The sequence below is a fragment of the Caballeronia sp. RCC_10 genome (assembly GCF_041360715.1).
Classification (GTDB): Bacteria; Pseudomonadota; Gammaproteobacteria; order Burkholderiales; family Burkholderiaceae; genus Caballeronia; species Caballeronia grimmiae.
On record NZ_JBFUPT010000011.1, the window covers coordinates 55113 to 111172 of the forward strand.

Below are 56060 nucleotides of genomic sequence, written 5' to 3' on the forward strand. Positions count from 1 at the left end.
CGGCGAGATACGCGCGGCCCATCGAACTCGTGAGCATCGACAGACGCGACCCCGGCGCGAGGCCGAGCGTCAGCGCCGTCTCGCTGCGAATGGTTTCCAGATAGATCATGTCCAGTCCGTCGCGGCAGCCGAGCGATACCGCCGCGCCAATCTCGCGCGCGAGCGCGCGCATATGCGGTCGCGCCAGTTCGAGCATGTCCGCGCCCGCGAGCAGCGCAAAGCCGAGCGACAGCACGCCGGTGTCGAGCGCGTACTTGCCGGCGGCTTCGTCGAACCGCATGTAGCCGAGCGTGGCGAGCGTATAGGCGAGGCGGTTCACGGTCGCTTTCGGCAAGCCCGTGCGTTCGACGAAATCGCGGTTGCCGAGCAAGGTTTCGCCGGGGCGAAATGCGCGCAATATGTCGAGGCCGCGTGCGAGCGCGACGACGAATTTGCGCTCGTCGATGGCATCGGATTCTGAAAGGCGCGACCCATTTGCCGAGAGCCTGCGATTGTTGGCGGGTTTCATCGAATGCTAAACTCGAAGCAGGTTTGCAGAACATTGTTTCGCAGAGCGGAACTCACGTCAAGCGCCGTTCCGACAACACTGCGCGACGCCTCACTACGACATACAGGAGAAAGCACATGGCCGACGCCGCCCGATTCAACTGGGAAGACCCGCTGCTGCTCGATCATCAACTGACCGAAGAAGAGCGCATGGTGCGCGACGCGGCGCGCGCCTACGCGCAGGACAAGCTGCAACCGCGCGTCTTGCAGGCGTTCCGCCACGAGAAGACCGACCCGGCGATCTTCCGCGAGATGGGCGAACTCGGCCTGCTCGGGCCGACGATTCCCGAGCAATACGGCGGGCCGGGCCTGAATTACGTCAGCTACGGACTGATCGCGCGTGAAGTGGAGCGCGTCGATTCGGGGTATCGCTCGATGATGTCGGTGCAGTCGTCGCTCGTCATGGTGCCAATCCACGCGTTCGGCAGCGATGCGCAGAAAGAAAAGTATCTGCCGAAGCTGGCGCGCGGCGAGTGGATCGGCTGCTTTGGCCTGACCGAGCCGAACGCGGGCTCCGACCCGGCGAGCATGACCACGCGCGCGAAGAAAGTGCAAAACGGTTATTCGCTGTCCGGCGCGAAGATGTGGATTTCGAATTCGCCGATCGCGGATGTCTTCGTCGTCTGGGCGAAGCTGGAAGAAGACGGCCGCGACGACATTCGCGGCTTCATTCTCGAGAAAGGCTGGAAGGGCCTGTCGGCGCCCGCGATCCACGGCAAGGTCGGGCTTCGTGCATCGATCACCGGCGAAATCGTCATGGACGACGTTTTCGTTCCCGAAGAAAACCTGCTGCCGGACGTGCGCGGACTGAAGGGGCCGTTCACGTGTCTCAATTCGGCGCGGTATGGCATCTCGTGGGGCGCGCTCGGCGCCGCCGAGGCATGCTGGCACACGGCGCGGCAGTACACGCTCGACCGCAAGCAATTTGGCCGTCCGCTTGCCGCAAACCAGCTGATCCAGAAGAAACTCGCCGATATGCAGACCGAAATCACGCTCGGACTGCAAGGCGTGCTGCGGCTCGGCCGCATGAAGGACGAAGGCACGGCGGCAGTCGAAATCACGTCCATCATGAAACGCAACTCGTGCGGCAAGGCGCTTGAAATCGCACGGCTAGCCCGCGACATGCTCGGCGGCAACGGCATCTCCGATGAATTCGGCGTCGCGCGGCATCTCGTCAATCTCGAAGTGGTGAATACGTACGAAGGCACGCACGATATCCACGCGCTTATCCTTGGGCGCGCGCAGACGGGCATTCAGGCGTTCTTTTGAACCAGTGACCCTTTTGTAACTTTCGATAGGCGACTGAAACTTTTACGGGTCAGATCGTCTCCATGTTGCGACAGTGTCGGACTTTCGACGAAGGCAGGCGCTGTTCACCGCCTCTGTCTGGATAAACGGGGCAGGAACGGAATCTGCATTCATCGGGGCTGTAACGAAGCCTCCTCGTCAGCGATGGCATCTTTGGTTACGATCTCGTAGCCACAACGATTGGAGCCTTTAATGTCAGAAATCAATAAGGAGCAATTCATGTCGGACATCAAAAGCGTTCTCGCTGACGCCGAAGACCTTCTCAAGCAAGCCGCTGCCGCAACGGGCGAGCGCGCTTCCGAGTTGCGCGAAACCGCGATGACGCGCCTCAAGCAAGCCAAAGAGAAGGCCGCCGATGCACAGGTCGTCGTGATCGAACGCGGCAAGAAAGCTGCGCGCGCCACCGACGATTACGTGCATGAGCATCCGTGGGCGTCCATCGGCATTGCGGCGGGCGTCGGCATGGTCATCGGTCTCCTTATCAATCGACGGTAAGCATTTGAGGCAGGCCGCGTTCGATGTGCACCGCCCTTTTGAACGAATGGCCCGCCGTTTGCTAAAGGGGTAACCGACGCGATCTGGCCTGGCCAGGACGGATCGCTTCATGCCGAACCGCGAACGCCCTGCCCGGGCACGCGGATCGGCACTCGCGCCGGCCGGCTGCCTCGTGCACCGGCCGGGACCATGAAGGCCGCATCCACCGCGCCCCCGCACCCAAACCATGACGACAGAACGGCTACCGCGCGATTCCTCCCAAGGACCCTTGCGCCGCATCGTGAGCTCCGTTTTCGCGATCTTCGAAACGCGGCTCGAACTGATCGGCATTGAACTGCAAGAGGAGAAAGAACGGCTGATCGGCGTGCTCTTTCTCGGCCTTGCGGCGATGCTGCTCGCCATGATGGCGCTGATTTCCCTCACGGTGCTCATCGCCATATTCTTTTGGGACACCTATCGCTGGCAGGCGCTCGGCGGTATCACGTTGCTGTATGCGGTCATCGCGATCATTTGCGGCCTGAGCGCGCGCGGCAAGCTGCGCAGTGCGCCGCACCTGTTCGACGACACGCTCGATCAGTTCCGCAAGGACCGCGATATTTTCGACTGAGCAGCACGGCGCACGAATCCCGTCCACGTTGAATCACACAGCCCGTTCGACCATGAGCCATAACGACGACACCTATAAGGCAGGGAAGCGCGAAGTGCAGCAACAGCTTCGCACACCGCAAATGCGCACGCTGCGCAAGGAACTGCTGCTTGCTCGCGCGGATGTCGAGCGCATGGAGCTGCGGCAAGCGACGAACGATCTTCGCGAATCCGTCGCGCACCTGCCTCTCATCGGGCTGATGGTGACGGGCAGGCGTTCGGGGCGGCGGTCGGCCAGGCGCGGCGCGGCGGGCGGCGGCATCGGCAGTTTGCTTGGCTCGCTCAACGCACTCATGAGCGGCCGTGGCCCGGCTGGCGGAAAGTTCGGGTTCCTGTTCAAACAGTATCCGATCGTCGGGTCGCTCGCTTCGCTCTTGCTGACCCGGCCCGTCCGCAAAACGGTGGTGCGTGGCGCGAAGCCTTTGCTCAAGTGGGGCGGGCTTGGGCTGGCCGCCTGGGAAGCATGGCGCATCTATCAGCAGATGAAGGCCACGAGCACGGAGACGTCGACGAACGCGGTCGATCCGACCGTTTCCTAAGCGCTCATCCCTTTCCCGTCCAGCATGCCGACGATTTCGCCGCATCGAGCGGGGCGGCCGTGTCTGCAAGCCGGTTCGACCGCAGCCCGGTTGCATCGATGATGAACACGCCGCATGCATCGTTCTGCATGACGCCGGATGCGACGGGCGCGGCTTCGATCGTGTAGCCGCCGTTCGCCGCAGACTCCGGCAACAGCGCGAGCTTATAGACGGGCGTTCCGCTCGACGGCGCCTGATCCATACCCGCACTCAACGCAATGGAGTCGGTTCCGGTCTGTGCGAGCCGCGCTGTTTCGATGAACTGCACCGCTCGCTGAAGCGCTGCCGCCGCATCGAGCCGATGCGTTTTCGCGACGTGCGTCCGGTACGCCGGAAGCGCAAATGTCGCGATGATCGCGGCCACGCCGAGCGCGATCATCAATTCGAGCAAGCTGAAGCCGTTTTTTATCCGATACCGGTTTTTCACTGCAAAGCCCCTCAAAATGGCTTGGCGACGACACGCCGCCAATGTTGCGTGATGGCGCCGTCCGCTGAATCGATCCGCAGCTGTAGCCACGCTTCGGACTGCGGCTGCGCCCCGAAACCTCGCGCGGTGACGAGATACGACATTGCCGCCAATTTCCCCGAGCGCGCCCACGCCTCGATCAGACATTGCGGCGCGCGCATCGCATAAGGCCAGGTGACGAATGGCGCAACCGCCACCGCCGACGCCCCTTCGAACGACGCCCTGAGCCGCCAGCGAGCCGGCTCCTGATCTACCGCTCCAGTGGCAGGCAACGCCGCCGAAAGCATCCGGCTGCAACGCAGCAGCGCGCTGTCCGCCGCGTGGAAAGCCTGCATGCGTTCGCGCGCCGCTACCGTCGTCCGTGCCGCCACGAGCGATGTCTGGAGCCATGCGCTCGCGGTGACGAGCATCATCGCGGCAAGCAGCAACACGATCGGCAATACCGCGCCGCGAGACTTCGACCGAAGGTTCATGTTGAACCTCGATCGCTTGCCGCCGCCGCATTGCGTATCTCGACGCGCCGCGAGAATGCTTGCCGCATGCGGCCGTCATCGGCAACGGCGGTTGCGCCGCTGCAATCGACATAGTTCGCCCGCGCTTTCGTCAGGGTCGCGAAGCCGCGCACGAGTACGCACAGATCGACGGCGTGGACGTCAGGCCAACGGTCGCGCGCGACCGCGGAGGCATCGACCGCGCTGGACGCGCCCGTCAGCCAATACTGAACTCGAAGGCGCTCGATGCCCTCGACCAGCGGTTGCGCCTGCTTACCGCTTCCCTCGCAATACAGCTCCGGCTCGCCGGCCGACGTACCCGACTTCGCGTAGAAGCGATTGGTCACGTAGTCATCGGCGACGGACTGGCCGAGGCAGTCGGTCGGCGCGCCCGTCGCTGCGGGCCACGTCGATACCGCATCCGCCGCGTATCGGACCTGCACGCCATCGGATCGGCTCGCGAGCGATTCGCACGATGCCGCCGTATCCCCGCCGATGACGCGGCCTTGCACGCAGCCGAACAGCGGCGCGTCGGCGCGTGCGGATGCGAAACCCGCCATCTGCACGTGCTGCGCGATCAGTTCGAGCGCGGCGACGGCGGCATCGTGCATGCGGGCGGCGTCGGCGGCACGCTCGAAAGCGCCACGCTGCGCGCGATACAAGGACAATGCCGCCGCCACGATCAACAGCCCGAGCGCGAGCGCAATCGCAAGTTCGAGCAGCGTGTGGCCGCGCGAGACGAAGAGACGCGCTTTCATCGTGCGAACGCCACCACGATGCACGAAGTGCGCGGCCTGGCCTGTGGCTCGGGGCAGGGATCAGCGCGATCGTCCGAACGCCAGCTCACGGTGGCGACGCGCACACCATCGGCGCGGTCTTGCACGGATATATCGGCATCGGGAAGCATCGCCGCCGCCCTCGCCTGCCACTGCGACACGAGCGAGGCGCGATCCGCATCGCTGCGAATGCCTTCCACGACCGAATCCGCGATGAGCGCCGCACGCTCGCGGATCAACGCAGACCGCTCGCCACGCGCAAGCACGCTTTGCAAGGCGACGAAGCCGAGCGCCGTCACCGCGGTAATCGACAGCGCGATCATGACTTCGAGGAGGGAATCGCCAGATTGAAGCGTCTTCATGCCGATGCTCCGCAACTGCCCGCCGTCATGCGTGGACGCCCGCCCGCGGCGAGCCGGATGCAGCGCCGGGCCGCCGCATTGGATGCGGAATCCGCGCCGCGCGGGGCCAGGTCGAAGCTGCGAAAGCCGCCGATTACTTGCCCGGCGGGCGGCGTGAAAGAGAGATCGGTCGCCGCGCCCGAGATCGAAATCGAAATCGACGATATCGCCGGTTCAGCGCGTAACAGCGCAGGCACGCCGTCGCGCTCGACGAACAAGGCCCAGCCGCACGACCAGTCCGTGATCCCGTTATCGCAACTCTTTCCCGACGCAAGACAATGCCGCGCGCCGTCGATGCGGCACAGCGTAATGCGCGCGCCCCGCCGCAGGGATTCAGCGCGGGCGAGTGTCAGCGTCGAGAACAGCGAACGCGCGCGGGCATCGACCTGATCGCGCGTTTGCCAGGCAAGAAACGAGGGCGTTGCGAACGTCGCGAGGATCGCCATAACGGCGAGCACCACGCACAGTTCGACGAGCGCGAAGCCCGCAATGGATGGTCGGTTCATCTGCATCCCTTATCGATCGAGTTGAACGAAGACCGAATCTATCGGGATGCAAGACGCGCCGCCATCAGCCGAATGGCCTAGTGTTCACGCGATCGCGTCCTGTGCAGACTACGCGAGGGACACGCAAAGGGCTTGGGGGAAGGATGAAACGAGGATCAGCGCTTGCGCGAGGCAGACTTTTTTGGCGCGGCGCGGCGGAATTCGTCGAGCACGTCTTCGAACTCGGAGACATCTTCGAAGCGCTTATAGACGGATGCGAAGCGCACGTACGCGATGGTATCGAGCTGGCGCAGCTCGTTCATCACGAGTTCGCCGAGCCGCTCGCTTTGCACTTCGCGCTCGCCGCTGCCGAGCAACTGATATTCGATGCGCGCGACGGCGGCATCGATGGCGTCCGCCGCAACGGGACGCTTGCGCAACGCGAGCTTCATGCTCGCGACGATCTTTCGGCGGTCGAATTCGGTGCGGCTGCCGTCTTTCTTGACGACGGACGGCAGCGCCAGTTCGACGCGCTCATAGGTGGTGAAACGCTTGTCGCATGCGGGACAGCGCCGCCGCCGCCGAATGGCCGCGCCGTCCTCCGACACGCGAGAATCCACGACTTGAGTGTCTTCGTGTCGGCAGAACGGGCAGCGCATTGGCGGGAGTCTCGCGGATTAACGGTAGACCGGGAAGCGCTTGGTCAGCTCGGACACTTGCCCGCGCACGCGCTCGATCGTTGCCTGGTCTTCCGGGTTGTCGAGCACGTCCGCAATCAGATTGCCGACGATCTCCGCTTCCTTCGTGCCGAAGCCGCGCGTGGTCATCGCGGGCGAGCCCAGACGCACGCCGCTCGTGACGAACGGCTTCTCCGGATCGTTCGGAATCGCGTTCTTGTTGACCGTGATGTGCGCGTTGCCGAGCGCCGCTTCCGCGGCCTTACCGGTGATCTTCTTCGCGCGAAGGTCGACGAGCATCACGTGGCTCTCCGTGCGGCCCGAAACGATGCGCAAACCACGCTTGACCAGCGTTTCGGCGAGCACGCGCGCGTTGTCGATCACGGCTTGCTGATACGTCTTGAACTCCGGCGCGAGCGCTTCCTTGAACGCGACCGCCTTCGCCGCAATCACGTGCATCAACGGGCCGCCCTGAATGCCGGGGAAAATCGCCGAGTTGATCTGCTTCTCGAACTCCGCCTTCATCAGGATGACGCCGCCACGCGGCCCGCGCAGGCTCTTGTGCGTGGTGGTCGTGACGAAGTCCGCATGCGGCACCGGGTTCGGATACAGTCCAGCGGCGATGAGACCCGCGTAATGCGCCATATCGACCATGAAGTACGCGCCGACGCTCTTCGCGATCTGCGACAGACGCTCGAAGTCGATGCGCAGCGCAAACGCCGACGCGCCCGCGACGATCAGCTTCGGCTTGTGCTCCTTGGCGAGCGCTTCGGTCTTTTCGTAATCGATGTCTTCGGCTTCGTTCAGGCCGTAGCTCACGACGTTGAACCACTTGCCCGACATGTTGACCGGCGAGCCGTGCGTGAGGTGGCCGCCTTCGGCGAGGCTCATGCCCATGATCGTGTCGCCCGGCTTGAGCATCGCGAAGAACACGCCCTGGTTGGCCTGCGAGCCGGAGTTCGGCTGCACGTTCGCGGCTTCGGCGCCGAAGAGTTGCTTGACGCGATCGATTGCAAGCTGCTCGACGATATCCACGTACTCACAACCGCCGTAATAGCGCTTGCCGGGATAACCTTCGGCGTACTTGTTCGTGAGTTGCGAACCCTGCGCGGCCATCACGGCGGGCGAAGTGTAGTTTTCCGACGCGATCAGTTCGATGTGATCTTCCTGACGGCGGTTTTCCTGCTCGATCGCCTTGAGCAATTCGGGATCGACCTTGGCAAGGGTACTTTCGGCTCTGTCGAACATACGTTTTCCGTGAAATCAGAACAGGTTGACTGGACCGCGCATGAAGGAGCGCCCTTCACGCGAACGCGGAAGACGCTGGACACCGGTTGTGCCATGACGCGACGGAAGGGGGAAGACTCCGGTTTCGCGGAACGGACAGCCTCCGGCAACGCAGCGACGGCGCGCGGATCTCAGCTGCCCAGGCGAACGGCAAAACGACGCTCCGCGCTTCCTAGTGGGTCGTTCCACCTTGAATCCGAAGATTCTATCGCCAGTCACGCGGGGTTTGAGCGTTGTAGTTTAATGGGCGGCCGGGCTTTAGGCAACCGGCCGCCGGGCCAATGGACATGCGGCTCCGAAGCCCTCGCGCCCGAGGCGAAAGCACGATCGTTCGCACCCGCGATTACTTGCCGCGCCGCATCAATGGAAGTACCCTTTGCGCCGTTGCCGGACGCGTGTCCCCACGCGGCCCGGTCTTGTCTATCGCTCCTATCGAACCGGAGTTCGACCATGATCGTCTTCGTCACCGGCGCGTCCGCCGGCTTCGGCGCTGCCATCGCGCGCACATTCGTCAAAGGCGGCCATCGCGTGATCGCGGCGGCGCGGCGCAAAGAGCGGCTCGTTGCGTTGTCTGAAGAACTCGGCGATGCAGTGCTGCCCATCGAACTCGACGTGCGCGACGGCGACGCCGTCAAAAACGCCGTGGCGTCGCTGCCGGAGGCGTTTGCACGCATCGACGTGCTCGTGAACAACGCGGGCCTCGCGCTCGGTCTCGAGCCGGCGCAGCGTGCGAAGCTCGATGACTGGCAGAACATGATCGATACGAACTGCGCCGGCCTCGTCGCGGTCACGCACGCGGTCCTGCCGGGCATGGTCGAACGCAATCGCGGGCACGTGTTCAACATCGGATCGGTCGCGGCGACGTATCCGTATCCGGGCGGCAATGTCTATGGCGCGACCAAAGCGTTCGTGCGGCAGTTCAGCCTCAACCTGCGCGCCGACCTCGCTGGCACGGCGCTGCGCGTGACCGATATCGAGCCGGGCCTGTGCGGCGGCACCGAGTTCTCGAACGTGCGGTTCAAGGGCGACGACGATAAAGCGGCGGCCGTGTACAAGGACGTGCAACCGCTCACGGCCGAAGATATCGCGGATTCCATCTACTGGATCGCCACGCGCCCCGCCCACGTGAACATCAACGCGATCGAACTGATGCCGGTCGCGCAAACGTTCGGACCGTTGCAAATTCACCGCGGCTGAAGCGCCACATTGCCTGAGGATTTGGCGGGCGCGCAGCGGGTTCCGGTAAAATGCCGCCGATGAATATTTGTCACAAAGCAAGCCATACCGGGCCGATCCGCCCGGGCGCGAGCAGGATGGCGCAAAGGTGAGCGATCCGCTGTGAGCAATCCGTTGATTTTCGAATGGCCAATTCGCGTGTATTACGAGGACACCGACGCCGGCGGCATCGTGTTTTACGCGAACTACCTGAAGTTCTTCGAGCGGGCGCGCACGGAATGGCTGCGCGCGTGCGGAATCGACCAGCAGCGTCTCGCCGAATCGGATGGTGTCGTGTTCGTCGTGAAGCGGACGTCCGTCGATTATTCGGCACCCGCGCGTCTCGACGATGTGATCCGCGTGGCGAGCCGTATCGAGCGGCTCGGACGCGCATCGGTGGACTTTCATCAGGAAGCGTGGCGCGATGGCGTGCTGCTTGCGACCGGGGATATCCGCGTGGCTTCGGTGAATCGTGCGTCGATGCGCCCTGCCGGCATTCCCGAACCGGTGCTCGAAGGACTGAAACGCGGTCCCCATGCGAACACCGCGATCGCCGGACAGCCGTTGCCGCCCGAATGCGGATCCAGCCGTGTTTAGCCAGGTTAAGACATTCGAAAACGAGCCGGCCGCAATGCGGCTTCCGTTTCACTCACCTCGGAATTACGAAAGCGTGATGCGCTTCTGACCGGACGCGTTTTCCGGGACGCAACAGCAGACCTCTATGAACAATACACAAGACTTGTCGATCATTTCACTCGTCGTACACGCGAGCGTCCTCGCTCAAGCCGTGATGGCGTTGTTGCTGCTCTTATCGCTGCTTTCGTGGACTTTCATTTTCCGCAAATGGTTCGCCATTCGCCGGGCGCGCGCGCAAACCGAGCGCTTCGAACGCGATTTCTGGTCCGGCGGCGACCTTCAGGCGCTCTATCAAAGCGCGGCGAACAATCGCCACACCATCGGCGCGCTCGAGCGTATCTTTGAATCGGGCATGCGTGAGTTTCTGAAAGGCAAGGAACGCCGCATCACCGATCCGGGCGCGATCCTCGACGGCTCCCGCCGCGCGATGCGCGCCGCCTTCCAGCGTGAAATGGACGTGCTCGAAGCCAATCTCGCGTTTCTCGCGTCGGTCGGCTCGGTCAGCCCGTATATCGGTCTCTTTGGCACGGTGTGGGGCATCATGAATTCGTTCCGCGGTCTCGCCAACGTGCAGCAGGCGACGCTCGCGAACGTCGCGCCGGGGATCGCCGAGGCGCTCGTCGCCACCGCGATCGGCCTGTTTGCCGCGATTCCGGCGGTCGTTGCGTACAACCGCTACGCGCATGACATCGATCGCCTCGCGATCCGCTTCGAGACCTTCATCGAAGAGTTCTCGAACATCTTGCAGCGCCAGGCGCACTAACAGGAGGCCGCAATGGCAGGCCCGATTCGTTCCAGCATGCGCGGCGGTTCACGCCGCGCGATGGCCGACATCAACGTCGTGCCATACATCGACGTGATGCTCGTGCTGCTCGTCATCTTCATGGTGACCGCGCCGCTCGTATCGCCGTCGATCATCAATCTGCCGACCGTCGGCAACGCGCAGCCGCAGGAGCAACAGCCGCCGCTCGTCATCAACATCAAGGCCGACGGCAGCATGAACATCCGCTACAAGGAAGAAGGCGGCGCAACGCAAGAGCAGAAGATGACGATGGCCGATCTGAACACCTTCGTGCTCAACCGGCAGGAGCTGCATCCGGATCAGCCGGTCGTGATCGCGGCTGACAAGACGGTGAGATACGAAGCCGTCATGAACGTCATGTCCGATATGAAGGCGCGCGGCGTCAAGCGCGTCGGATTGCTCGTCAAATCGCAATGATCGATCGTCGCACCAGTCCGCATCAGCAGACGCGTCCACGTTCCGCGCGGCCGGTTCGCCCGCCTCGCGAGCGCGGCACGGGCAAGGCGTTTGCGCTCGCGGCGGTCATGCATCTGCTGCTCGGCTGGCTGCTTTATCACGGCATCAACTGGCAGAACAACACGCCGGCGGGTGCAGAAGCAGAAATCTGGACCGATATACCGGACATGTCCGCGCCGACGCCGCGCCCGGTTCCCCCGCCGCCCGCGCCTGCGCCGGTGAAGGTGCAGCCCGCGCCGCCGCCCGCGAAGGACGAGGACGCGGACATCGCGTTGCAGGAAAAGAAGCGCAAGCAACAGGAAGCCGCCGCGCGTGACGCGCAGCTCGCCGAGCAACGCCGTCAGCAAGAGGCGCGCGACGAAGCCGAGGCCAGGCGTCAGCAGCAACTCGCCGCTCAGGCCGCCGCTGCCGCTGCCGCGCAGAAGGCGATGCAGGACAAGCAGAAGCAGATCGAGAAGCAGCGTCAGGCCGATCTTCAAAAGCAACAGCAACAGCAACAGCAAAAGGCGAAGCAGGACAAAGAACGCCAGGACGAGGCCGAAGCGCAAAAGGCCGAGCAGTTGAAGGAACAGAAGGAAGCCAAAGAGGCGAAGGCAAAGGCCGACGCGCAAGCCAAGGCGAAGGCGGATGCCGAAGCCAAGGCAAAGGCCGCCGCGAAGGCAAAGGCCGATGCCGAAGCGAAAGCGAAGGTCGACCAGGAGCGCAAGGCTCGCCTCGCGCAGTTGCAAGGGCAACTCGGCGGCGGCACGGGCACGAGCGGCGAAGGGCTCGCGAAGAGCGGCACCGGTCGCGGCGCGGGCGGCAACGCCACGTCGCCGGGCTATGCGGAGAAGGTGCAGCGGCGTGTGCGGCCGAACATCCGTTGGGGTGGCGAAACCGCTGGCCTCGAAACCGTGGTGGCAGTGCGCTGCTCACCGTCCGGCACCTTGCTTTCGGCTTCGATTACTCGCTCGAGCGGCAACGAGCAGTGGGATAACGCGGCACTACGCGCGGTGCAGAGTTCGGACCCGATGCCGGTCGACATCGACGGCAAGGCGCCCGATCGTTTCACGATCACGCTGCGGCCGGCTGGAGGCTGATAGACGGCCGCGAGCCGCGTCGCCACGTGGGAACGAATCGTGCAACCGGGGGTCTGTTCTGCATTCCCCAGACACTTGAAAACGCTTTTTTTCGGAACCTATACAGCATGAGTTTGATGACGAAGCTTGGCCTCAGAACGCTGGTCGCATCCTGCCTGATCGCAGCCGGCACTGCCGCACACGCCCAGTTGAACGTGCTCGTCACCGGCGTCGGTTCGACTCAGTTCCCGATCGCGACGGCTAATTTCGCCAACGAGGCGAACTCGCCGCAGCAAGTCAGCGCGATCATCCGTCAGGACCTGCAAAGAAGCGGCAAGTTCACGAACATCGACGCGGGCGGCACGCCGGTTTCGGAGAGCGACTCCGTCGATCTCGGCGCATGGAAGGCCAAGGGCGCGGACGCGTTCGTATCCGGCAGCGTCACGCGTCTGTCGAACGGACAGTACGAAGTGCGCTTCCGTCTGTATGACACGGTCAAGCAGCAGAACCTTGGCGGCCTGTCGCTCGTCAGCGCGGAAAGCGGCCTGCGCATGAGCGCGCACAAGATCGCGGATTACATTTACGCCAAGCTGCTCGGCGGCCGCGGCGTATTCGCGACGCGTCTGTCGTACGTCATTCAGACGGGCGGACGTTATCAGTTGCAGATTTCGGACTCGGATGGCCAGGACGCGAAGATCGCCCTCTCCAGCCCGGAACCGATCATCTCGCCGGCGTGGTCGCCTGACGGCACGAAGGTCGCCTACGTATCGTTCGAGCGCAAGAAGCCGGTCGTCTACATCCACGATCTGCCGACGGGGCGCCGCGTGGTCGTATCGAATCAGAAGGGCAACAACAGTGCGCCGGCGTGGTCGCCGGATGGCCGCAAGCTCGCGGTCGCGCTGTCGCGCACGGGCAATACGCAGATTTTCGAAGTCAACGCGGACGGTTCCGGCCTGCGCCGTCTCACACAGGGCAGTTCCATCGATACCGAGCCGGCCTACTCGCCCGATGGCAGTTCCATCTATTTCACGAGCGACCGCGGCGGCCAACCGCAGGTCTACAAGATGCCGGCGGCGGGGGAAAACGCCGGCCAGGCCCAGCGGGTCACGTTTGCGGGGAGCTACAACACGAGCCCGCGCGTGAGTCCGGACGGCAAGCAACTCGCGTACATTTCGCGCACTGGCGGCGGCTTCAAGCTGTATTTGCAGGACCTCGCGTCCGGCACGGCGACGGGCCTCACCGACACGACGCATGACGAATCGCCGAGCTTCGCGGCGAATGGTCAGTACATCCTCTACGCCACCCAAGTGAACGGACGTGGCGTGTTGGCAGCCGTGTCGACCGATGGTCGCACGCGGCAAGTCTTGTCCGTACAGGGCGGTGCGGTGCGCGAGCCGTCCTGGGGTCCGTTCATGCAATAAGTCCTGCAACAACGTTTCACTTACAACGTTCAGCTACAACACAAGGAGAGGTACCATGATGTCGAAACTTCGTATCGGCCTGGCAGTTGCGATGGTCGGCGCATTGGCGGCGTGTCATTCGGGTGTAAAGCTCGATGAAGGCGCGAACAAGGGTGCGGGCACGGCGCAGCCGAACCCGCGTGACGTCCAGACGGTCAATGTCGACCCGCTGAACGATCCGAACAGCCCGCTCGCGAAGCGCAGCATCTATTTCGACTTCGACAGCTATGCCGTGAAGGACGACTATCAGCCGCTGCTGCAGCAACACTCGTCGTACTTGAAGGGCCATCCGGAGCGTCACGTCCTGATTCAGGGCAACACCGACGAACGCGGCACGAGCGAGTACAACCTCGCGCTGGGCCAGAAGCGTGCGGAAGCCGTGCGTCGCGCCATGTCGCTGATGGGCGTCGCGGATTCGCAAATGGAAGCCGTGAGCCTTGGCAAGGAAAAGCCGATGGCGACGGGCCACGACGAGTCGTCGTACGCACAGAACCGCCGTGCGGACCTCGTCTACCAGCAGTAACAGCAACACTCTCAGTCACGTAACCAGTCACGGGTGAGTCGCCCTATGTTGTATCGCTTTCCTTTGCTGCGGATGACCGCAGCCGCGTGCGTCGTCGGTGCTGTGATGGCGGGCGTGCCCGCGCACGCCGGTGTCTTCGACGACAACGAAGCGCGCAAGGCCGTGCTCGATCTGCGCACGAAGACCGATGGCCTCGGCAATCAGTTGTCGGCGGCGCAGCGCACGATCCTCGATCAGTCGAACCGTATCGATCAGTTGAATCAGCAGGTCGCCACGCTTCGCGGTCAGAACGAGGATCTGGCGAATCAGGTCGCGACGCTGCAGAAGCAGCAGAAGGACTATTACGCCGATCTCGACGCGCGCATGAAGAAGTTCGAGCCGCAGCAGCAGACGGTCGACGGCGTGACCGGTTCGGTCGAACCCGGCGAGACGGAAGCGTTCAACGCGGCGTCGACTCAGTTCCGTAATGGTGACTACAAGAGCGCCGCGGCGTCGTTCAAGACGTTCGTGGCGAAGTATCCGCAGAGCCCGTATCAGCCGACCGCGCAGTATTGGCTCGGCAATGCGCTGTATGCGCAGCGCGACTACAAGGGATCGACCGCAATCTGGCAGAACCTGGTGAAGACGTATCCGACGCATCCGCGAGCGCCCGAAGCGCTGCTTGCGATCGCGAATAACCAGATCGAGCAGGGCCAGAAAGCGGCTGCGAAGCAGACGCTTCAACAGATCATCTCGCAGTATTCGGGCACCGAGGTCGCGCAGTCTGCGCAAACGAAGATGTCGCAAGTGAAGTAAGCGAAGCTTCGGCTTTCGCGCCTCTCGATGAGGACGCCCGCAGGCTTGCATGCCTCGGGCGATTCTCTTGTCGGGAATCGGCGAGATCGGTTGACAGCATCGGAAATCGCCGATTATAATTTCGCCTCTTTCGGGTCGTTAGCTCAGCTGGTAGAGCAGCGGACTTTTAATCCGTTGGTCACAGGTTCGAATCCCGTACGGCCTACCAAAGAATCAAAAAGGGCTACGCTGTCGCGTAGCCCTTTTTCTTTTTTCGCGCCGTTCTACTTTTCCCTGCCGCGCGAAACATAGTCCTCCGGACCAATCCCCTCCGGCATCGGGACACAAACTGTCCCTGTCCTTCCTATAATCGAGCCATGTCTTTTCCGCTCGATTCCCCATGACCTCCAGCCTCGACGAAGCCATTCTCCGCGTGCTGCCGACCGAGCGCGACGCCGTCGCCTGGCTGCCGACGCCCGAAGTGCGCCGGCGGCTCGAGGAGCGCGGGCATCGCGTCGGCTACACGAAGAAAGTGCAGCGCCATCTCACTGCGCTGGAAGCCGAATCGCGCGTCATTTCGACGATCAGCGGCCGCGAACTGCTCTGGCAGCGCAAGCCTTGGCTGCATGGCCTGCAGGAAGGCGTCGGGTTGATGAGCGCGTCGGAAGCCGTCGCGTTCCACATCCTTCAGCGCTTCGCCGGCAACAAGCTGCCGAACGCAGTGACCAAGGACATCGACCCGCTCTTTCAGGCGGCCGAAGCGCGGCTGTCGCAGGAGAAGGCGGATAGCCGCATCTATCGCGCGTGGGCGGACAAGATCGATTCCGTCGATGGCGCCTTCACGCTGATTCGCCCGAAGCTGCGTCCGGACATCTTCAACACCGTCGCCACCGCGACGTTCTTCGAGCGCGAACTGCTCGTGCAGTATCGTCCTGCCTACAAGGGCGAAGGAAGCGCCGATCAGAAGACGAGGCGTCTCTGGCCGCTTGCGCTCGTCGAATCGGCGGGCGTCATGTACATGGTCGCGCAGGACCCGGGCCGCGCCCCGCGCATCGAACAAGGCGAAAAGGAAGCGGCGCGCGCGCTGTATCGGCTGGACCGCATTCGTTCGGTGACGGAGTCCGGCGAGCCGTTCACGTATCCCGAAGACTTCAAGCTGCGCAAGTACATCGAAACGCAGCAGGCGTTCGACTTCCTGCCCGAGCCGCCCGTGCGCCTCGAACTGGCATTCGAAGGAAGCGCGGGCAATCAGTTGCGCGAATCGCCAATGTCCAAGGATCAGCAAATCGACACGCTCCCCGATGGCCGCATGAAAGTGACCGGCACCGTAACGCCCAGTCTCAAGCTGCGATGGTGGCTGCGCGCGCTCGGCGCGGGCGTCGAAATCCTCGCGCCCCGCTCGCTGCGCGACGAGTTCGCCGACGATTATTCGAAGCTCGCGAAGCGCTATTCCGCGCACGAGGACGCCCGCGCATGAGGGACGAGACGCCGACGAGCATCCTTCAAGCCGCAGCGTGGCTGCGCGATGCCGATGGCCTGCTCATCACCGCCGGCGCGGGCATGGGCGTCGATTCGGGCCTGCCGGATTTTCGCGGGCCCGAAGGCTTCTGGCGCGCTTACCCGGCGTTGCGGAATCACGGGTTCGCGTTCGAGGAGATGGCCAATCCGGCGGGTTTCACGCGGCATCCGCGGCTCGCGTGGGGCTTCTACGGGCATCGCCTGGCGCTGTATCGTGCGACGCAGCCGCACGATGGCTTTCGGCTGCTTCATCGTTGGGCCGCGCGGATGCCCCATGGCGCATTCGTCTTCACGAGCAATGTCGATGGCCAGTTCCAGCGCGCGGGCTTCGCGCCCGAGCGCGTCGCGGAATGCCACGGCTCGATTCACGCGATGCAATGCATCGAGCCCTGCACCGGCGAAATCCGGCCGGCCGACGGCTTCGATCCGGTCGTCGACGAAACGCGCTGCGAACTCGTCAACGCGCTGCCGATGTGTCCGCGTTGCGGGCGCATCGCGCGTCCGAATATCCTCATGTTCGGCGACTGGAACTGGCTCGACACGCACGCCGCGCGTCAGGAGCGCAGGCTCGCCGCCTGGCTTCAGGGCGTCGAGCGGCTGGTGGTCGTGGAGATGGGCGCGGGCCGCGCGCTGCCGACCGTCAGACGGTTCAGCGAGCGCCACGGCCCGCGCGTGATCCGCATCAATCCGCGCGAGCACGGCATTGCGCCGGGCGTGGGCGTCGGCATTGCGGGCGGCGCGAAGGAAACGCTCCTGCGCCTCGATCAGCTCATATAGCGCACGTTGACCTGCGGCCCGAACACGTCGCGCACCATGCCGACGAGATGGTCGTGGTGGCTCAGAAAAATCACCTGCGTGCGCTTCGCGAGATGCGCGAGCACGCGCAGGCCGGCGCGGGCGCGGGCATCGTCGAAATTGATAAAGAGATCGTCCGCGACGAACGGCAGCGCCGATGCCTTCTCGCCGTGCTCTTCCAGCGCCGCGAGGCGCAGCGCGAGATACAACTGGTCGCGCGTACCCTCGCTCATGCCGCCAATCTCCACATGCTCGCCGCTCGCCGCGCGCACGGCGGCCAGCGCCATCGGCTGGCGATCGTAATCGACGACGAGCCGCGAGAACGTGCCCAGCGTCAGTTCGCAGAAAATGGCGCTCGCACGCGAAAGCATCGGGCCCTGCCGCCGTTCGCGATATCGGTCGATGGCCCATTTCAGCAACGTCGATGCCGTTTCGACCTTGACGAAGCGTTCGGCTGCATCGGCCATCGCGGACAAGGCTTCCTGACGCTTCGCCTCCGCGCGTGCGGCGTTGGCCTCGCCGGAAATGGCGGCCAGTTCGCGGCTCGCGGCGGCAAGTTCGGCGGCGAGTTCCGTCGATGCGTGCACCGACTCGTTCAGCGCCCCGCCGATCAAAGAAAGCTCCGCCTCCACGCTGGCGATGTCCGCGCCCTCCACGTCCGCGATAAGTGCATCGAGCTTCAGCCCGTCGCCGCCTTTGATGAACGCATCGCGCGCGTCGTTGACAGCTGCGATCAGTTCGCGCTTGCGGGTCGACTTCGCGATGCGCGCCGCGAGTTGATCCGGCGTGTCGACGCCCGCGAGTTCGTAGAGCGGTCGAAGGCTCGCGCGCGCGTCCTCGACAGCGGCCTTGGCCGCGCTCATGTGCCCGTTCGCCGCCGCGAGCGCCTTCGTGAGGCGTTCGGCTTCGGCGCGCGCCGCACACGCGCTTTCGAGGCGCGTCGACAATTCGAGCGAAACACCGTTCGCTTCCAGCGTGGCGAGTTCGCTATCGACCAGCGTCGCCAGCCGCGCCGCATGCGAGGCCAACGCCGCGAGCGAAGCACGCATCACGTCGATCTGGCCGCTGCGGATCGCATCCACCTGCACGAGCTGCTCGCCGATTCTCTTCACGATGCCGATGGCCGTCTCCGCCGCCGACTGCGAATCCGCCGCAACCGCGACGCCCGCCTTTCCGACTGCCGCCGCCCACTCGCCTTGCCAGCGCGCGAACGCTTCGTTCGCGGCCTTCGCCGTGGCTTGCCGCGCGACGCTTTCGGCACGCGCCGTGTCCAGTTGCGCGCTGACATGACGACGCGTGAGCACCGCCGCATCAATTTCGCCGATGTGCGTTTCCGCGATGTCGCATAACGTGTCGAGACGCGCGGACGTATCGATGGCGACGCCCGCATCGGCCAGATGGCGCGCAAGGTCGTCGCGATGCGCGGCGGCATCGGCGGATTCGCGGGCAAGCTCGGCGCTGTGCTTGTCCAGCGTTTGCGATGCCGCGAGCGCCTGTTCGCGGCGCGCGAGCCACGATGGAACGTCGTCGAGCGCCATGTCCGCAATCTGCGATTGCGCGGCGAGCGCGCGCCACGATGCGTCGAAGTTTTCCAGCGCAGCCGTTGCGTCGCATTCCGCTTGCCGGCGGCGCTCGACGGTCTGCTCGTCCGCCGCCACGCGGCGCTTCAACGCGGCGAGCTGCGTCGACTGCCCGACGGAGCCGAGCTGACGGTCGGCGAACTCGTCCGCCGCGCGCATCGTGGTTTCGAAAGGCATCGCGCCGATCGAGAGCGTCACTTCGCCCGAACGAATTGCTTGCCATGCCGCGTCGCGCGCATTACGCGCATCGCGCACTTCGTCGCCGGTCACGACCCGATGCGTCTCCACGAAGTCGCCGAGTTCGGTTCGCGTGGCGTCGAGCGCGTCTTGCGCTTCCTTCAGGCGATCGACGGCCAACGCGACGCGCGACGCCAGCGCCTGCCGCTCGTCGCGCATCGACGCGATGCGTTCGACTGCCGGCAAGGTCATCGCCCGCAATTCGGCGAGTGGGCGCGTCCACTTGCCGAGCGATGCCAGCCCCGCTTGCAGCGCGTATTCGGCCTCGCGGCGGGCATCGTCGAGACGGCGCTGCGTCGCGTCGGTATCGCGAACCTTCTGCGCCGCACGCACGGCGGCACGCAAGCCGGGCGCGACGTCGGCGCTCGCGATGGCGGCGAGGCGCGCTTCGAGCGCAGCGATTTCCGCGATGCCCTCCTCCACCGCCTGCTGCGCATGACGCGCGGCGAGCTCGAGTTCACCGCGTTCGAGCATGAGACTGGACACGGTCTGCAAGGCGAGCGGCCCCGGCAGCGATCGGCGCGCGCCGGCCTCGTCCTGCGGCCAGCCGAGTTGCGCGCAGTCCTGCGCGATCTGCCGCAGACGCGCAGCGACGTCCTGCTCGAGCCGCGTGATTTCGTCGGCGTGATTCGCGCACTGGTGCCGCGTCGCTTCGAGCGCGCGAATGTCCGCTTCGACTGCGAGCAGCGTCTGGTCGATCCGAATCTCGCCCAGTTCCTTGTTCAGTTGCTCGACGTCGTTCGCGTGCAGATCGAGCGCGGTTTGCGCCGAGGCAAGCCGTGTCAGCGCGTTCTGCAGCGTGGCTTCGGCGTTGGCGGGGAGATCGGCCGCATCGTCGAGTTCGTTCAGTTCCGCCGATTTCTCGCGCCAAACGTTCAAATATGGCGCGACGCGCCGGATGCGTTCGAACCGCGCCCGCTTCGCTTCCAGTTCCGCGCGACGCGCTTCCTGCTCGCGGCTGCGCTCCTGCACGTCCTCGACCGCGCCGTGCGCGCGACGCCACTGCGCAGTCCGCACGCTCGCAGTCTTGAGTTCGGCGGTGGCCTCTTCGTATTGCTTCAAGCCGATGTAGTACGTGCGCCCGCTCGCCCGATGCTTCGTCCAGATTTCCTTCGCTTCGTCGGCAAGACGCTGGCGCACCTCGCCGAGGCTCGCAATGCCCGCAGCCGATTGAAACAGCACCTGCCCGACATCGCTCGATGCATCGAGAATGCTCTTGCTTCCCTGAATCAACGTCTCGTGATCGAGGCAATACATCTGCTCGAAGAAGCTCTTGTCAGCGGTGCCGAGGAACGGTGCGAGCGCGTCGGCGGTGAGCGCGTCGCCATTGGGCGTGACGAGCGGCGACTTGCGGCTCTTCGTGCGATGGAACGCGATGCCCGCGCCGTCCTTCTGCAGCTTGCCGCCAACCCGCAGATCGCTTTGCGGATGCCGGAACGCGAGCGGCGAACTATGCGGCATGCCGAATAACAGTTCGGAAATGGCGGTCTTGAGCGTCGATTTACCGGCTTCGTTCGGGCCGACGACGAAGTGAAAATCCTGTTCCGCCGATGGAAACTCGACGGCATGATCGGTGAATTTGCCGTAGCGGATGAGATCGAGCTGACTGATCCGCATGCGTCACTCCGCGTCCGCAAGTTGCGCGATAAGACCGGAGCGCACTTCGCTCACGAGCTTTGCCAGATCGCCGTCGCGCACGTATTCGAGTTCCGGCACGGACTTCTGCAATTCAGCCGGCGCCTGCGATGCCAGGGTGATGAGCCGCTCTTTCAGCAACGCGAGAAATTCGGGATCGGATTCGGCTTCGATCAGCAGGCCGTGGAGATCCGCGAGCGCATCGGCGGCGCCGTCGAGCCGCGATGCGGCGAGGTCGCGCGCAATCGGCTGCGTCGTCACTTTCACTTTTTCCAGCCACAGCGAGTCATGGCTGATCGCCGCGATCTGCGCGAGCACTTCGGCGCGCAGTTGCGTCGCGTTCGCGAAGAGTTCGCCGTGCGCCTTCGTCGCGCCGGTGATCGTCACGCGCACCGCATGGGGCACGGGCCGCTCGGCGCGTTCGATCAGCGCTTCGAGCGCACGCCCGGCCGCGCGCGCGACTTCATCGAGCGTGGCGAGGCCGGCTGCATCGACGGTGACGGACTCCCAGCGCAACACGTCGATGAAAAGCCGCTCGACGCTCACTTCGTCCGACTCCGACACGTTGACGATCACCGCGCCGCGCCTTCCCGTCTCGCGGATGTTGCGCCCTTGCAGGTTTCCCGGAAACACGATCGTCGACGCTTCATCCCACATCGCGAATTCATGCACGTGGCCGAGCGCCCAGTAGTGATATTCGCGCGCATGCAGTTCGGCGACCGTGCACGGCGCGTAGTTCGCATGCGCCGACGATCCTTCGAGCGCCGTATGCAGCACGCCGATATTGAAATAGCCGTCGACCGGCGACGGATACGCGGTCGCGAGATTGGCCGTGACCGCCTTGTCCTTGAAGCTGTGACCGTGCAGCGCGACCTTGAGCGCGTCGATGCGATACGTCTGCGGCTTCCTCGTCGAGAACGTGTGAACGTTGTCGGGCAATTGAAGCTGGCTCGTCATCTCGCTTTCGGCGTCGTGGTTGCCATAGAGGACGTAGACGGGAATGTTCGCCCGGCGCAACTTGCCCATCTCCTTGCAGAAGAAGATGCCGGTGTTGTGATCGCGCCAGGTGCCGTCGTAGAGATCGCCGGCAATGATCATGAAGTCGACCTGCTCGTCGATGGCGATCGACACGAGCTTCGAGAACGCCTCGCGCGTCGCGTTGCGCAGCATGTCGGCGGGCGCGTCGGCGTAGGCGGACAGGCCGTGCAGCGGGCTGTCGAGATGAATGTCGGCCGCGTGGATGAAGCGCATCGCGTTGTCTTCCTCTTGAGTGTTGGTGTCGCGCTTGACGCATCCGGACGTCGATGCTTGCACGTGAACTAGACACTTCGCGTCTCGATCGCGCGCACGAACCGGCATCGTTAAGAGACACGATGTGTCCCAGCTCGAACGGACAATCATCGAACATCAACACGAGAGCGAGGTCTACCGATGACAAGTCCCTACACCACGCATAACGTCGATGCCGCGATCGTTCATCTGGAACGCGTCTTGTCGGCTGAAGGCGCGAATTCGCTGTTCGGCCAGACGTATTGGCGCACGCGCGTGCAGCAGGTCAGCGCGACGCATGGCTTGCAGCGCAATCAGCGCATGCGGCTGGACCGGCTGATGAACCGGCTCGCCGATGCCTCCCGCGCCGGGCGGCCGCGATGAGCGCGTCTATGCACGCTCCACGGCCTGCGCAAGCGCAACGAACTCCGCGACCGGCACTTCTTCGGCGCGGCGCGCGAGATCGAAGCCGAGCGCGTCGAAGTCGATTCTGTCGCGATACGCGGCAAGATTGTTGCGCAGCACCTTGCGGCGCTGCGCGAACGCAGCCTTGACGACATCGCTCAGCACGGCGTCGTTCACGGCCGGCAGTTCATGCGGCGCGAACGGAATCATGCGGACGATCGCGGAGTTCACTTTCGGCGGCGGATTGAACGATTCGGGCGGCACGTCGATCAGCTTGTCCATCACGTAGCGGTATTGCAGCATCACCGACAAGCGCCCGTAATCCTTGGTCGCCGGCTCCGCGATCATGCGTTCGACGACTTCGTCCTGAAGCATGAAGTGCTGATCGATGACCTTCGGCGCGAACGCCGTCAGGTGAAACAGCAGCGGGCTCGAAATGTTGTACGGCAGATTGCCGACGATGCGCAGCGTCGGTTTATCGCCGTCCAGCGCGAGCGCGCCGAAGTCGAAGTCGAGCGCATCGGCGGAATGCACGACCAGCTTGTCGCCGAAGCGCTTCTGCAGCCGGCCGATCAGATCGCGGTCCAGTTCCACCGAATGCAGCGGCGCCTCCGGCGTGGACAGGCGCGCGATCAGCGGTTCGGTCAGCGCGGCGAGGCCCGGCCCGATCTCGACCATGCGCTCGCCGCGCTTCGGCGCGATGACGTCGACGATGGAATCGATCACGCCCTGATCGACGAGAAAGTTCTGGCCGAAGCGCTTGCGCGCGAGATGGCCCTGATGTTTGGTGGACATACGTGTCTGGTAGATGCGGTCGCCCGCTATGACTTTAAGCGTTGCGCTTGTGCCGCGCCATCGTGACGGCGGCGTCGATCGCGGCGATCATGCTGCCCGCGTCAGCGCGCCCCGTGCCGGCAAGATCGAGCGCGGTGCCGTGATCCACCGACGTGCGAATGATCGGCAGACCGAGCGTCACGTTGATGCCTTCGCCGAACGTCGCGTACTTCAGCACGGGCAGGCCCTGATCGTGAAACATGGCGAGCACGCAATCGGCGTCCTTCAGATAGCGCGGCTGAAACAGCGTGTCGGCGGGATACGGCCCGGGCGCATCGATGCCGAGGGCGCGGGCGCGTTCGAGCGCGGGCGCGATGACGTCGATTTCCTCGCGACCGAGATAGCCGTTCTCCCCCGCGTGCGGATTGAGTCCGGTGACCAGGATGCGCGGCGCGGCCAGGCCGAAATGCGCGCGCAAATCATGGTCGATGATCCGCAGCGTATCGACCAATCCGTCGATGGTGATCGCGGCGGACACTTCCTTGAGCGGCAGATGCGTCGTGGCAAGCGCGACGCGCAGCGGGCGCTCGCCCGTGCCCGCGAGCATCATCACGACGCGCGGCGTGTTCGTGCGCTCCGCCAGGTATTCGGTGTGACCGGTGAAGGGCACGCCGGCATCGTTGATCGTGCTCTTCTGCAGCGGCGCGGTGACGATGGCGTCGAAGCGGCCAGCAACGGCGCCGTCGATGGCGGCGTCGAGCAAGCCGAGCACGTAGCGCCCGTTGGCGGCATCGAGCTTGCCCGCTTCGGCCGGCGCCGCGAGCGCATGATGCTCGATGCGCACCGCTTCGCCGCTCGCGGGCCAGCCAGCGCCCGCCCGCGCTTGCAGCAGCGCGCGGTCGCCGAGCACGGCGAAGCGCACCGACGGCCAGCGCGATTGCGCTTCACGAAGCGCCACCGCCGTCAGTTCCGGACCGACGCCCGCCGGCTCGCCCGTCGTGATGGCGACGGTGACGGCGGCGGTTTCGTCCGGGTGGGCGGCGGTGTTCATCGGGCTTACTGCTGCGCTTCTTGCGCAGCGATGCCCTTGTATTGCACGTAGGCGGTGTCGCGCAGTTCACGCAGCCAGTCCGAGTACGCCTGTTCAGCCTTGCGCTGGCCGATCGCCTGACGCGCGATGTCGAGCTGTTGCGTCGCGGACCCTTCGGCCTCGCGGCGGCTCAGCACCTGAATCAGGTGATAGCCGTACTCGCTGCGCACCGGATCGCTGACCGCGCCGTCCTGCAGGCTGTTCATCGCGCGTTCGAACTCGGGAACCGTTTCGCCCGGGCTGATCCAGCCGAGGTCGCCGCCCTGCGACGCCGAGCCGTCCTGCGAATACGTGCGCGCGAAGTTGGCGAAGTCGCCGCCCGACGCGAGCTGCTGCTTGATATCGAGCAGCTTCTGACGCGCTGACGCTTCCGACATGCCGTCCGACACGCGCAGCAGGATATGGCGCACGTGGGTCTGCACGAGCTTGGGCGCATCGGCTGCGGTGCCCTGGCTCGCGCGGCGATCGACGAGCTTGATAATTTCGAAGCCGCCATCGGTGCGCAGCAGCGTCGGCGCGACCTGCCCCGGACGCAGCGTCGATACCGCCGAGACGATGCCCGCCGGCAACGAGCCCGGCGTGCGGAAACCGAGATCCCCGCCCTTGGCGGCGTCGGTATCCTGCGAATTCTGCTTGGCCAGCTTGCCGAAGTCTTCGCCCGCCTGCGCCTGCTTGAGCACGGCGTCGGCCTTGCTCTGGACCGCGGCGACATCCGACTCCGACGCGTCCGCAGCCAGCTTGAACATGATGTGCTGGAGGTGGAGATCGCTTGCGTTGCGCGCGCCCGGCCCGCGCTGGCTGGCGATGTAGTTCGCCACTTCGCCATCGGACACGGTGACCTTGCTGTCGACTTCCTTCTCGCGCAGCTTCGAAAGCGTCAGTTCCGTGCGCGCGTCGCGCATGAACACGGCCCAGGGCACGCCCTGCGCCTCGATCCGCGAGCGATAGACGTCGAGCGTCATCTGATTCTGCTGCGCGAGACGCTGCAGCGTGCGGTTGACAGTGGCGTCGTCGATGACGATGCCGTCTTCCTTCGCCCGCTGCAACTGGATGCGCTCGAGCACCATCTGGTCGAGCACCTGCTGACGCATCTGTTCGACGGGCGGGACCGGCGCGTTCTGCTGCTTGAGCCGCTGCGCGATCAGGCTCGTGCGCTCTTCCAGTTCGCGCTGGGTAATCACGCCGTCATTGACGACCGCGACGACGGAATCCGCGATCTGCACATTGCGATTCGATAACGCCTGCGCACCGGCCGGCGAACTCACCATCAGCGCCGCGGTCAGCGCGGCGGCGGCCATTGCCGTCGATCGAAACAGTTTCATGTTTGCCACAGATACTCCATCAAATCCACACTTGACCCATTCGTGCCTTGCGCGTGTGCTCGCGGCGATTGGGGATGCTGTCAGAGAATGCCTGCTTCGCGCCTTACTCGTAGTCGCTGTAGCGAGCGAGCGGCGGAGCCGACGGCGGCGGCGGCTGGTAGCCCTGCACGCTGGCGCGGAACGCGCTGACGAGACCGTTGTCGACCCTCGACAAGCCCTTGAACGTGATCTGCGCAAGCACGCGCGTGCCGGACGAAGGCTCACCGCTCGTATTCACACCGTTCGCGTAACGCTGCGCGCCGAAGCCGAACGCCCAGCAGTCGGCATCGTACTGGAAGCCCACGAGGCCGTCGACGAGACGGTGGCTTGCGAGATCATAGTTGACGCGCGCGACGGCATACAGCCGATTCGTCAGCGGCCATTCGCCGGAGACCAGAAGCTGGTTGATCGGCTCGTTGACCAGCGTGGTCTGGTTCGAGCGCGTGTACCGGTAGCCGACGTTGATCACCTTGCGCGCGGCGGGGCTGTACGCGAAGCCGATGCTCGAACGCACGAGCTGGTTATTGTCGACATTATATTGGAACGCCGTTTCCGAGGCGAAACCCGCCCCCAGCTTGATTGCCGCGCCGGCGATCAGGTCGGAGTGCTTGGCCTCGTTGATCGGCTGATCCTGCGAAATCGTGACGCGCTGGCTCGTGAAATAGTACTGCTGCGCGATCACGAAACGCGCACGCTCGTCGCCCGTCGCCGGGTTGATGAAGCGCGTCGTCAGGCCGGCGGTCAGACGGTTCGCATCCGCGATCCGGTCGTTGCCGACGAAGGTATTCGGCGTGTAGATCTCGGCGAGCCCGAAGTCGGCTTCGGCGGTATCGAAGATCGGCGCGAAGTCCTGATTGCGATACGGCGTATAGACGTAGTAAAGCCGCGGCTCCAGCGTCTGAATGTAGTCCTGCCCGAAAAGCCGCACCGAGCGGTCGAACACGAGGCCGGTGTCGAGACTGAGCGTCGGAATCGATTCGGTGAAGTTCTTCGGCTGGTTTACCGGCGTGAGCGGCTGCCCCGCAACCGGCCCGGTCGCGATGTGGCTCAGGTCATACGACGCGAAGTGCCACTGCACTTTCGGCGTGAAGAAGTATCCTGGCGCGTTGATCCCGTAGCTCAGGTACGGGTTGAAATACATGCGCTGACCGTCGGTCGCGCCTTCCTGCGTGATCGTGAAACGCGTGAAATCCGCTTCCGCGCCGTAATCGAAGCCGCCGACGTTGTACTTGTTGTACTGCACGTTCAGCTGCGGCTCGCGCGCGTACGGCGGAATGGACGGCTGCAGCGTCTGCCAGCGTTGTTCGCGTGCGAGCACCGACCACGGGCCGTTGTTGTACGTGAGCCCGGCTTCCTGCTGATACAGCAGTTGCGTGCCGTTCAGGAACTGGTTCGACGCGTTGCCGAGGTCTTCCGGATATTGATCGTCGGAGACCTTGTTGTAGTTCACGTAGCCGCCGAAACCGCCACCGAAGTTCTGTCGATGCTGCCAGAAGATCGCATAGCGGTTCGTATGCGTCTCGCGATCGTTCGGCAGATAGTCGATCGTGAACGTGCCCGAATACGTGGGCGACAGATAACGGTAATTCGCCTCGCCCAGCACGCCGCGCCGCGACATGATGCGCGGTGTGATGGTGAGATCGCGGTTCGGCGCGATGTTGAAGTAATACGGGATCGTCGCTTCGAAGCCGGTCGTCGAGCTGAGCGAGAACGTCGGCGGCAGGAGACCGCTGCGGCGGTCGCCTGTCAGCGGGAACGACAGCCACGGGCTCGCGAACACCGGCACGCCCTGGAAGAACAGCACGCCGTTATGGGCGACGCCCTCTTCCGAACCGGTATCGAAATCGAACGACGAACCCTTGATGTACCACGACGGGTCCGTCTCGCACTGGCAGGCGGTGTACGTGCCGTGATCCACCCGCGCGCGCTCGTTGTCGATCAGATCGATGCGTTCCGCGCTGCCCGAGCCGCCCGTCAGGTTGAAGTGATACTTCGGGTTCGTCATGAACCCTTCGTTCGAACCGACCTTGAGGTGCGCTTCCGGCCCGACGAACGCCACGCCGTTATTGATCAGCCTGACATTGCCGAAAGCATCGGCCATGTCCGTATCCTGATCGTAATGAAGCGCGTCGCCCTTGATGACCGTGACCGAGCGGCGCACTTCGGCCGAGCCCTTCGCGGCCATGTCCTCGTCGGACGTGCCGGTGGTCTTGTCGCCGAGCAAAAAGGTCGTCGGCTGCTGGCCGCTTTTCAGCGGACGCTCGAGCAATTGCGGCGCGAGACGCAGGCTGCCGGGACCGTCGAGCGGCTGCGCGTCGGCGGCGGGGCCAGCGAGCTGTGCGTGCCCGAGAGCGGGCATCATGCCCGGTACGGACAGCAACGCGGCGACGAGCCGCCGCCTGCGTGGCTGAGCATCGCCCTGGATCTTCGATACGGGAAACTGTCGTGGCGGCATGTATGGGTGGCGGTTCGATTCCTTTCGCGTCACGCGCCCGATGCCGCCGAGTGAGCGGCCGCGCTTCGCCCGCGTCAATGCCGTGATCGAACTCGACGGTCCGTGGCCATGCAGGGACGACACTCGGTGAAACGTTGACGCGGCACGGTCGTCGGCGCCTGGCGCCAGGCGCGAACAGATAGCTCTAGGATCGCTTAAAAAAGTCGTGGGGTATTATATGGCAAGATGTTTTGCCTCTCGAATTTATGACGCACATTCCTGCCGACACCCGCCTCGATCAACTCCGTTCCTGGCTTCAAACCTTCGCCGACCGCTACCGGCTCGATACCGCCACGCTCGCGCCCGCCTCCGCCGATGCGAGTTTCCGCCGTTATTTCCGGCTCGCGAGCCAAAGCGAGCAAGGCGATACGCTGATCGCCGTCGATGCGCCGCCGCCCGAAAAATGCCGCGAGTTCGTGCAGGTCGCGGGGTTGCTCGAAGCGGCCAGCGTGCATGTGCCGAAGATTCTCGAAGCCGATTTCGACGCCGGCTTCATGCTCGTCACCGATCTCGGCATGACCACTTATATTTCCGCACTCGACGAAAAGAATGCGCGCCCGCTGATGCGCGCGGCCATCGACGCGCTGATCCGCTTCCAGCAGACCGCGCGCGAAGGCATCCTGCCGCCGTTCGACGAAGCGTTTCTGCGTCGCGAGATGGAGTTGATGCCCGAGTGGTTCATCGGCCGCCATCTGGGCCGCGAGGTCACCGCCGACGAACGCAAGACGCTCGACGACACCTTCACGCTGCTCGTGCAAAGCGCACTCGCGCAGCCGCAGACGTTCATGCTGCGAGACTTCATGCCGCGCAATCTGATGGTGTGCGAACCGAATCCCGGCGTGCTCGACTTTCAGGACGCGGTGTACGGGCCCATCACCTACGACATGGCCTCGCTCGTGCGCGACGCGTTCATTAGCTGGGACGAGGAGTTTCAGCTCGACTGCATCGCGTACTACTGGGAGCGCGCGAAGAAAGCCGGCCTTCCCGTCGATCCCGATTTCGGCGAGTTCTACCGGCAACTCGAATGGATGGGCCTGCAGCGGCACATCAAAATCATCGGGCTGTTCGCGCGCATTCATTATCGCGACGGCAAGCCCCGCTATCTGGCGGACCTGCCGCGTTTCATCGGCTATGCGCGCAAGGTCGCCGAACGCTATGCGCCGCTGTGGCCGTTCGCGCGCCTGCTCGATTCGCTCGATGGCCGCGCCGTCGAAGTCGGCTATACCTTCTGATTCTTCGTCACCGCATGACCCATTGTCTCAAGACGGCGATGATTTTCGCCGCCGGCCGCGGCGAACGCATGCGTCCGCTCACCGATACGTGTCCGAAGCCGCTGCTCGAAGCGGGCGGCAAGCCGCTCATCGTGTGGCAGATCGAGCGGCTCGCGGCGGCGGGCATCGAGACTATCGTTATCAATCACGCCTGGCTCGGCGAGAAGATCGAAGCCTCGCTCGGCGATGGTTCGCGGTGGGGCGTCGAGTTGCGGTATTCGCCGGAAACCGAGGCGCTGGAGACGGCGGGCGGCATCGCGCAGGCGCTGCCGTTGCTCGGCTCGGGCGTCTTCATTGCCGTCAGCGGCGACGTGTTCTGCGACTTCGATTACACCGCCCTGCGCGATCGCGCCACCGCGCTCGCTCGCAACGAACTGCCAGGCATGCACCTCGTCATGGTGCCTAACCCGCCGTTCCATCCGCGAGGCGATTTCGCGCTGATCGACGGCGCACTCGCGCTCGACGGCGAGCCGCGCTACACCTTCGGCAACATCGGCCTGTACGACACGCGCATGTTCCGCGATCTCGCGCCCGGCACGCGACGGGCGCTGACGCCCTACTACCGCGAAACCATCGCGGAGGGACGCGCGACCGGCGAGCTTTACGCGGGCCGCTGGGAGAACGTCGGCACGCCGGCGCAACTTCAGGCGCTCGATCAGGAACTGCGCCAACGCTGACGGCCAGGCGGCCCGGAATGGGACGCATCCGATGGTAAAATGCGCGGTTCTTCCGTCTTTTCCTCCTAGCCGCAAGCGGCAGCCGACACGCCACCATGTCCGATACCCGTCCCGATACCCTCTTTGCGCTTACCGCGCTTTCGCCGCTCGACGGCCGTTACGCCGCCAAGACCGAAGCACTGCGTGACTGGCTCTCCGAAGCCGCTTTCATGCGCCATCGCGTGACGGTGGAGATTCACTGGCTGATCGCATTGTCGCGTGCGGGCTTCGCCGAAGTGCCGCGCTTTTCCGAAGCGTCCGAGCAGTTCCTGCTGGCACTCGCCGAGCGCTTCACCGCGCACGACGCGGCGCGCATCAAGGATATCGAGCGCGTGACGAACCACGACGTGAAGGCGGTCGAATACTGGCTCAAGGAGTCGGTCAAGGGCCAGCCGGAACTCGAGCGCGCGAGCGAATTCATCCATTTCGCGTGTACGTCGGAAGACATCAACAACACGTCGCACGGTCTCATGCTCGCGGGCGCACGTGAACACGTGATGCTGCCGGCGCTGCGTTCGGTGCACGCGCGCCTCGTGAAGCTGGCGCACGCACACGCCGAACAGCCGATGCTCTCGCGCACGCACGGCCAGCCCGCCAGCCCGACGACGCTCGGCAAGGAAATCGCCAACGTCGCGGCGCGTCTGTCGCGTGCGATCGAGCGCGTCGAGAACGTGCCGCTGCTCGGCAAGATGAACGGCGCGGTCGGCAACTACAACGCGCATCTGTCGGCGTATCCAGAATTCGACTGGGAAGCGTTTTCGAAGGATGTCGTCGAAAACCGGCTCAAGCTCACGTTCAATCCGTACACGATTCAGATCGAGCCGCACGACTACATGGCCGAACTGTTCGATGCGGTCGCGCGTGCGAACACGATCCTGCTCGATCTCGACCGTGACGTGTGGGGCTACATTTCGCTTGGATACTTCAAGCAGCGCACGAAGGCGGGAGAAATCGGCTCGTCGACGATGCCGCACAAGGTCAATCCGATCGACTTCGAAAACTCGGAAGGCAATCTCGGCCTCGCCAACGCGACGCTGCGCCATCTCGCCGACAAGCTGCCGATTTCGCGCTGGCAGCGCGATCTGACGGACTCGACCGTGCTGCGCAACATCGGCGTGGCGTTCGGCTATTCGCTGCTCGCCTACGACGCGCTGATCCGCGGTCTGGACAAGCTGGAAGTGAACGCGGCGCGTCTGAACGAAGATCTCGACAATTGCTGGGAAGTGCTCGCCGAGCCGGTTCAGACGGTGATGCGCCGTTATGGCATCGAGAATCCGTACGAGCAATTGAAGGAACTGACGCGCGGCAAGGGCATCACGCGTGATGCGCTGCAGTCGTTCATCAATGGCCTCGCCATTCCGGCCGATGCGAAACAGTTGCTGCTCGACATGACGCCGGCGACGTATATTGGCAAGGCGGTCGAACTGGCGAAGCGCATCGCCTGAATGCGTTTCAACGCCGCGTGACGCACAAAAAAGCCCCGATTTCTCGGGGCTTTTCGTTTTCTATCGCGTCTTCAACTTTTCCATCACGTTATCGACGATCTGCTCGGGCGGCAGCTCGATGCTCTCCGTGACCGCCTCGTCCTCGCCCGGCTCCTCGAGCGTGTCGAGCTGGCTCTGCAGCAGCGACGGATCGAAGAAATGGCCGGTGCGGTGGCCAAGGCGTTCGCGCAGCACTTCCATCGAGCCTTTCAGATAGACGAAACACACGTCCTTATCGCCGGCACGCAGCACGTCGCGGTACGAGCGCTTGAGCGACGAGCAGGTGAAAACAGCCGTCTCGCCCGCTCGCTGCTTCTCTTCGATCGCCGCGCGGATCGTCTTGAGCCACGGCCAGCGGTCTTCATCGGTCAGAGGGATGCCGTGATGCATCTTCTCCTTGTTCGCGGCGCTGTGAAAGGCGTCGCCGTCGGTGAACGGACAATTCAGGCGTTCCGCCAGCAGTTCGCCGATCAGGGATTTGCCGGCGCCCGAGACGCCCATCGCGATCAGAATCATCGAAGTCTCCTTACACGACCGTCGCGAGCGCGAGGGTCAAACCCAGCCCCATGAGCGAGATGATGGTCTCCAGCAGCGACCATGTCTTGAACGTCTGCCCCACCGTCATCCCGAAGTATTCCTTGATCAGCCAGAAGCCGCCATCGTTCACGTGCGAGAAAATCAGCGAGCCGGAGCCGGTCGCGAGCACGAGCAGTTCCGGACTGACATGACCGCCCGCCGCCTGCGCGATCGGCGCGACGATGCCGCACGCGGTCGTCATCGCGACCGTGGCCGAGCCGGTTGCCAGACGGATCAGCGCGGCGACGAACCAGCCGAGCAACAGCGGCGACAGGCTCGCTTGTGTCGCGGTCGCGACGATCTGCTGCGAAATGCCGCTGTCACGCAACACCTGTCCGAAGCCGCCACCCGCACCGACGATCAGCGTAATGCCGGCGATCGGCGCCAGGCAGTCGCCGCAGAACTTCTGAATCTGCTCGCGGTTGAAGCCCTGCTTCGCGCCGAAGGTCCAGAAGCTCACCAGCACCGCGATCAGCAGCGCGATATCCGATTGCCCGATGAAGCGCAGCAGATCGTTCGGCAGCGTCTTCGGCGTGAAAACGAGGTCGGCCCAGCTTCCGACCAGCATCAGGATAACCGGCAGCAGGATCGTGAACAGCGTGATGCCGAAGCTCGGCAGTTCGCGCTTCGACGCGCTGTCGCCGTGCTTCTGCACGAACTGGTCGGCGAGCGCGTTAGCGTCGGGGAGCTTGATGTATCGGTGAATCAGCAATGCAAACAGCGGCCCCGCGACGATGGCCGTCGGCACACCAATGATCAATCCATAGGCGATCGTCTTGCCGATATCCGCGTGATACGCCTGCACCGCGAGCAGCGCCGCAGGGTGCGGCGGAATCAGGCCGTGCACGACCGACAGACCGGCGACCATAGGCAAACCGATCACGAGCAGCGACTTGCCGGTGCGGCGCGCGACATTGAAAGCGATCGGGATCAGCAGCACGAAGCCGACTTCGAAGAACACCGGCAAGCCGACGATGATGGCGACGACCATCATCGCCCAATGAATGTTCTTCTCACCGAACAGGTTGATGAGCGTATTGGCGATGCGCTCGGCCCCGCCGGATTCGGCCATCATTTTGCCGAGCATCGTCCCCAAACCGACGACCACGGCGATGTGTCCGAGCGTGTTGCCGTTGCCGGTTTCGAATGCCTTGACGATCTTGTCCATCGGCATGCCGACCGCAAGGCCAAGCAGCAGGGAAACGATCAAAAGGACGAGGAACGGATAAACCTTGTAGCGGGTGATCATCAGGATCAGAACCGCGATTGCGACGACTGCGTAGAGCAGCAGCATGCTCCCGTGGACGGCTGGCATGACGCCTCCTTGATTTTGTTGAGGTTATTCGCGCTTTAATGCGTTCGCCGTTGCTGCACCGCATTCAAAAGCGGTGTCCGACAAAGCGATGACGGGCGCTGGGCAACGGAATTCTACTTGTAAGCGCGCGAAATGACTGCTTCAAGCAGCCTAACGCGGGTTGCCGTGTATGCCTACGACGCAGAGGCGGGGCTAAGGCCAAAAAAAACCGACGTTCGATTGAACGTCGGTTTGGGGAAACGTCACGAGCCGCGATGGCTCGTTTCATTCATTACGCGTCAACGCGCCGGCGCGGATCGTACCGCGCTGCTGCAAGCGAAGTCGAGCTGACGTGCACTGCTTCCGCCCTGCCTGACGCGGGAATCGTCCAGTGCTTGAACCGCGACGACCTGGCTACCTTGGCAGATTTCCGCAGCCTTGACCATGCACGATTGCTGCGATTCAACGAGGCCGGAGCAGGTAACGCGATAGGCCTGCTGCTGTCCTGCGATGTTCAGCTTCTGGGCCGTGTGAGTCATGCCTGTGTCAGTCGTGCAAGCCGACACGAGCCCGAGAGCGGTAATTACCGCGATAAGAAGTTCGACATCAAGTGAGTTGCAGCTAAGTCCGTACGAATGAAGGGCAGGCGTCCGGGCAGCCCCTGATGCGACCGCCCGGACGTCCGGAGCATTAGCTCCTGACCCGCCTGTTACCACCGATACGAGGCATTTGCGCCATACACCGTTCCGCTACGGGTCGAACCCGCGCCGGCCTTCAGCACCAGGTTCTGCGTAACACGCAGATTCACCGCGACCGCCGCTGCCGCATAACCCCTGATACGTCGCAGCACCCACACCGACGGACACGTTCTTGTCCTGATCCATGTTCGGGACCATCGCCAAGGGCGTAGCCGCGGCGATGCCGGATTAGGCGTTGCGGCCCACTTCCGTGACGGAGCTCTGCATGCCGCTCAGCGCGCTGTACGTGTAGCTCCTGGACTCCGCGACCGCGTCGTTCAACTGGCTGACGGTGACCAGATCCATGCCTTCCGTACCGGCCTTCACGTTGGTGAATCTCGCGCTCGCCGCCCGCAGAACCGACCGACACGGTGTTTGCGCGGTCTGCCACGGAACTCGCACGCAGCGCAATGGAGTCGTCCGCCGTTGCCTGTCTGTTCACGCCGATCGCTACCGAATCGACACCGCTCGCCACTGCTCCTGCGCCCTGAGCCACGGATTGCTCACCCGTTGCCTCAGCGTTCGCGCCACTGGCCACCGAGTGGTTGCCGCTTGTCACGGCCGCTTCGGTAACAGGATTGCCGTCAGCAGCGAAGAACGCGTCGGTCGAAGCCGGCCTGTTGAACAGGATCGACTCCATCGCGTGGACGTATTCTAAGCCGCAGCAGTACGAGATAAGCCGTGCGCCACGTCGCTCGAAGTACTCAGTGGCGTTCGCATCGAACTGGCGCCGAGTTCAATCAGCACATCGACATTGTCCTTCGCGGCCTCAAATGTCACCGTCGGCCAGCGTTCCAGATCCCACGGCGGTTCGTGATCGCAACATGTTCGTATTGACGAGCACGACGCTTTTAACGTTCGGGCAGTTCTTGAGCGCTTCCGCCAGAAACACGGCGTTCTGCTTGGTGCCGTTGTTCCACAATGTTTCAGCCTCGTGAAAGAGACCGATGGTGATGCCAATTCGCAACTTCTTCATTGCCGGTTACTCCATTGCCTTGCGGCGCATCCGCTGACAAGGGGCTATGCCCGGGCAAATACCGCTTCGATCGCTTCTGTGTAAGCCCGAACGTTGTCCTCATTCTCGGGATCGAGCGTGTGGAGGAATTTCCTTGCCGTGGCGCGATAATTCTCGAGGTTCGCGTCGTGCTCCGCGAACGCGCGAAGCAATGCGCGCCCGCCTTCTTCGCAATCGAAATCGTGATAGCGATAACCGCAATCGCCAATCAAATGCGAGTTGTGAATCAGCGGATAACCGCCGTGAAGCGCTTCGTAGTAGACGTAGTTCTGCGGGTTTTCCCACTGGTGGCTCACGACCGCATCGACCGAATGCGGCACGATATGAGCGAACGGGAAGCGTCCCTCGAAGTTGCCGAGGCCGTGCTTCACGTAATCGAGGCTTTGTGCGAACGCGGCGAACGCGGAGTGCTCCTTCAGCTTGAACGTGTTGTAGGCCCACACGCGTTCCAGCATGTCCGGGTTTTCGCGATGCGCCGCTTCGCAGGCCAGCATGGGGATATAACTCGTCTTCACCATGCAGACGTTCGGCTCGAAGATGCCCACGCGCCAGCGGCGGCGCCCCGGCTGATACCCGAACTCGACGCCCTCCAGCTTCGCCGCTTCCCGCTCGAGCACGACCGGACTCCACAGGTGCGGCATGAGCTTGACCGGCGCACGGAACAGCGTCTCGAAGTACGGCTTGCAGCTGACTTCGTATTCCGGCAACGTCCAGACTTCGTCATAAGGCGAGCCCGTAATCAGCATCGCGTGCTGAAGGTTGAACACCATGCGCTCGACATCGATGACGTAATCATTGCCGACGCGCATCGTAATGATCTTGCCGCCCCGCTCGCGGAACTTCACCGACCATTCGCGGCCGAGCTGCGCACTCATCTCGATCATCACGTCGAGCTTCGACAAGGCCGTTTCCATGTCGATGAGCGGCACCGGGGAATCCGAGAGAAAACGCTTGGCGTCTTCAGGACCGCCGTCGCCGCCGCCCGTAACGAGGTACGTCGACTTCACGCGGGGCGAGCGCATGAGCAGCATCACGAGGTACAAGCAATTCTGGAAGATTCCGTTTTCCCAGAGCGATTGCTCGCCCTTGCGGATGAAGATGGAAACGCCGACGTTGATCCGCTCCGGCATGCGGGATGAGCTTTCCATGTTCATGCGCCTACTTTGAGCTCGGTTCCACGACAGAGGTTGATCAATCGGTCCGCGAAAGCGTTGAGGTTCACTTGATTGAACGGATCGACCGCATCGATTACGCGCTGCGCTCGCGCGCGATAGTCATCGAGCGCGGCGTCGTGCTCGCGGAACGCGCGCAGCAACTGGCGGCCGCCCTCTTGCGCATCGAAGCCGGGATAGTAGTAACCGGCATCCTTTAGCCACGGCGAGTTGTGTATGAGCGGATAGCCGCCATACAGCACGTCCAGATACAGATAGTTCTGATCGTTGCCCCACTGGTGCGACACCACGGCGTCCGAGTACTGCGCCATGAAGCCGGCGATGTCGTTGCGGCCGTGGAACGTCGCCTTCGAGTCCTTTACGATGTTCAGCGAGTTGGCCATGTACGTGAGGGTCGGATGGTCCTTCATGTGCATCGTGTTGAGCACGTGCATGGCGGAGACGCTCAACGGATCGGCGCGATAGGCTTCCTCGCACACGAGCATCGGAATGCTCGATGTTTTCACCACCGAGATATTCGGCTCGTATATCGAAACGCGGAAACCTTGCGGCTGAATGGCCGGCTGATCCGGCTGATTCGGCTGGCCCGTGCGGCGCTCGTAGCCAAAACGCAAGTTGTGCTCTTGCACTTCCGCGATGCGCTTTTCGAGAAACTGCGGATGCCAGATGAACGGAATCAGATGAACCGGGCAGCGATGCAGGGTGCGCATCATCGGGACCGACAGCCGATCTTTCGACATGAGCCAGACTTCGTCGTAACGGTCCGGACGCATGAAATGCACCGGCTTGTCGAAGACCGCAGACTCGGTCAGGCCAACATACGGCTGACCGCAACAGTAATACGCAACCTTCTTGCCGCGTGCACGCATCAGGTCGAGCCATTGCGTATCCAGCGCGCCGCCCATTTCGAAGATGACGTCCACGTTATCGGTCGCGTCCGGGATGCGCATAATGCGCAAGCCCTTCGAAGCCGCGTCCACTTGCGGCGGCAACGCGTTCTGGTCGCCGACGTCGATCAGTGCAACGCTCTCTACGAATGGAAGCTTCTGCAGCGCCTCCGCAAGAAAGATCACGTTCTGGCCCAGGCCGTTTTGCCAGATGTTTTGGCCTTGATGCGTGACGACGGAAATTCCGACTCGAATGGTCATTGAATGAACATCCTAAAAATACGAAATTACGCTTTTTGAAAAGAGGTTACGCGACTACTGCGATCACTACGGGCGGCACGATGCAACGTCGGACAGCGCCTGCAGCGGACATTGAGCAATAGGTGCGAAATGCGGAAGAACGGTAGGAGAACGCCGAGACTTCCGTATTGACTTGCTTCCGCAATTAACAATAGAAGAAATTCTGACCCTGAATATATATAAAAACTTTTGGGACTCCCAGTAGATCCCGGATTAATGAGAGTCGTCTTGTGCCATGCTCAAAAACCGATAAGCGTCCTAGTCGCGTTCAAGCCGAAAGCTGTATTAACCGATTCACAAATGAACAGATCGATTTGAGATAGGACAATTGGCTCGCGCTAGATCGGCAGGTGCGCGCGATAGGTCGGCAGATGGCAGATGCCAGATGGCCGGGCACGGAAGGCCGGACCGAAACGAAAAAGGCGCGCGAAACCGCTCTCGCAGTCTCGCGCGCCTTCAGGAGAAATCGCTTAGTGTTGCGGCGCCAGTTCGCTTGCGGCACGCGCGAGGCGCGTGACCTCCTCCCAGTTCTGCGCAGCGAGCGCGGCCTTCGGCGTCAGCCACGATCCGCCAACGCAGACCACGTTCGGCTGTGCCAGGAAGTTGGTCGCGGTCTCGGCGGTAATTCCGCCGGTCGGACAGAATTTCAGATTCGGGAACGGACCGTAGAACGCTTGCAGCATCGGAATGCCGCCCGCTTGCTGCGCCGGGAAGAACTTGACGATCTCGTAACCCAGTTCCATCGCAGTGATGATGTCGCTCGGCGTCATCACGCCAGGCAGAAGTGGCAAGCCGGCGTCCTGCGCGGCCTTGTGCATGTCCTTTGTCAGGCCCGGCGACACGCCGAACTGCGCGCCCGCCTTCTTCGCCTGCGCGCAATGCTCGGGTTTGGTGATCGTGCCGACACCGACCACGATATCGTCCGCCAGTTGACTCGCGCGTTGGATAGCGGCGATGCCCGCCTGCGTGCGCAGCGTGATTTCCAGCACCTTGACGCCGCCCGCATGCAGCGCGCGCGACACGTGTTCGCCCTGCTCGACCGATTCGAATGCGAGCACCGGAATCACCGGTCCCAGACGCACGATTTCGCTTACCGTTTTCATGTGATGCGACTCCTCGTTTTTATGCGGCGCCAACGGCGGCGATCCGCGGGTTTCTCTCAGGTTCGAGCGGCAGAATGATCAGTGATGCGTGGCGTGCGCCTTGTTAAGCGCCGATGCAGCCGCTTTCGCGTTGTCCGACAGCGGGCTGCGCGCCGAGGAAGATCCTGCGCCGTCCGCCTTCCCGGCGTGAGGGGCAGCCGCGCCGATCAGCGCGCCGAACACCGATGCGCCCTCTTCCGCCGGCAGCGCCGCACTTCGGAACACGCCGAACAGCTCCCGCCCGAACCCTGCTTCGTTCTCGGCCTGATGCAGCGGCGCTTCCACTTCGCGCGAGTCCCATTCTGAAGCGTCGACCTCGATATCCAGAACGCCGGCGGGCGCATCGATCACGAGCATGTCGCCCGTGCGCACTTTGCCGAGCGGTCCTTGCAAGAGCGCCTCGGGCGACACATGGATGACGGCAGGCACCTTGCCCGACGCGCCCGACATGCGGCCATCGGTCACCAGCGCGACGTGAAAGCCCTGATCCTGCAACACGCCGAGCAGCGGCGTCAAACGGTGCAACTCAGGCATGCCGTTGGCCCGCGCGCCTTGAAAGCGCACGACGGCGACGAAATCGCGCTTGAGCTGGCCACGATCGAACGCTTCCTGCACTTCTTCCTGCGAGTTGAAGACGATGGCCGGCGCCTTCACCACGCGATGCTCCGGCGCAACCGCCGAAATCTTGATGACGCCGCGCCCGAGCTTGCCCTGCATCAAACGCAGGCCGCCGTCCGGCTGGAACGGCTCGCCCATGCCCCGCAGCACCTTTGTGTCGTGGCTCTCGGGCGCGCCATCGACCCACTGCAGCTTGCCGTCGATGAGCTTCGGCTCTTTGGTGTAGTGCGACAGCCCCTTGCCGGCAACGGTCTGCACGTCTTCATGCAGCAGACCGCCTTCGAGCAGATTGCGCACCAGAAACGCGACGCCACCCGCCGCATGGAAGTGATTCACGTCCGCCTTGCCATTCGGATAGATCTTCGCGAGGAGCGGCACCACTTGCGACAGCTCGTCGAAATCATTCCAGTCGATGATGATGCCCGCCGCGCGCGCAATCGCCACGAGGTGCAGCGTGTGGTTCGTCGAGCCGCCCGTTGCAAGCAGCGCAACGATTCCGTTCACGATCGCCTTTTCATCGACGACATGGCCGATCGGCGTGTAATTGCCGCGCTCCAGCGTGATATCCAGCACGCGGCGCGCGGCCTCGGCGGTCAGCGCGTCGCGCAAAGGCGTGTGGGGATGCACGAACGCCGCGCTCGGCAGATGCAGGCCCATCACTTCCATCAACATCTGATTGCTGTTGGCCGTGCCGTAAAACGTGCACGTGCCGTGGCCGTGGTACGCCGCCGCTTCCGCTTCGAGAAGCGTGCCGCGATCGCATTTTCCGGTGGCGAACTCCTGACGCACCTTGGCCTTCTCGTCATTGGTGATGCCGCTGGTCATCGGGCCGGCGGGTACGAAGATGGTCGGCAGATGACCGAACTGCAGCGCGCCGATGGCGAGGCCCGGGACGATCTTGTCGCAGATGCCGAGGCACAGCGCCGCATCGAACATGTTGTGCGTGAGCGCGACCGCCGTGCTCATCGCGATGACTTCCCGGGAAAACAGCGACAGTTCCATGCCGGCATTGCCTTGCGTGATGCCGTCGCACATGGCCGGCACGCCGCCCGCGAATTGCGCGATGCCGCCGTGCTCGCGCGCCGCCTGCTTGATGATGTCCGGGAAGTTCTTGTACGGAGCGTGAGCCGAGAGCATCTCGTTATAAGACGAAACGATGCCGATGTTCGGCTCGCGCACCGCCTTGATCGCGATTTTCTCCTGGCCTTCGAGACCGGCGAAACCGTGAGCCAGATTCGCGCACGAGAGCGCGCCGCGCGCCGGGAACTTGCCGTGCGCCGCGTCGATGCGCGCGAGATACGCGGCGCGAGTCGGCTTGCTGCGCTCGACGATGCGATCGGTCACTTTCTTGAGTTGGGTATGCGGGGAAACCATCGAAGCTCCTTCGTCTCACTCCCGGCGCGCTTGCCGTCGAGGTTGGATGATCGTTGTGGGGAACGGCGGTCCGGCCTTTGCTGTGTCCTGTTGCCGAGGCCTTCGATGTTAGTAGAAAAACTACATGCCGACAACAGCAAAAAGCGATGCTTTCGCCACTACCTGCATTGAAATAAGCGCTGAAGAATCTGTGGTTTACGGGATTTCCCTAAGCCTGAACATCTTGCGCATGTAGTATTTGTACGAGACGAATCATCAGCTATAGTCCTCAGCATTTTCAGCATAGGCGAGATTTCCGATGTTGCTGTCCCAAGTCGAAGCAATGCGCGAACAACTGCGGCCATCCGAGCGCAAACTGGCCGACTACGTGCTCGAAGCGCCGCGCGAAGTGCTCGACCTGTCGATGACCGACTTTGCGGTGCGCGCCGGCGTCAGCCAGCCGACTATTGCCCGCTTCTGTCAGGCGCTGGGCTTCTCGGGCTTTCGCGAATTCAAGATCCGGCTGGCCCAGAGCGTAGCAGCGGATGTTCCCACCGTTTATCGCGATGTACGCGCCGACGAACCCGCCTCGGGCGTTGCGGCCAAGGTGCTCGATCGCACGATCGGCGCGCTGATCGCCGTGCGCAACAGTCTGTCGTCCGACAGCGTCGCGAGCGCAATCGCGATTCTGGCCGACGCTCGACGCATCGAGTTCTATGGCGCGGGCGGCTCAGGCATCGCCGCGCTCGACATGCAGCACAAATTTTTCAGATTGGGCGTGCCGTCTGTCGCATATTCTGATCCGCATACCTACACCACGTCCGCAGCACTGCTTGGCGCGGGTGATGTCGTCGTCGCCATATCGAACACCGGGCGCACGAAAGACATTCTCGACGCGTGCAAGTCGGCGCTGAACGGCGGTGCCAAAGTCATCGCGATCACGCACGGCAATTCCCCACTTGCGCGCGTGGCGACGGTCGGATTATTCGCAAATGTCGATGAAGACACCGACATTTTTTCACCGATGACATCGCGCGTTTCGCATCTCGCGATCGGCGATATTCTGGCGGTCGGATTGGCGCTTGCGCGCGGGCCAGCGCTCGCGGAGAAACTGGCGGAAGCGAAGGACGTGCTGGAAGGGCGGCGATTGAGAGCGTAGAGCGGGCGCAGGGCGCGTCGACGTTGAATGGCGCATTCAATTGCCGAAGTTACGGACAATCCCTGGCACGCCTGGTCTCAACGACATGGACATATTTCCGAACCCCTTCCCGTTTGGCAACACGAACGGCATCGTGGATGCCTTCACGGCCGGGCTGCCGGGCGTCTGCAAGACCGGGCGGGAAGTGTTCGAGCGCATCGACGGCGCGATGTTCATGCGCGCCTACATGCCGGCTGGCTAGTGGCGGATACGGCGGAGGAATATGTCGATGCCGCAGTGAGGCTTGCGAACAATCACGAGGAACCCGAAGCGCTGCGCATACATGCTCGAGAAGGACATCGTTCAGCGCTTCTTCGAAGGACGTCCGGAAGTGTTCGGGGAGATGGTGCTCGACCTCGTCGACAAACAAAAGGCCGAACACGCGCCTCTTAGAAAGGCTTGATCACCACGAGCAAGGTTGCAGCGAGCAGCCCGAGCACGGGCAGCTCGTTGAACATGCGATACCACTTGTCCGAGCGCGTATTTTCGCGGCGCTGAAAAATCCGCAGCAGGCGCCCGCAATACGCGTGATAGACGATCAGCAACACGACGATGCCGAGCTTCGCGTGCAGCCAGCCTTGCCCTCGTCCGATGCCGACGCCGAGCCACAGCCAAAGCCCGCAAGCCAGCGCAGGCACCGCGATGAACGTCATGAAGCGGAACAGCTTCCTCGCCATGAGCAGCAGACGGGCGGTGGCGGCCGGATCTTTTTCCATCGCCAGATTGACGAAAATACGCGGCAGATAGAACAACCCCGCAAACCACGACGCGATAAGCACGATGTGCAGCGATTTGATCCAGAGCATCGCTTGCCTTATTGACGCACTTCGCCGTGGCCCAGCACGACATATTTCAGCGAGGTCAGCCCTTCGAGGCCGACCGGCCCGCGTGCATGCAGCTTGTCGTTCGAGATGCCGATTTCCGCGCCGAGCCCGAACTCGAAGCCATCGGCGAAACGCGTCGATGCGTTCACCATCACGCTCGCGGAATCGACTTCGCGGAGGAAACGCATCGCGCGGTCGTGGTCTTCGGTGACGATCGCGTCGGTGTGATGCGAGCCGTAAGCGTTGATATGCTCGATCGCTTCGTCCATGTCGCCAACGATCTTCACCGCCAGCACGGGCGCAAGATACTCGGTGCTCCAGTCGGCTTCGGTTGCGTCCACGAGCGAGCCGATGTGCGCCGCTTCCAGCACCGCGCGCGATTCGGCGTCCACGCGTAATTCGACGTCCTTCGTCTGGAACGCGCGCGCGAGCAACGGCAGCGCCTCGCTCGCGATACCCCGCGCGACCAGCAACGTTTCCATCGTGTTGCACGTGCCGTAGCGATGCGTCTTCGCGTTGTCGCAAATCGCCGCCGCTTTCGCGAGATCCGCGCGGTCATCGACGTACACGTGGCAGATGCCGTCGAGATGCTTGATCATCGGCACGCGCGATTCTTCCATCAGCCTTGCGATGAGGCTCTTGCCGCCGCGCGGCACGATAACGTCCACGAATTCGGTCATCGTGATCAGCTTGCCGACCGCCGCGCGATCCGCCGTCTCGACGACCTGCACCGCGTCCTGCGGCAGCCCGGCCGCCTGCAGCCCCTCGCCGATCAGCTTCGCGAGGGCGGTGTTGCATTCGAGCGCCTCGGAGCCGCCGCGCAGAATCGTCGCATTGCCGGATTTGAGGCAGAGCGCCGCGGCGTCGATGGTCACGTTCGGCCGCGATTCGTAGATGATGCCGATCACGCCCAGCGGCACGCGCATCTGGCCGACCTGAATGCCGGTCGGCCGAAACTTCAGCCCGCTGATCTCGCCGATCGGATCGGCCAGCGACGCGACTTGCCGCAAGCCTTCGACCATCGTGTTCAGCGCCTTGTCGGAGAGCGTGAGGCGGTCGATGAACGCCGCGTCGTGGCCCTTCTCGCGAGCGCGCGCGAGGTCACGCGCGTTCGCGGCCTTGAGCGTCTCGCGTTCGCGCTCCATCGCAGTCGCGACTGCGACGAGCGCCGCGTTCTTCGCCGCCGTCGACGCCCGCGCCATCGCGCGTGAAGCCACGCGGGCGCGTCGGCCGAGGTCGGTCATGTATTGATCGATGTTCATCTGGGTCATTCCGTCTGCCGGTTCCGCGCGCCGGGCGCGGCGTCGCTGAAGCGTGGCGTCAGCGCGATGGGAAGGCGCGTCCGGTGCGTTGAAAGCCGGACGCTGAAACAATCATTCTAAGCCGTGATGCGTTTCAGCGACGCGGTCGCGCCGGTGCGGCGGCCGCTGCTTTCGATGGCGGGCCGCCCTGCGCGACGGCCATCGCCAGTTCGAACATGCCCGCCCACGGATCGGGCGGCGTTTCGCTGCCGCGTTTGCCGGCGCTGCCCGACAGCCCCTTCACTTGCCGATCCAGCCGCGCCGCCAGCGACAGCGCCTTTTCCAGCGCCTCTTCCGTCACGCGCGAAAGCGCCGGGCCGATCAACCGCTCGCGCGGCCCCCAAACGCGGTTTTCGCGCAAAAGCGTGGCGAGCGGCTTGCCGGACGCGACGCCGCGCTTGATGCGCAACAGCGTCCGCACTTCTTCGACTAGCGCCCACAACACGAGCACCGCCGCCTCGCCCTCGCCCTTGAGTCCGTCGAGCATGCGCGACAGGCGGCCGACGTCGCCCGTCAGCATCGCCTCGTTGAGCTTGAACACGTCGTATCGCGCGACATTCAGCACGGCGTCGTGAATCTGCTCGAAACTCAGCACGCCTTGCGGATAGAGAAAGCCAAGCTTCTGGATTTCCTGATGCGCGGCGAGCAGGTTGCCCTCGACTCGCTCCGCGATGAAAACCAGCGCGCGCCGCCCTTCTTCGCCCGGCGCAACGCGCTGACCTTGCTGCGACAAGCGCTGGCCGACCCACATCGGCAACTGCGCGCGCTCGATCGCATCGATCTTCAGCGCGACGCCAGCGCCGCTGATCGCCGTGAACCAGGCCGATTTCTGCGTCGCCGAATCGAGACGCGGCAAGGTGACGAGCGTGACGACGTCGGGGTTGTCGGCGGCGGCGAGCGTCTTCAACGCTTCCGCGCCTTCCTTGCCCGGCTTGCCGGTGGGGATGCGCAGTTCGATGAGCTGACGGTCACCGAATAGCGACATCGACTGCGTGGCGCCGATGAGCGCGCTCCAGTCGAACCCGCGCTCGACGGTGAACACCGTGCGATCGGTGAAGCCGGCGGCACGCGCCGTCGCCCGGATGCGGTCGCACGCTTCCTGCGCGAGCAGGTGCTCGTCGCCATGCACGACGTAGAGCCCCTTCAGGCCTTTGGCGAGGTGCGCTTCGAGCGCGTCGAGCTTCAGTTGCATGATGACCGATAGACCGATAGCCGCCAGCGATCAGAGCGGCGGCGTCGGCAACGGCGCACGCGGCGCGATGCCCGGCGTCTGCTCGCTCGGCAATGGATGCAGCGAACGCACGACGGCAAGCCGGCGCGTCAACTGATCCACCGCGTCGATGCGCATGTCGTTGTAAAGCAGCGTCGCTTCCTGCGACTTGGCGAGCGTGTACTGGTCGCTATAGGTCATTGCACGATTCAGCGCGATCACGCTTTGCGGAATGAGCACCGTGCCGTCCGCACCGATCAGCGAGTAAGCCAGGTTGTAAGTCAGCTCGTATTCCTGCACGACGCCCTGCGAGTTCAGGCTCAGCGTGCCCAACCCCTGCCCTTCGGAAAGGAAGAGCGTGGCGTCGGGCTTTTCCCAACCCTTGACGATCACCGTGTCGCTGCCGCCCTGCACCATGCGTTCGAGGCGCGCGACCATCTGCGGCACGCCGCCCGACACCGCGAGCCGCTTGAACGCATAGTCCTGCTGGCCGCGCAACTGGAAGCCGCACGCGGACAGCGCGAGCGCGCCGCCGAGAAGCGCCAGGAACGAACGCCTGCGCATGCCGCCTCCCGGCGTTGTAGTTTCGGTACGTTGCTGCACGGCTTGTCCCGTCACACTCACTCCCTTGGCTTCAGCCATCAGACGACGACGTTCACGAGACGCCCCGGCACCACGACGATCTTCTTCGGCGCGCGGCCTTCCGCGAACTTCTCGAACATCTCGTGTGCGATCGCGGCCTTCTCGATGTCTTCGCGCGATGCCGCCTTCGGGACCGTCAGCGCGCCGCGCACCTTGCCGTTCACCTGCAACACGAGCTCGATCTCCGATTGCTCGAGCGCGGCTTCGTCGACCTTCGGCCAGGGCGCGTCGAGCAGCGGACCGAACAGTTCCGCGTATCCGAGTTCCTGCCACAACTGGAAAGCGATGTGCGGCACCACCGGATACAGCACGCGCAGCAGCACGCCGAAGGTTTCGTTCAGCACGCCGGCGCTGCTGCTCTTCGCGCCTTCGAGCGCGTTGAGCATCTTCATCGCGGCGGACACGACCGTGTTGTACTGCAAGCGGCCGTAGTCGAAATCCGCTTGCTTGAGCACGCTGTAGATTTCGCGGCGCAGGGTCTTGTCGGCGTCGGTGAGCGTCGATGCATCGAGCTTGCCGTGCTGGCGCAGCGCGTCGGCGTTGTCGTGGCCGAAGTGCCACACGCGGCGCAGGAAACGGCTCGCGCCTTCCACGCCCGCACCGGACCATTCGAGCGATTGCTCCGGCGGCGCCGCGAACATCACGAAGAGACGCGCCGTATCCGCGCCGTACTGGTCGATCAGCGTCTGCGGATCGACCCCGTTGTTCTTCGACTTCGACATCTTCTCGACGCCGCCCAGCACGACCGGCTGGCCGTCCGCGATGAGCGTCGCGCCGATCGGGCGGCCCTTGTCGTCGTGCGACACGGTAACGTCGAGCGGGTTGTACCAGGTCTTCTTGCCGCTCGCGTCCTCGCGATAGAACGTCTCGTTGAGCACCATGCCCTGCGTGAGCAGGTTCTTCGCCGGCTCGCCGAACTTGACGAGACCCATGTCGCGCATGACCTTCGTCCAGAAGCGCGAATACAAGAGGTGAAGAATCGCGTGCTCGATACCGCCGATGTACTGGTCCATCGGCATCCAGTAATCGGTGCGCTCGTCGACCATCGTGGCGGCGTCCGGCGCGCTGTAGCGCGAGAAGTACCAGGACGAATCGACGAAGGTGTCCATCGTGTCGGTTTCGCGCTTCGCCGCCGCGCCGCACTTCGGGCACGAGCAGTTCAGGAACGCTTCCGACTTCGCGAGCGGATTGGCCGTGCCGTCCGGCACGAGGTCTTCGGGCAGCACGACCGGCAGATCCTTTTCCGGCACCGGCACGTCGCCGCAGCTCGGGCAGTGGATGATCGGAATCGGCGTGCCCCAGTAGCGCTGGCGCGAGATGCCCCAGTCGCGCAGACGCCACGTGACCTGCTTGTCGCCGAGGCCTTTTGCCTTCAGGTCGGCCGCGATCGCGTCGATGGCTTCCTCTGTCGTCAGGCCGTCGTACTTGCCGCTGTTCACGAGCCGGCCGGCGGTCTTGTCGGCGTACCACTCTTGCCACTCGTCGGTCGAGTAGGTCTTGCCTTCGACCGCGATGACCTGTTTGATCGGCAAGCCGTATTTCTTGGCGAACGCGAAGTCGCGCTCATCGTGCGCCGGCACGCCCATCACCGCGCCTTCGCCGTAGGACATCAGCACGTAATTGCCGATCCACACTTCGACGTTCTCGCCCGTCAGCGGATGCGTGACGAAGAAGCCGGTCGCCATGCCCTTCTTTTCCATCGTGGCGACATCCGCTTCCGCGACGCCGCCGCGCTTGCATTCCTCGATGAACGCCTGCAAATCCGCGTTGTCCCGCGCGAGGCGCGTGGCGAGCGGGTGCTCCGCCGCGATGGCCGCGAAGGTCACGCCCATGATGGTGTCGGCGCGCGTGGTGAACACGCGCAAGAGCTTCGATTCCCCGTCGATTTCATACGGGAAACCGAAGTTCACGCCGAAGCTCTTGCCGATCCAGTTCTGCTGCATGATCTTGACGCGCTCGGGCCAGCCGAGGCCTTCGAGATCGTCGAGCAGTTGATCCGCGTAATCGGTGATGCGCAGGTAGTACATCGGGATTTCGCGCTTTTCCACGAGCGCGCCGGAGCGCCAGCCGCGCCCGTCGATGACCTGCTCGTTCGCGAGCACGGTCTGATCGACCGGGTCCCAGTTCACCGTGCCCGTCTTCTTGTACGCGATGCCCTTTTCCAGCATCTTCAGAAAGAGCCACTGGTTCCACTTGTAGTACTCGGGCGAGCACGTGGCGACTTCGCGCGACCAGTCGATAGCGAGGCCCATCGACTGCATCTGCTTCTTCATGTACGCGATGTTGTCGTACGTCCACTTGGCGGGCGGCACGCCGTTCGCCATCGCCGCGTTCTCGGCGGGCATGCCGAACGCGTCCCAGCCCATCGGCATCAGCGTGTTGTGGCCGTTCATGCGCAGATAACGGTACATCACGTCGTTGATGGTGTAGTTGCGCACGTGGCCCATGTGCAGCTTGCCCGACGGATACGGCAGCATCGAGACGCAATAGAACTTTGGTTTAGTCGACGTCTCGGTCGTCCGGTAGACGTCGTTCGCGCGCCAGTTGCTCTGCGCGGCGGATTCGACGTCGGCGGGTACGTATTTATCGTGCATGGTGTGTGTCTGGCTTGGAGCGAATGCTGGGAACGGACCTCGGGAACGACACGGCTGCGCACGCACGTATCGCGTGGCCTTCGCTTTCGGCTTCGGTCTTCGTCGGGAATGCGGCCCCGGCGATGCGGGCGCACCGGACGGGCAAAGGGCGATTATACCGTCGCGGCAGTCCGTGCTGGCGCGCGGGACTTCGTGCGATGAGGCTTGGAATGCGCGCGTTTCGCGTCAGGCGGCCTGGTCGTTACGCGCTGAATGCCGGGCCGCAGAGCCGAAGCACGCACATGTCCTCGGCGGTGTCGGGCGTTGCTTTAGTAGAGCTTGCCGGCGTCGCCGATGGAAAGCGGGGGACTTGCGGCGTCCCCCGTCCCGGCCAGGACGATACCGCTCAACGCAAACCGAGCACGTCCTGCATGTCGAAGAAGCCGGTCTCGTGCGATTCGAGGAAGCGCACCGCACGCAACGCGCCCTGCGCGTAGGACAGACGGCTCGCCGACTTGTGCGTGATCTCGACGCGCTCGCCGATGCCCGCGAACAACACCGTGTGATCGCCGACGATATCGCCGCCACGGATCGCCGAGAAACCGATGGTCGACGGATCGCGCTCGCCCGTCACGCCTTCGCGCGCATAGACGGCGCAGTCTTTCAGGTCGCGGCCGAGCGCGTTCGCGACGACTTCGCCCATCGCGAGCGCGGTGCCGGATGGCGCATCGACCTTATGCCGGTGATGCGCCTCGATGATCTCGATGTCGTAACCTTGCGCGAAATGCTTCGCCGCGTATTCCAGCAGCTTGAGCGTGACGTTCACGCCGACGCTCATGTTCGGCGCGAACACCACGCCGATCTTCTCGCCCGCCTGCTTCAGTTGCGCCTTCTGCTCATCGGAAAGACCGGTCGTGCCGATGACCATCTTCACCTTGTGACGCGGCGCGGCCTCGATATGCGCCATCGTGCCTTCAGGACGCGTGAAGTCGATCAGATAATCGGCGTCGGCGAACACGCGTTCGACGTCGTCGGTCAGCTTGACGCCGGTGGTCTTGCCGAGAAAGGCGCCTGCATCCTGTCCGAGCTGCTCGACGCCCGGACGGTCGAGCGCGCCGACGAGTTGCGCATTGGAATCGTTGAGAACGGTTTCAATCAGCATCCGGCCCATGCGGCCCGACGCCCCGGCAATGGCGATCTTCATGGCTGTCTCGTGTTGAACCGCGCGGCGAGCACGCGGCTGGATGTTGGGGCGCCGCACCGGAAACGCGCGGCGCGAAATCGGGCCGAGCACCGCGAAAGCCGCGCCGTCCCAATCAGGCTGCCCGCATTACTGCGGCATGGTGAACTGCGCCTGGCCACCCGCGTTCGCAGGCGTGGGCGACGTGCTCGCCGGACCGACCGCGCTGCTGTCCGGGATGTTGATCGTCTGCGGCTTGCGCTGCAGCTGGATCTGCGAATTGCTGCCCTGACTGCCCGCGCCGGGCGCTGCGCCCGCGGTTTGCGGCAAGTTCGCGCGCACCGACGATTGCGTGCGGCCTGCGGGCATTTCGACCTGCGCGGTCGCCCGATTGGCGGCCTGCGCGGCTTGCTGGTTCGCGTCGCCGGCAAAAGCGGCCGACGTGTTCGGCTGCGTGGACGGCTCGCCGCCCGGCGCAGTCAACGCCGGCGCCGATGCCGCCGCGCCCGACGCCGCCGCTGCGACCGCCACCGGCTTCGCCACCTTGACGCCCTTGTCGCCGTCGATTTCAGCGAGCAATTCGAGATTCGACGGCAGATTCTCCCCGCCCGACCAGCTCACGACGCGATCGCTCGCGAAGTTCACGACGAAGTCACGCTGCTGGACGATGGACGCCGAACCACGCTTGAAGTAGAACACGTAGTCCCAGCGATCCGCGTGAAACATGTCTGTCAACAGCGGCGTGCCCAGTAGCGCGCGTACCTGATCGCGCGACATGCCGACCTGCATCTGGCTAGCTGCTTCCTGCGATACGAAGTTGCCCTGCACGACCGTGATGCGATACGGCGTGATGCTTTGCGCGATCTTCTGCGTGACGCTGTCGTACGTCGAGCAACCCGCAAGCAACGCGGCGAGGGTTGCTGCGATGATGGTTCCCCGCATGCGACGGCTCTCCCTGCAATTCGATAAAAATTTTGAGAACATTTCACCTTTCGCGCACAGCGCCAGAAGGCCGCGCTCCTCTTCACTTTTCACCCGGTGCCGACTGGATGTCAGGATTTAGAAAAACGCATTACTATGGGAACCTTGAATTGTACTCTAGGGATGCCTAGCGATGACCAATCCCGCCGATCTCAAAAACATCGGGCTCAAGGCGACCCTGCCCCGCCTCAAGATTCTCGAGATTTTCCAACACAGTCCGGTGCGCCATCTGACCGCTGAAGACGTGTACCGCAGCCTGCTCAATGAAGAACTGGACATCGGGCTCGCCACGGTTTATCGCGTGCTGACGCAGTTCGAGCAAGCAGGCCTCTTGTCGCGAAGCAATTTCGAATCGGGCAAGGCTGTCTTCGAACTGAACGAAGGCTCGCATCACGATCACCTCGTGTGCATCGACTGCGGCCGCGTCGAAGAATTCTTCGATGCGGAAATCGAACGCCGCCAGCAATCGATCGCGAAAGAGCGCGGCTTCAAGCTGCACGAACACGCGCTCGCGCTCTACGGCGCCTGCACGAAGGAAAACTGCCCGCATCGCAAGCACTGAGCACAACGCGCCGCTCGTTGCGGCGCGCTGCGAAAACCGCCGTCCATCGGCTTCGATGGACGGCGGTTTCGTTTCGTCCGTACATTCGGCGATTCGCGTGTTGCCGCATCTCGCCTGCGTTCGGCGCACGCACAAAAAAGCCGCTCCGAAGAGCGGCTCTGCACGACTTCGATCAGCAGCGCTTACTTGGCGTTTGCCAGCGCGACAGCCGTATCCAGCATGCGGTTCGAGAAGCCCCACTCGTTGTCGTACCAGCTCGACACCTTCACGAGACGGCCCGAAACCTTGGTCAGCGTTGCGTCGAACGTCGACGAAGCCGGGTTGTGGTTGAAGTCGACGGAGACCAGCGGCGCGTCGTTGTAGCCGAGGATGCCCTTCAGCTCGCCTTCCGACGCTTCCTTCATGATCTTGTTGACTTCTTCGACCGTCGTGTCGCGCGCGGCGATGAACGACAGATCGACCACCGACACGTTGATGGTCGGCACGCGGATCGCGTAGCCATCCAGCTTGCCGTTCAGTTCCGGCAGCACGAGGCCGACCGCCGATGCCGCGCCCGTCTTCGTCGGGATCTGGCTGTGCGTGGCCGAGCGCGCGCGGCGCAGGTCTTCGTGATACACGTCGGTCAGGACCTGATCGTTCGTGTAGGCGTGGATGGTGGTCATCAGGCCGTTGACGAGGCCGATCTTGTCGTTCAGCGGCTTGACGAGCGGCGCGAGGCAGTTCGTCGTGCACGATGCGTTGGAGATGACCGTGTCCGATGCCTTCAGCACGTTGTGGTTCACGCCGTACACGATGGTCGCGTCCACGTCCTTGCCGCCCGGCGCCGAGATGATGACCTTCTTCGCGCCGCCCTTGATGTGCGCGCTCGCCTTTTCCTTCGTCGTGAAGAAGCCGGTGCACTCCATCACCACGTCGACGTTCAGCTCGCCCCACGGCAGTTCGGCCGGGTTGCGGTTCGCCAGCACGCGGATGCGGTCGCCGTTGACGACGAGATACTCGCCGTCCACCGACACCTGGCCCGGGAACTTGCCGTGCGCCGTGTCGTACTGCGTGAGGTGCGCGTTGGTCTTGGCATCGCCGAGATCGTTGATGGCGACGATCTCGATGTCGTGCTTCTTGCCGTTTTCATACAAGGCGCGCAGCGTGTTGCGGCCGATCCGGCCGTAGCCGTTGATTGCAACGCGAATCGTCATGGTCTATCTCCTTGGCTTAAAAAAACCTGCTCGCTAACGCGGTTTCACGCGGCCAGAACGGTCTTCGCCGTTGCGACGACGTTCTCCACCGTGAAGCCGAAATGCTTGAAGAGCGCACCGGCCGGGGCGGATTCGCCGAACGTGTCGATGCCCACCACGCCGCCTTCCAGGCCGACGTACTTGCGCCAGAAATCCGTCACGCCCGCCTCGATCGCGACACGCGCCACGCCCTTCGGCAGCACGCGCTCGCGATATGCGGCGTCCTGCTTGTCGAATACGTTCGTGCAGGGCATCGACACGATGCGCGCCCCGATGCCCTCCTTCGCGAGCGCCTCGACCGCCTGCATCGCCAGTTGCACTTCCGAGCCGGTCGCGATGAGGATGATCTTGCGTGCGGGAATGTCGTCGTTCCAGTCGCGCAGCACATAGCCGCCCTTCGCGATGTTCGCGATCTGGATGTCGTCGCGCGGCGCGAATTGCAGATTCTGACGGCTGAAGATCAGCGTCGACGGGCCTTCGTGCTCGATCGCATGCGTCCACGCCACCGCCGTCTCGACGGTGTCCGCCGGACGCCACGTCTGCAGTTGCGGAATCAGGCGCAGGCTGGATACGTGCTCGACCGACTGGTGCGTCGGGCCGTCTTCGCCGAGACCGATGGAGTCGTGCGTGAACACGAAGATCGAGCGCGACTTCATCAGCGCCGCGACGCGCAGCGCATTGCGGCTGTAGTCCGAGAACGTCAGGAACGTGCCGCCGAACGGACGGAAGCCGCCGTGCAGCGCGATGCCGTTGATCGCCGCCGACATGCCGAACTCGCGCACGCCGTAGTTGATGTGATTGCCCCACTGGATGCCAACGTGGCCCGCATTTGCGTTTTCCGCATCGCCGGCGGCGCGCACCGCTTTCGACGCCTTCCAGTTGGTCAGATTCGAGCCGGTCAGGTCGGCCGAACCGCCGAGCAGTTCAGGCAACGCGGCGGCGAGACCTTCGATGGCCTGTTGCGATGCCTTGCGCGTCGCGATCGTCTCGGCACGCTGATTCGCGTCTTCGATGATCTTCGCCGCGCTCTGCTTCCAGTCGGCGGGCAGCTCGCCCTTCATGCGGCGCGTGAATTCGTCCGCCTGCTGGGCGTATTTCGCGCGATAAGCGTCGAACGCCTTGTTCCAGTCGCTTTCCGCGCGCTGGCCTTGTTCCTTGCCGTCCCACGCCGCGTAGACTTCCTGCGGGATGACGAACGGCTCGTAGCTCCAGCCGATCGCCGCGCGCGTGGCCGCGATTTCGTCGCCGCCGAGCGGAGCGCCGTGCGCGTCGTGACCGCCCGCCTTCGTCGGCGCGCCCTTGCCGATGACCGTGCGGCAGCAGATCAGCGTCGGCTTGTCGGACTTCTTCGCCTGCGCGATGGCGGCATCGACGGCGTCGACGTCATGGCCGTCCACGCCGCGAATCACGTTCCAGCCGTACGCTTCGAAACGCTTCGGGGTGTCGTCGTGGAACCAGTGCTCGACGTGACCGTCGATCGAGATGCCGTTGTCGTCGTAGAGCGCGATCAGCTTGTTCAGCTTGAGCGTGCCGGCGAGCGAGCAGGCTTCGTGCGAAATGCCTTCCATCAGGCAGCCGTCGCCGAGGAAAACGTAGGTGTGGTGATCGACGATCTTCGCGTCGGTCTTGTTGAATTCGGCGGCGAGCAGCGCTTCGGCGAGCGCCATGCCCACCGCGTTGCCGACGCCCTGGCCGAGCGGACCGGTGGTCGTCTCGACGCCCGGCGTGATGCCCACTTCGGGATGGCCCGGCGTCTTCGAATGCAACTGACGGAAGTTCTTCAACTCGCTCATCGGCAGGTCGTAACCGGTGAGGTGCAGCAGTGCATACAGCAGCATGGAACCGTGACCGTTCGACAACACGAAACGATCGCGATCGAACCAGTGCGGATTCGCCGGATTGTGCTTGAGGTGGCGCGACCACAGCGCGACGCCAATTTCAGCCATGCCCATCGGCATGCCGGGGTGACCGGAGTTGGCTTGTTGAACGGCGTCCATGGCGAGCGCGCGGATTGCGTTGGCCATGAGGGCGGTCGGGCTGGAAGTCGGGATCGTCATGTCGGGTGTCGGCGGCTACGAGAGCTTGGGGCAGGTGCTGAAATGATCCACGGTGCTTCTTGCCGCATGCCTTCGACCGATGCTTTCGCACCGGGCGCCGGCCCCGCAGCACACCATGTTTTCAGGACCGGAACGACGAGAAACGACGAGGATCGGGAGTCGGTCATTCTAACAGACCGGTCCGATTGACAGGCGCGCGACGGCGCGTCGAACGTGCGCCATCCGGCAGTTCGCCCGGGCATTCCACGTGCGACGGACGCAGCGTGCGAAGCCCGCGGGCCGCGCCGCCTGCCCGCCTCGTGGCAAAATGCCCGTCAATTGTGTGAGCAACGAAGCCTGAGGAGTACGCTCGATGACCGATCCCCGCCCCGCCGATGTCCCCTGGTTGACGCCCTACCTCACCGTGAAGGATGCGCGCGTGAGCATCGGCTTCTACGAGAAGGCGCTCGGCTTCGTCGTGCGCGACAGCGTCAACGACGACGGCACGATCATTCACGTCGAGATGACGTATCACGGACAGTTGATCGTGATGTTCGCGCCCGAAGGCGCTTACGGGTCGCAGGCGCGCACGCCGAAAAGCGCGGGCCAGACGGCGCCGCAGTCCTTCTATCTTTATGTCGACGACGTCGACGCCACGTTCGCGCAGGCGCTCGCGGTCGGCGCGAAGCCGCTGATCGAGCCGCAGGACCAGTTCTGGGGCGACCGCTTTGCCCAGATCGAAGACCCGGACGGTTATCGCTGGGCGATTGCGCGGCATCTGCGTTGAACGGTTCTTCAGCCTCTCATGCCACGTTTCCACGTTGACGGCGCGCTCCTCGCGGGCCGAACCCTTTCCCTTCCCGACGATGTCGTGCGTCACGTGCAAGTGCTTCGCCTCGCAGCCGGCGACGCGATCACGCTTTTCAATGGCACGGGCGGCGAGTATCACGGCGTGCTCGTCGATATTGCCAAGAAGACGGCGCTCGTCCGTATCGATAGCCATAGCGAGCGCGAAGCCGAGCCGCCGTATCGCGTGACGCTGGCGCAGGGCGTCGCGGGCGGCGACAAGATGGACTGGCTCATCGAGAAGGCGGTGGAGCTGGGCGTCGCGGGCATCGAACCGTTGATGGCCGAGCGCGGCGTAGTCAGGCTCGCGGGCGAGCGTGCGCTGCGGCGTCAGGCGCACTGGCAGGCGCTCGTGCGAGCCGCTTGCGAGCAATGCGGACGCAATCGCGTGCCGGAAGTCGCGCCGCCGCGTGACCTGTCCGCATGGCTTGCGGCGTTGCCGGGCGCATCGGATGGCGATGTGCGCCTGTTGCTGTCGCCGCGCGCCGAAGTCTCCTTCGATGCGCTGCCGGCCGAGCCGCCGCGCGGTCGGCTGACGCTGGTGATCGGTCCGGAAGCCGGCTTTTCGCCTGCAGAAGAGCGCGATATTGTGAGCGCGGGATTTTCAGCGCTCGGTCTCGGGCCGCGCGTGCTGCGCACCGAAACGGCGGGCATCGCGGTGCTGGCGGCGCTG

General features: G+C 63.8%; 54 protein-coding genes, 1 tRNA gene, 1 pseudogene and 1 riboswitch (2 of these 57 cut by a window edge). Of the genes and pseudogenes, 25 read left to right on the top strand and 31 right to left on the bottom strand.

Going from position 1 to position 56060, the window contains the following annotated elements; translation table 11 throughout:
* A protein-coding gene (locus tag AB6804_RS19655) for an IclR family transcriptional regulator (protein ID WP_370887870.1) crosses the window boundary here: on the bottom strand, positions 1–508 show its 5' portion. 293 nt of this gene lie to the left of the window's left edge; 508 of the gene's 801 nt are visible here — the first part of the coding sequence; the start codon lies at positions 506–508; its stop codon lies off the left edge, out of view.
* Positions 509–624: 116 nt separating this feature from the next.
* Between AB6804_RS19655 and AB6804_RS19660 the strand changes: the two genes are divergently transcribed.
* The 4 genes from AB6804_RS19660 (at position 625) to AB6804_RS19675 (ending at position 3533) form a co-directional block, all read left to right on the top strand.
* Positions 625–1815 (top strand): acyl-CoA dehydrogenase, encoded by a 1191-nt coding sequence (locus AB6804_RS19660; protein WP_370887871.1) that lies wholly within the window; start codon positions 625–627, stop codon positions 1813–1815.
* 231 nt (positions 1816–2046) lie between these two features.
* Positions 2047–2349: a YqjD family protein gene (locus AB6804_RS19665; protein ID WP_370887872.1), complete on the top strand. Its 303-nt coding sequence runs from the start codon at positions 2047–2049 to the stop codon at positions 2347–2349.
* A 226-nt stretch (positions 2350–2575) separates the two neighbouring features.
* Positions 2576–2956 carry a phage holin family protein gene (locus tag AB6804_RS19670; protein WP_035967860.1) on the top strand — a complete coding sequence of 127 codons (381 nt, stop codon included), beginning with the start codon at positions 2576–2578 and terminating at the stop codon, positions 2954–2956.
* A gap of 52 nt (positions 2957–3008) precedes the next feature.
* Positions 3009–3533 (top strand): hypothetical protein, encoded by a 525-nt coding sequence (locus AB6804_RS19675; RefSeq protein WP_370887873.1) that lies wholly within the window; start codon positions 3009–3011, stop codon positions 3531–3533.
* Between the two features lie 4 nt (positions 3534–3537).
* Here AB6804_RS19675 and AB6804_RS19680 read toward each other — a convergent pair whose 3' ends face one another.
* The 7 genes from AB6804_RS19680 to glyA form a co-directional block, all read right to left on the bottom strand.
* On the bottom strand, positions 3538–3999 hold the full coding sequence (locus AB6804_RS19680) for a type IV pilin protein (RefSeq protein WP_370887874.1): 462 nt from the start codon (positions 3997–3999) through the stop codon (positions 3538–3540).
* Between the two features lie 11 nt (positions 4000–4010).
* Positions 4011–4511: a hypothetical protein gene (locus tag AB6804_RS19685; RefSeq protein WP_370887875.1), complete on the bottom strand. Its 501-nt coding sequence runs from the start codon at positions 4509–4511 to the stop codon at positions 4011–4013.
* On the bottom strand, positions 4508–5287 hold the full coding sequence (locus AB6804_RS19690) for a PilW family protein (RefSeq protein WP_370887876.1): 780 nt from the start codon (positions 5285–5287) through the stop codon (positions 4508–4510). Before AB6804_RS19690 ends, AB6804_RS19685 begins: the two co-directional genes overlap by 4 nt.
* Positions 5284–5667: a prepilin-type cleavage/methylation domain-containing protein gene (locus AB6804_RS19695; RefSeq protein ID WP_370887877.1), complete on the bottom strand. Its 384-nt coding sequence runs from the start codon at positions 5665–5667 to the stop codon at positions 5284–5286. Before AB6804_RS19695 ends, AB6804_RS19690 begins: the two co-directional genes overlap by 4 nt.
* Positions 5664–6218, bottom strand: a complete 555-nt coding sequence (locus AB6804_RS19700; RefSeq protein ID WP_370887878.1) for a GspH/FimT family pseudopilin — start codon at positions 6216–6218, stop codon at positions 5664–5666. Before AB6804_RS19700 ends, AB6804_RS19695 begins: the two co-directional genes overlap by 4 nt.
* A 149-nt stretch (positions 6219–6367) precedes the next feature.
* Positions 6368–6850, bottom strand: coding sequence for a transcriptional regulator NrdR (gene nrdR / locus AB6804_RS19705; RefSeq protein ID WP_035967852.1), 483 nt, complete (start codon positions 6848–6850; stop codon positions 6368–6370).
* An 18-nt stretch (positions 6851–6868) separates the two neighbouring features.
* A complete protein-coding gene (gene glyA, locus AB6804_RS19710) occupies positions 6869–8116 on the bottom strand; it encodes a serine hydroxymethyltransferase (protein ID WP_370887879.1) in 1248 nt (415 codons plus the stop codon).
* A 169-nt stretch (positions 8117–8285) separates the two neighbouring features.
* Positions 8286–8384: riboswitch (ZMP/ZTP riboswitch) on the bottom strand.
* Positions 8385–8605: 221 nt separating this feature from the next.
* Here glyA and AB6804_RS19715 point away from each other — a divergent pair.
* The 11 genes from AB6804_RS19715 to AB6804_RS19765 all read left to right on the top strand — a co-directional run bounded on the left by AB6804_RS19715 (position 8606) and on the right by AB6804_RS19765 (position 17374).
* Entirely contained in the window at positions 8606–9352 is a 747-nt protein-coding gene (locus tag AB6804_RS19715) for an SDR family NAD(P)-dependent oxidoreductase (protein WP_370887880.1), read from the top strand.
* A gap of 141 nt (positions 9353–9493) precedes the next feature.
* Entirely contained in the window at positions 9494–9967 is a 474-nt protein-coding gene (gene ybgC / locus AB6804_RS19720; RefSeq protein WP_244794111.1) for a tol-pal system-associated acyl-CoA thioesterase, read from the top strand.
* 124 nt (positions 9968–10091) lie between these two features.
* A complete protein-coding gene (gene tolQ / locus AB6804_RS19725) occupies positions 10092–10769 on the top strand; it encodes a protein TolQ (RefSeq protein ID WP_035969977.1) in 678 nt (225 codons plus the stop codon).
* Between the two features lie 12 nt (positions 10770–10781).
* Complete coding sequence (gene tolR / locus AB6804_RS19730; protein ID WP_035969978.1) at positions 10782–11225, top strand: protein TolR; 444 nt, start codon at positions 10782–10784, stop codon at positions 11223–11225.
* A complete protein-coding gene (gene tolA / locus AB6804_RS19735) occupies positions 11222–12343 on the top strand; it encodes a cell envelope integrity protein TolA (RefSeq protein ID WP_370887881.1) in 1122 nt (373 codons plus the stop codon). The genes tolR and tolA overlap by 4 nt, the downstream gene beginning before the upstream one ends.
* Positions 12344–12450: 107 nt before the next feature.
* Complete coding sequence (gene tolB, locus AB6804_RS19740) at positions 12451–13743, top strand: Tol-Pal system beta propeller repeat protein TolB (RefSeq protein ID WP_370887882.1); 1293 nt, start codon at positions 12451–12453, stop codon at positions 13741–13743.
* A gap of 55 nt (positions 13744–13798) precedes the next feature.
* Complete coding sequence (gene pal, locus AB6804_RS19745; RefSeq protein ID WP_035969982.1) at positions 13799–14305, top strand: peptidoglycan-associated lipoprotein Pal; 507 nt, start codon at positions 13799–13801, stop codon at positions 14303–14305.
* 45 nt (positions 14306–14350) lie between these two features.
* Complete coding sequence (gene ybgF, locus AB6804_RS19750; protein WP_370887883.1) at positions 14351–15100, top strand: tol-pal system protein YbgF; 750 nt, start codon at positions 14351–14353, stop codon at positions 15098–15100.
* A 132-nt stretch (positions 15101–15232) separates the two neighbouring features.
* Positions 15233–15308, top strand: a tRNA-Lys gene (locus AB6804_RS19755).
* Between the two features lie 171 nt (positions 15309–15479).
* Positions 15480–16556, top strand: a complete 1077-nt coding sequence (locus AB6804_RS19760) for a helix-turn-helix transcriptional regulator (RefSeq protein WP_370887884.1) — start codon at positions 15480–15482, stop codon at positions 16554–16556.
* Positions 16553–17374 (top strand): NAD-dependent deacetylase, encoded by an 822-nt coding sequence (locus AB6804_RS19765; RefSeq protein ID WP_370887885.1) that lies wholly within the window; start codon positions 16553–16555, stop codon positions 17372–17374. Before AB6804_RS19760 ends, AB6804_RS19765 begins: the two co-directional genes overlap by 4 nt.
* Here AB6804_RS19765 and AB6804_RS19770 read toward each other — a convergent pair.
* Positions 17362–20826 (bottom strand): AAA family ATPase, encoded by a 3465-nt coding sequence (locus tag AB6804_RS19770; protein WP_370887886.1) that lies wholly within the window; start codon positions 20824–20826, stop codon positions 17362–17364. The genes AB6804_RS19765 and AB6804_RS19770 overlap by 13 nt on opposite strands.
* 3 nt (positions 20827–20829) lie before the next feature.
* The gene (locus AB6804_RS19775) at positions 20830–22095 is read right to left on the bottom strand and encodes an exonuclease SbcCD subunit D (RefSeq protein WP_370887887.1); all 1266 of its coding nucleotides are present in this window, start codon (positions 22093–22095) and stop codon (positions 20830–20832) included.
* A gap of 180 nt (positions 22096–22275) precedes the next feature.
* Here AB6804_RS19775 and AB6804_RS19780 point away from each other — a divergent pair, with 180 nt between their 5' ends.
* Positions 22276–22497: a hypothetical protein gene (locus AB6804_RS19780; protein WP_370887888.1), complete on the top strand. Its 222-nt coding sequence runs from the start codon at positions 22276–22278 to the stop codon at positions 22495–22497.
* Between the two features lie 6 nt (positions 22498–22503).
* Here the strand turns inward: AB6804_RS19780 and rsmA are convergent, their stop codons facing one another.
* From rsmA to AB6804_RS19800, 4 genes are all read right to left on the bottom strand, one after another.
* Positions 22504–23313 (bottom strand): 16S rRNA (adenine(1518)-N(6)/adenine(1519)-N(6))-dimethyltransferase RsmA, encoded by an 810-nt coding sequence (gene rsmA, locus AB6804_RS19785; RefSeq protein ID WP_370887889.1) that lies wholly within the window; start codon positions 23311–23313, stop codon positions 22504–22506.
* Between the two features lie 34 nt (positions 23314–23347).
* The gene (gene pdxA, locus AB6804_RS19790; protein WP_370887890.1) at positions 23348–24343 is read right to left on the bottom strand and encodes a 4-hydroxythreonine-4-phosphate dehydrogenase PdxA; all 996 of its coding nucleotides are present in this window, start codon (positions 24341–24343) and stop codon (positions 23348–23350) included.
* 5 nt (positions 24344–24348) lie between these two features.
* Positions 24349–25704: a peptidylprolyl isomerase gene (locus AB6804_RS19795; protein WP_244794098.1), complete on the bottom strand. Its 1356-nt coding sequence runs from the start codon at positions 25702–25704 to the stop codon at positions 24349–24351.
* A 103-nt stretch (positions 25705–25807) separates the two neighbouring features.
* The gene (locus tag AB6804_RS19800) at positions 25808–28198 is read right to left on the bottom strand and encodes an LPS-assembly protein LptD (RefSeq protein WP_370887972.1); all 2391 of its coding nucleotides are present in this window, start codon (positions 28196–28198) and stop codon (positions 25808–25810) included.
* A 245-nt stretch (positions 28199–28443) separates the two neighbouring features.
* On the opposite strand from AB6804_RS19800, the gene AB6804_RS19805 reads away from it, so the two are divergent.
* The 3 genes from AB6804_RS19805 (at position 28444) to purB (ending at position 31669) form a co-directional block, all read left to right on the top strand.
* The gene (locus tag AB6804_RS19805; protein WP_370887891.1) at positions 28444–29469 is read left to right on the top strand and encodes an aminoglycoside phosphotransferase family protein; all 1026 of its coding nucleotides are present in this window, start codon (positions 28444–28446) and stop codon (positions 29467–29469) included.
* Between the two features lie 14 nt (positions 29470–29483).
* Positions 29484–30185 carry an N-acetylmuramate alpha-1-phosphate uridylyltransferase MurU gene (gene murU, locus AB6804_RS19810; protein ID WP_370887892.1) on the top strand — a complete coding sequence of 234 codons (702 nt, stop codon included), beginning with the start codon at positions 29484–29486 and terminating at the stop codon, positions 30183–30185.
* A gap of 95 nt (positions 30186–30280) precedes the next feature.
* Positions 30281–31669 carry an adenylosuccinate lyase gene (gene purB, locus AB6804_RS19815; protein ID WP_370887893.1) on the top strand — a complete coding sequence of 463 codons (1389 nt, stop codon included), beginning with the start codon at positions 30281–30283 and terminating at the stop codon, positions 31667–31669.
* 60 nt (positions 31670–31729) lie between these two features.
* Here the strand turns inward: purB and AB6804_RS19820 are convergent, their stop codons facing one another.
* On the bottom strand, positions 31730–32224 hold the full coding sequence (locus AB6804_RS19820) for a gluconokinase (protein WP_370887894.1): 495 nt from the start codon (positions 32222–32224) through the stop codon (positions 31730–31732).
* A 10-nt stretch (positions 32225–32234) separates the two neighbouring features.
* Entirely contained in the window at positions 32235–33599 is a 1365-nt protein-coding gene (locus AB6804_RS19825) for a GntP family permease (RefSeq protein WP_370887895.1), read from the bottom strand.
* 254 nt (positions 33600–33853) lie between these two features.
* On the opposite strand from AB6804_RS19825, the gene AB6804_RS19830 reads away from it, so the two are divergent.
* Positions 33854–34192: a hypothetical protein gene (locus AB6804_RS19830; RefSeq protein ID WP_370887896.1), complete on the top strand. Its 339-nt coding sequence runs from the start codon at positions 33854–33856 to the stop codon at positions 34190–34192.
* Between the two features lie 95 nt (positions 34193–34287).
* Here the strand turns inward: AB6804_RS19830 and AB6804_RS19835 are convergent, their stop codons facing one another.
* The 6 genes and pseudogenes from AB6804_RS19835 to edd all read right to left on the bottom strand — a co-directional run bounded on the left by AB6804_RS19835 (position 34288) and on the right by edd (position 40823).
* Positions 34288–34434 carry a YadA-like family protein gene (locus AB6804_RS19835; RefSeq protein ID WP_370887897.1) on the bottom strand — a complete coding sequence of 49 codons (147 nt, stop codon included), beginning with the start codon at positions 34432–34434 and terminating at the stop codon, positions 34288–34290.
* 329 nt (positions 34435–34763) lie between these two features.
* Positions 34764–35291 (bottom strand): annotated as a pseudogene (locus tag AB6804_RS19840) (DUF2827 family protein); the annotation flags it as partial.
* Between the two features lie 44 nt (positions 35292–35335).
* Entirely contained in the window at positions 35336–36484 is a 1149-nt protein-coding gene (locus AB6804_RS19845; RefSeq protein ID WP_370887898.1) for a DUF2827 domain-containing protein, read from the bottom strand.
* Positions 36481–37650 carry a DUF2827 domain-containing protein gene (locus tag AB6804_RS19850; protein WP_370887899.1) on the bottom strand — a complete coding sequence of 390 codons (1170 nt, stop codon included), beginning with the start codon at positions 37648–37650 and terminating at the stop codon, positions 36481–36483. Before AB6804_RS19850 ends, AB6804_RS19845 begins: the two co-directional genes overlap by 4 nt.
* Positions 37651–38159: 509 nt before the next feature.
* Positions 38160–38792: a bifunctional 4-hydroxy-2-oxoglutarate aldolase/2-dehydro-3-deoxy-phosphogluconate aldolase gene (eda, locus tag AB6804_RS19855; RefSeq protein ID WP_370887900.1), complete on the bottom strand. Its 633-nt coding sequence runs from the start codon at positions 38790–38792 to the stop codon at positions 38160–38162.
* A gap of 78 nt (positions 38793–38870) precedes the next feature.
* Positions 38871–40823 (bottom strand): phosphogluconate dehydratase, encoded by a 1953-nt coding sequence (gene edd, locus AB6804_RS19860; RefSeq protein WP_370887901.1) that lies wholly within the window; start codon positions 40821–40823, stop codon positions 38871–38873.
* A 298-nt stretch (positions 40824–41121) separates the two neighbouring features.
* On the opposite strand from edd, the gene AB6804_RS19865 reads away from it, so the two are divergent.
* Positions 41122–41961, top strand: a complete 840-nt coding sequence (locus AB6804_RS19865; protein ID WP_370887902.1) for a MurR/RpiR family transcriptional regulator — start codon at positions 41122–41124, stop codon at positions 41959–41961.
* 85 nt (positions 41962–42046) lie between these two features.
* A complete protein-coding gene (locus AB6804_RS19870) occupies positions 42047–42202 on the top strand; it encodes a hypothetical protein (RefSeq protein WP_370887903.1) in 156 nt (51 codons plus the stop codon).
* Between the two features lie 187 nt (positions 42203–42389).
* Here the strand turns inward: AB6804_RS19870 and AB6804_RS19875 are convergent, their stop codons facing one another.
* The 7 genes from AB6804_RS19875 to AB6804_RS19905 form a co-directional block, all read right to left on the bottom strand.
* Positions 42390–42806 (bottom strand): CopD family protein, encoded by a 417-nt coding sequence (locus tag AB6804_RS19875; RefSeq protein ID WP_370887904.1) that lies wholly within the window; start codon positions 42804–42806, stop codon positions 42390–42392.
* A gap of 8 nt (positions 42807–42814) precedes the next feature.
* On the bottom strand, positions 42815–44086 hold the full coding sequence (locus AB6804_RS19880) for a glutamate-5-semialdehyde dehydrogenase (RefSeq protein WP_370887905.1): 1272 nt from the start codon (positions 44084–44086) through the stop codon (positions 42815–42817).
* A 133-nt stretch (positions 44087–44219) separates the two neighbouring features.
* The gene (holA, locus tag AB6804_RS19885) at positions 44220–45317 is read right to left on the bottom strand and encodes a DNA polymerase III subunit delta (protein ID WP_370887906.1); all 1098 of its coding nucleotides are present in this window, start codon (positions 45315–45317) and stop codon (positions 44220–44222) included.
* A 30-nt stretch (positions 45318–45347) separates the two neighbouring features.
* Entirely contained in the window at positions 45348–45899 is a 552-nt protein-coding gene (lptE, locus tag AB6804_RS19890) for an LPS assembly lipoprotein LptE (protein ID WP_370887907.1), read from the bottom strand.
* Between the two features lie 77 nt (positions 45900–45976).
* Positions 45977–48571: a leucine--tRNA ligase gene (gene leuS, locus AB6804_RS19895; protein ID WP_370887908.1), complete on the bottom strand. Its 2595-nt coding sequence runs from the start codon at positions 48569–48571 to the stop codon at positions 45977–45979.
* A 385-nt stretch (positions 48572–48956) separates the two neighbouring features.
* Positions 48957–49754, bottom strand: a complete 798-nt coding sequence (dapB, locus tag AB6804_RS19900) for a 4-hydroxy-tetrahydrodipicolinate reductase (protein WP_370887909.1) — start codon at positions 49752–49754, stop codon at positions 48957–48959.
* A gap of 126 nt (positions 49755–49880) precedes the next feature.
* Positions 49881–50672, bottom strand: a complete 792-nt coding sequence (locus AB6804_RS19905) for an outer membrane protein assembly factor BamE (RefSeq protein WP_370887910.1) — start codon at positions 50670–50672, stop codon at positions 49881–49883.
* 172 nt (positions 50673–50844) lie between these two features.
* Here AB6804_RS19905 and fur point away from each other — a divergent pair, with 172 nt between their 5' ends.
* On the top strand, positions 50845–51273 hold the full coding sequence (gene fur / locus AB6804_RS19910; RefSeq protein ID WP_008342866.1) for a ferric iron uptake transcriptional regulator: 429 nt from the start codon (positions 50845–50847) through the stop codon (positions 51271–51273).
* 182 nt (positions 51274–51455) lie between these two features.
* Here the strand turns inward: fur and gap are convergent, their stop codons facing one another.
* Together gap and tkt are read right to left on the bottom strand one after the other, a co-directional pair.
* Positions 51456–52466: a type I glyceraldehyde-3-phosphate dehydrogenase gene (gene gap / locus AB6804_RS19915; protein ID WP_370887911.1), complete on the bottom strand. Its 1011-nt coding sequence runs from the start codon at positions 52464–52466 to the stop codon at positions 51456–51458.
* Positions 52467–52510: 44 nt separating this feature from the next.
* Positions 52511–54562 carry a transketolase gene (gene tkt, locus AB6804_RS19920; protein WP_370887912.1) on the bottom strand — a complete coding sequence of 684 codons (2052 nt, stop codon included), beginning with the start codon at positions 54560–54562 and terminating at the stop codon, positions 52511–52513.
* Between the two features lie 352 nt (positions 54563–54914).
* Between tkt and AB6804_RS19925 the strand changes: the two genes are divergently transcribed.
* Both AB6804_RS19925 and AB6804_RS19930 read left to right on the top strand, forming a co-directional pair.
* Positions 54915–55328, top strand: a complete 414-nt coding sequence (locus AB6804_RS19925) for a glyoxalase/bleomycin resistance/extradiol dioxygenase family protein (protein ID WP_244794059.1) — start codon at positions 54915–54917, stop codon at positions 55326–55328.
* An 18-nt stretch (positions 55329–55346) separates the two neighbouring features.
* A protein-coding gene (locus AB6804_RS19930; RefSeq protein ID WP_370887913.1) for a 16S rRNA (uracil(1498)-N(3))-methyltransferase crosses the window boundary here: on the top strand, positions 55347–56060 show its 5' portion. The gene runs 24 nt beyond the window's last position; 714 of the gene's 738 nt are visible here — the first part of the coding sequence; its start codon is at positions 55347–55349; its stop codon lies beyond the right edge, outside the window.

Excerpts from the sequence above, each read along its gene's own strand:
- AB6804_RS19660 (WP_370887871.1), top strand. The coding sequence starts at position 625 with ATGGCCGACGCCGCCCGATTCAACTGGGAAGACCCGCTGCTGCTCGAT.
- AB6804_RS19665 (WP_370887872.1), top strand. The coding sequence starts at position 2,047 with ATGTCAGAAATCAATAAGGAGCAATTCATGTCGGACATCAAAAGCGTT.
- AB6804_RS19670 (WP_035967860.1), top strand. The coding sequence starts at position 2,576 with ATGACGACAGAACGGCTACCGCGCGATTCCTCCCAAGGACCCTTGCGC.
- AB6804_RS19675 (WP_370887873.1), top strand. The coding sequence starts at position 3,009 with ATGAGCCATAACGACGACACCTATAAGGCAGGGAAGCGCGAAGTGCAG.
- AB6804_RS19685 (WP_370887875.1), bottom strand. The coding sequence starts at position 4,511 with ATGAACCTTCGGTCGAAGTCTCGCGGCGCGGTATTGCCGATCGTGTTG.
- AB6804_RS19690 (WP_370887876.1), bottom strand. The coding sequence starts at position 5,287 with ATGAAAGCGCGTCTCTTCGTCTCGCGCGGCCACACGCTGCTCGAACTT.
- AB6804_RS19695 (WP_370887877.1), bottom strand. The coding sequence starts at position 5,667 with ATGAAGACGCTTCAATCTGGCGATTCCCTCCTCGAAGTCATGATCGCG.
- AB6804_RS19700 (WP_370887878.1), bottom strand. The coding sequence starts at position 6,218 with ATGCAGATGAACCGACCATCCATTGCGGGCTTCGCGCTCGTCGAACTG.
- nrdR (WP_035967852.1), bottom strand. The coding sequence starts at position 6,850 with ATGCGCTGCCCGTTCTGCCGACACGAAGACACTCAAGTCGTGGATTCT.
- glyA (WP_370887879.1), bottom strand. The coding sequence starts at position 8,116 with ATGTTCGACAGAGCCGAAAGTACCCTTGCCAAGGTCGATCCCGAATTG.
- AB6804_RS19715 (WP_370887880.1), top strand. The coding sequence starts at position 8,606 with ATGATCGTCTTCGTCACCGGCGCGTCCGCCGGCTTCGGCGCTGCCATC.
- tolQ (WP_035969977.1), top strand. The coding sequence starts at position 10,092 with ATGAACAATACACAAGACTTGTCGATCATTTCACTCGTCGTACACGCG.
- tolR (WP_035969978.1), top strand. The coding sequence starts at position 10,782 with ATGGCAGGCCCGATTCGTTCCAGCATGCGCGGCGGTTCACGCCGCGCG.
- tolA (WP_370887881.1), top strand. The coding sequence starts at position 11,222 with ATGATCGATCGTCGCACCAGTCCGCATCAGCAGACGCGTCCACGTTCC.
- tolB (WP_370887882.1), top strand. The coding sequence starts at position 12,451 with ATGAGTTTGATGACGAAGCTTGGCCTCAGAACGCTGGTCGCATCCTGC.
- pal (WP_035969982.1), top strand. The coding sequence starts at position 13,799 with ATGATGTCGAAACTTCGTATCGGCCTGGCAGTTGCGATGGTCGGCGCA.
- ybgF (WP_370887883.1), top strand. The coding sequence starts at position 14,351 with ATGTTGTATCGCTTTCCTTTGCTGCGGATGACCGCAGCCGCGTGCGTC.
- AB6804_RS19760 (WP_370887884.1), top strand. The coding sequence starts at position 15,480 with ATGACCTCCAGCCTCGACGAAGCCATTCTCCGCGTGCTGCCGACCGAG.
- AB6804_RS19765 (WP_370887885.1), top strand. The coding sequence starts at position 16,553 with ATGAGGGACGAGACGCCGACGAGCATCCTTCAAGCCGCAGCGTGGCTG.
- AB6804_RS19770 (WP_370887886.1), bottom strand. The coding sequence starts at position 20,826 with ATGCGGATCAGTCAGCTCGATCTCATCCGCTACGGCAAATTCACCGAT.
- AB6804_RS19775 (WP_370887887.1), bottom strand. The coding sequence starts at position 22,095 with ATGCGCTTCATCCACGCGGCCGACATTCATCTCGACAGCCCGCTGCAC.
- AB6804_RS19780 (WP_370887888.1), top strand. The coding sequence starts at position 22,276 with ATGACAAGTCCCTACACCACGCATAACGTCGATGCCGCGATCGTTCAT.
- rsmA (WP_370887889.1), bottom strand. The coding sequence starts at position 23,313 with ATGTCCACCAAACATCAGGGCCATCTCGCGCGCAAGCGCTTCGGCCAG.
- pdxA (WP_370887890.1), bottom strand. The coding sequence starts at position 24,343 with ATGAACACCGCCGCCCACCCGGACGAAACCGCCGCCGTCACCGTCGCC.
- AB6804_RS19795 (WP_244794098.1), bottom strand. The coding sequence starts at position 25,704 with ATGAAACTGTTTCGATCGACGGCAATGGCCGCCGCCGCGCTGACCGCG.
- AB6804_RS19800 (WP_370887972.1), bottom strand. The coding sequence starts at position 28,198 with ATGCCGCCACGACAGTTTCCCGTATCGAAGATCCAGGGCGATGCTCAG.
- AB6804_RS19805 (WP_370887891.1), top strand. The coding sequence starts at position 28,444 with ATGACGCACATTCCTGCCGACACCCGCCTCGATCAACTCCGTTCCTGG.
- murU (WP_370887892.1), top strand. The coding sequence starts at position 29,484 with ATGACCCATTGTCTCAAGACGGCGATGATTTTCGCCGCCGGCCGCGGC.
- purB (WP_370887893.1), top strand. The coding sequence starts at position 30,281 with ATGTCCGATACCCGTCCCGATACCCTCTTTGCGCTTACCGCGCTTTCG.
- AB6804_RS19820 (WP_370887894.1), bottom strand. The coding sequence starts at position 32,224 with ATGATTCTGATCGCGATGGGCGTCTCGGGCGCCGGCAAATCCCTGATC.
- AB6804_RS19825 (WP_370887895.1), bottom strand. The coding sequence starts at position 33,599 with ATGCCAGCCGTCCACGGGAGCATGCTGCTGCTCTACGCAGTCGTCGCA.
- AB6804_RS19830 (WP_370887896.1), top strand. The coding sequence starts at position 33,854 with ATGGCTCGTTTCATTCATTACGCGTCAACGCGCCGGCGCGGATCGTAC.
- AB6804_RS19845 (WP_370887898.1), bottom strand. The coding sequence starts at position 36,484 with ATGAACATGGAAAGCTCATCCCGCATGCCGGAGCGGATCAACGTCGGC.
- AB6804_RS19850 (WP_370887899.1), bottom strand. The coding sequence starts at position 37,650 with ATGACCATTCGAGTCGGAATTTCCGTCGTCACGCATCAAGGCCAAAAC.
- eda (WP_370887900.1), bottom strand. The coding sequence starts at position 38,792 with ATGAAAACGGTAAGCGAAATCGTGCGTCTGGGACCGGTGATTCCGGTG.
- edd (WP_370887901.1), bottom strand. The coding sequence starts at position 40,823 with ATGGTTTCCCCGCATACCCAACTCAAGAAAGTGACCGATCGCATCGTC.
- AB6804_RS19865 (WP_370887902.1), top strand. The coding sequence starts at position 41,122 with ATGTTGCTGTCCCAAGTCGAAGCAATGCGCGAACAACTGCGGCCATCC.
- AB6804_RS19870 (WP_370887903.1), top strand. The coding sequence starts at position 42,047 with ATGGACATATTTCCGAACCCCTTCCCGTTTGGCAACACGAACGGCATC.
- AB6804_RS19875 (WP_370887904.1), bottom strand. The coding sequence starts at position 42,806 with ATGCTCTGGATCAAATCGCTGCACATCGTGCTTATCGCGTCGTGGTTT.
- AB6804_RS19880 (WP_370887905.1), bottom strand. The coding sequence starts at position 44,086 with ATGAACATCGATCAATACATGACCGACCTCGGCCGACGCGCCCGCGTG.
- holA (WP_370887906.1), bottom strand. The coding sequence starts at position 45,317 with ATGCAACTGAAGCTCGACGCGCTCGAAGCGCACCTCGCCAAAGGCCTG.
- lptE (WP_370887907.1), bottom strand. The coding sequence starts at position 45,899 with ATGCGCAGGCGTTCGTTCCTGGCGCTTCTCGGCGGCGCGCTCGCGCTG.
- leuS (WP_370887908.1), bottom strand. The coding sequence starts at position 48,571 with ATGCACGATAAATACGTACCCGCCGACGTCGAATCCGCCGCGCAGAGC.
- dapB (WP_370887909.1), bottom strand. The coding sequence starts at position 49,754 with ATGAAGATCGCCATTGCCGGGGCGTCGGGCCGCATGGGCCGGATGCTG.
- AB6804_RS19905 (WP_370887910.1), bottom strand. The coding sequence starts at position 50,672 with ATGCGGGGAACCATCATCGCAGCAACCCTCGCCGCGTTGCTTGCGGGT.
- fur (WP_008342866.1), top strand. The coding sequence starts at position 50,845 with ATGACCAATCCCGCCGATCTCAAAAACATCGGGCTCAAGGCGACCCTG.
- gap (WP_370887911.1), bottom strand. The coding sequence starts at position 52,466 with ATGACGATTCGCGTTGCAATCAACGGCTACGGCCGGATCGGCCGCAAC.
- tkt (WP_370887912.1), bottom strand. The coding sequence starts at position 54,562 with ATGACGATCCCGACTTCCAGCCCGACCGCCCTCATGGCCAACGCAATC.
- AB6804_RS19925 (WP_244794059.1), top strand. The coding sequence starts at position 54,915 with ATGACCGATCCCCGCCCCGCCGATGTCCCCTGGTTGACGCCCTACCTC.